Consider the following 57671-nt stretch of genomic DNA (forward strand, 5'->3'; position numbering starts at 1 on the left):
ATTACTATTGTGTATTCTAGTATATAATATTTATTATATTATAGGTTTTTTTGATATGCAATTTATATTGATACTTTTTAAAGAAAATAAATTAAAAATCATTCTTTTTTTGCTTTTTAGTATTTTTACGAGTATATTAGGTGTATTGACTTTAGTTTTTATCAATGAGTTTTTATTAAAAACTAGTCTTGAAAACTCAAATATCATTGTGTATTTTGTACTTTTATTGCTTGTGTTTTTTGCGAGTTCTTCTTTTGTAGAAATTGCTCTAAGCTCGTTTGGGCAAAGTTTTATTTTTAAAATGCAAAGAATGGTTGTAAAGCAAATTTTAGATACAAGTGTTTTGAGTATTTTAAACACCACCAAAGCAAAGATTTTAGCTTCTTTAAATAATGATGTGCGTAGTATTTCTTTTGGACTTTTAAGACTTCCTGAATTTATACAATCAAGTGTTTTAATTATTTGTGTAAGTGCTTACATAGCTTACCTTTCTTTAGAAATTTTCTTTTTGTGTTTAGCATGGATAGTGTGTGTTTTTTTGGTAGATAATTTTTTGATGAGCAAAGTGTATTTTTATTTTAAAAATGCTAGAGAAAATGATGATGCTTTGCAAAAAAACTATCAAAATATTTTACAAGGACATAAGGAACTAACCTTAAATCCTTTAAGGGCGAAGTATTATTATGAAAATGAGTTTGAAAAAAATGCTCTGAAAAAGAAAAAAAGTTCCGCTATGGGAAATATCTTGCATATTTTATCTAACAACTGGAGCAATAGTGCTATGTTAGCTTTAGTAGGAGTGGAGTTTTATATAGCTTTAAGCTATGAACTTGCTAGTTTGCAAAGTGCTACGACTATTGCTTTGAGTGTGCTTTTTTTAAGAGCGCCACTTGGAGCTATGATAGGAAGTTTTCCTACGCTTATGATGGCAAAAATCGCTTTAGATAAAATTTCAAATTTAAATTTAGAAAATTATTCTCATGAGTTTAAACTCAGTCAAAATAAAAAAACTTGGCAAAAACTTTCTTTTAAGGATGTGTCTTTTGCATACAATGAAAAATTTGCACTAAAACCTTTAAATTTTGAGCTTAAAAAAGGCGAATGTGTATTTTTAATAGGTAAAAACGGTAGTGGTAAATCTACTTTTTCTATGATTTTAGCAGGGCTTTTTACAGACTTTAAAGGAAGTATTTTTTTAGATGATGAAAAAATAACTTCAGAAAATATTTATGAGTATAGAAGTTTAATTAGTGCTATTTTTAGTGATTTTCATTTGTTTGAGCATGTTTTAGAAGATGAGAAATTTAGCAAAGAGGATTTAGCATATTGGCTTGAAATTTTAGAGCTAAATGAAAAAGTAGAGCTTGTAGAAAATACTTTTAGTACTATAAAACTTTCAGCTGGACAAAAAAAGCGTCTAGCTATGCTTAATGTTTTGCTTGAAAAAAGAGATATTTTGATCTTAGATGAGTGGGCCGCTGATCAAGATCCTATGTTTAGAAAGTTTTTTTATACTAAACTTTTGCCACTTTTAAAGCAAAAAGGTATTACTATATTTGCTATAACTCATGATGATGTGTATTTTGATATGGCTGATAGAATTTTACTCGCACAAAATGGTCAAATTTGTGAATTAAAAGGCAATATAAAAGAACTAGCAAAAAATGCGGTAGAAAAATTTTAAAGGAAAAAAATGAAAAAATTACTTATTTTATGTGTATTTTTAGGAGTAAGTTTAATGGCAAAATCTTTTGAGCTTGTAAAAGAGCCTGTGCTAACTACACAAATGGTTGAAGGGATTTTGGAGCTTGCAAAGAAAGAAGCAAGAAAAAATAGCTTTTATGTAAGTATTACCATAGTAGATAAATCTGGTCAAATTTTAGCGGTTTTAAGAGATGATAAAGCGGGTGTGCATACGCTTAATGCTAGTTATAAAAAAGCTTACACAGCCACTTCACAAAAAAGAGAAACAGCGATTATTTTTAAAGGTGTAAAAGAGGGTAAAATACCTGAAGATATTCGTTATTTAGATGATAAGTTTTCTATTATGCCTGGTGGGGTGCCGATTTTTATAGATGGAGTTGTTGTTGGTGGTATAGGTGTGGGTGGAGCACACTTAGATGAGGATGTAAAAATAGCTAAAGCAGGGATAGCGTTTTTAAAATAGGCTTTGAAAATCAAAGCCTATGATTACTTAGCTTTTGCATAAATTTCTTTTTCAATGTCTATGTAAAATTGTGCGATAGCTTTGTAAGCTTCTTCCCAAGCTTTTAGCGTAGTTTCATCTGCATTTAGTACTACTTTAATAGCCTTTAAAAGACAAGCACCGACTATAGGATAATGTTCTTCTTTGACATTTAATTTTGTATGAGTGATAGCTACTTTATCAACAAAGCTTCTCATATTTTCTAAATTTTCTACATTTTTTGCCGCCATTAAAATAGCCATTGCTAAAGCTTTTGGTTGCTCGCCTGAAGCTTGTTTTTCCATATTAAACATAGGTTTTACTTCAGGGTACTCTTCGAACATGATTTTATAAAATTCTTTAGTTAAAACTTCGCCATTTTTTTGTAAAATCGGCACGCAGTCTTTGATGATTTGAATTTGTTCTTGTGTCATTTTTTCTCCTTTGTATATTGTATTTTTTATGATTATATAAAAATAAGAGAAAAAATATCTTGATTTATGTTAATTTTGTATCATTTTATTTTAAAATGATTATGTGTATCAATTTAAGTAAATATAAAGTGAATTATTAATATAATAATCCTTATCAATTTCAAAATTTAAAATTAAGGAAATTTATAAAATGAAAGCAAAAGTAGTTTTACTATCTTTACTAGCTGCTATGAGTTTAAGCGCTCAAGAGCTTACGATTTATTCTCATCGTCATTATGATAGCGATAAAGGAATTTTCAAATTATTTCAAGAAAAAACAGGCATTAGTGTAAATGTGGTGCAAGCTAAAGCTAATGAGCTTGCTAAAAGATTAGAGGTTGAGGGTAAAAATTCAAAAGCAGATTTATTTATGACTGCTGATGCGGGAAATTTAGAACAAGTTCGCACAAATAATCTTTTTGTTTCAGTTAGCTCACCTGAGTTAGAAAAACTTTCTCCAAAAGAATTGAGAGGTAAAAACAACGAATGGTATGCTTTTACAACAAGAGCAAGAATCATCATCGCTTCTAAAGATAGAATTAAAGATGGAGAGATTAAAACTTATGAAGATTTAACTGATCCTAAATTTAAAGGTAAAGTTTTAGTAAGAAGTTCAAATAATGTTTATAATATCTCTTTACTAAGTGCAATGATTGATACCTTGGGTAAAGAAAAAGCAAAAGAATGGGCTCAAGGCATAGCAAATAATCTTGCACGCACTCCAAAGGGTGGGGATCGTGATCAAATTCGTGCGATTTACGCAAAAGAAGGCGATGTAGCTATATCAAATAGTTATTATCTAGGACATTTAGCAAACTCAAAAAATCCTAAAGATGTTGAAGCTGCAAATTCAGTAAAAGTGATTTTTCCAAACCAAGATGATAGAGGAACACATATCAATGTAAGTGGTATAGGTGTTTTAAAAACTTCTAAAAATAAAGAAGCTGCGGTTAAATTTATCGAGTTTATGCTTTCAAAAGAAGCGCAAGAAATTTTAACAAACCAAAATTATGAATATCCGGTAAATAAAGAAGTAAAACCTGCTAAAATTTTACAATCATGGGGTGAGTTTAAAATCGAAAAACCAAATTTTGAAGCTTACTGGGGTAATGCTAAAGAAGCTTTAATGATTTTTGATGAAGTTCAATGGAAATAATTTTAAGGAAAAATAAAATTTGAAATTTTTAAGTCTAAGGTGGTCTTTTGCCACCTTTTTTTTCTGTAGTTTAATCATACTGCCTATACTTGCTATTATCTTACACCTTCCTTTTATAGATATTAACACCTTAAAACATTTGAGTAAAAATGTCTTGCCACGATATATTTTTGGTAGTGCTTTTATATTGTTTGGTACTTTAGTGCTGTGTTTGATTATAGGTTTAGTTAGTGCTTATTTGATAGCTTTTTATAAATTTTTTGGCTCGAAATTTTTTGAATGGTTTTTGATTTTACCTTTGGCTATACCTTCTTATGTGATGGGTTTTGTTTGGATTGATTTATTTGAATTTCAAGGTTTAATTCCCACGCTTTTAGGTGTTGATAGGCGTATAGATATCATGAATGCATATGGTGTGATTGTGATTTTATCTTTTGCGCTTTATCCTTATGTGTATTTTTTTGCTAAAAATACTTTTGCTTATGGACTTGGAAATATCATTTTAAGTGCTAAAACACTTAAGGCTTCTAATTTAAAAACATTTTTTAAAGTGATTTTGCCATTTTGCCGTGTGGGTATAGTGGGTGCTTTGCTGTTAGTGGCTATGGAGGTTTTGAGTGATTATGGCTTGGTGGCGTATTTTGGCGTAGATACTTTTAGTGCAGGAATTTTTAGAACATGGGGAAGCGGTGGTGATGAAGTGAGTGCTGTGGCTTTAAGCGTGGCTTTGCTTGTGTTTATCGCACTTTTAATGCTTTTAGAAAAAATTCAAAGAGGTAAAAAAGGTTTTAATCAAAATGTATTTTTACCTACTCCAAAAGATGAGTTAAAAGGCTTTAAGGCATTTTTAGCCTTTTTATGGTGCTTTTTAGTAGCATTTTTAGCCTTTGTTGTGCCTATTATGTGGCTTGTTTATTGGGCTGGGTTTGATTTTATGCAAAATTTAAGCAATGTCTTAACACCTGCATTTTATAGTCTTAGCGTAGCTTTGGTGAGTTCTTTTGCTATTGTGGGAGTGGCATTTTATTTGTGTTTTGTGGTGCGTTTAAATGATACAAAAGCTTCTAAAATCATCCTTTGGCTTACGACTTTGGGGTATTCTTTACCTGGAGCTGTGGTAGCTGTGGGAATTTTAGTGATTTTGGGTGCGTTAAATTATATTTTTGATCTTTTATCTTTTGAGTATGCCATAGGTGGTGGATTTTTAGTGCTGTTTTTTGGATACTTTGTGAGATTTTTGGCTTCAGGGGTTTTTGCAACTCAATCAGGCTATGAGCGAATTTCTAAAAACATAGACTATGCAAATTTAACCTTAAAATCAAAACCATTTAAAATTTTCACTCAAATTTATTTTCCTTTGATGAAGCATTATTTAGCTTTAGCTGTGGTGATTATTTGTGTGGATATTTTAAAAGAATTGCCTATTTCAACTATACTTTCACCTTCAGGTTTTCAAACGCTTTCATCGCTTGTATTTGCTTATAGTGAAAATGAGTTAATTTATAATGTTTCTTTGCCATCTTTGATTATAGTATTATTTGGGATTATCCCTACATTTTTAATGCATTATTTGCAAAATAAAAACAACCAAAAAGGACAATAATGGAAATCTTAAAAATTGACAATCTTTACAAATCTTTCGGAAAAACAGAGGTTTTAAAAGGAATTTCTTTGAGTTTAAGAGAAGGCGAGATTGTCAGTATTTTGGGAGAAAGTGGCTGTGGTAAGAGTTCCTTGCTTGGTTGTATAGCTGGTTTTTTTGAAATCAATGATGGTAGTATTTATATAGGGGGTAAACTAGTTGCTTCTAAGAGTGTGTATTTAGCCCCGCAAGAGCGTGATGTGGGAGTTTTGTTTCAAGACTATGCTTTGTTTCCGCATTTAAATGTAGAAGAAAATATATGCTTTGGTATAAGCTCTTTAAGTAAAAACGAGCAAAAACAAAGACTTGATGAAGTTTTAGAAATTTTAAATTTAAATGCACTTTTAAAGCGCTATCCAAATGAACTAAGCGGTGGGCAAGCCCAAAGAGTAGCACTAGCAAGAACCATAGTTGCAAGGCTAAAAATCATACTTTTTGATGAGCCTTTTTCAAATTTAAATCACACTTTAAGCGTTAAAATGCGCAAAGAAATCAAAAATATCTTAAAAGAGCATAAGCTTAGTGCTATTTTTGTTACGCATGATAAAGACGATGCTTTTTACTTATCAGATAATATCGCTTTGATTAAGGATGGAAAAATTTTAGACTATGGAAGTGCTAAAGAGCTTTTTTATAAGCCTAAAAATATAGATAGTGCTTGCTTTTTGGGAGAAGCATTTTTTATAGATCCAAATACAATTTTAGATGAGAATTTCAAAGCATATTTACAAAGTAAAAATGGCATTTTACGCCCCAATGATATACAAATTTCAACTTCACAAACCCCTCTAAAAGCTAGCGTTTTAGAATGTGTATTTTATGGGGATTTTTATGAGCTAAGTGTGAGTTTGGAAGGACATATTTTTAGTATTTATCATCATAAAGAACTTAGTAAAAATGATGAAATTTATCTTAAGTTAAGCGATAGAGAAATTTTTTAATCACTCTAATTCATTTCCAAATATATCTAAAATTTGCTAAAGATTATAAAATAAAGTAAAATCACAGCAAAAAAAGGAAATAAATGATTAGTGTAGAATTAATAGAGCATATTTTTAAAGCTGCTTCTATATCAAGGTGGAATGATTATCCTAGAATGACAAATTTAGTCGAGCTTGATAAACAAGCGCATAAATTCATCATTGCTTATTTCATTGCTAAAATGGAAAAAGATGTCAATATGCGCTTTATCATAGAAGCGGGGATTTTTGAGTTTTTAAGTAGGGTAGTAGTGACTGATATACGCCCTGATGTATATCATGAAATAACGCGTGCAAAAAATGAGCAGGTAAGCGCTTGGGTGTTAAGTAAAATCGCACCGATGATTCAAGATATTGAAAATGGTGAGTTTTTAAAACGCTATGAGCTTTTTTTACAAGGTAAAGATTATGCGAAAGAAAGGCTTATTTTAAAAGCTGCTTCGTATTTTGCGACAAGGTGGGAGTTTAATATAGTTTATCAAACTAGCTCGTTTTTAAGTGATATCGATGAGATTAAGGCTAAGGTTGAAGAAGAATTAGAAGATTATTATGAATTAATCGGTGCAAGAAAAATAGCTCTTAATCAAAAAATTTCTAAAATAATCGATCTAAGCGGACGCTTGCGTTTTCAAAAAAGATGGGCGCAAACCCCAAGGATTCCTGAAACTGCCGTTTTGGGACATATGCTTGTGGTAGCTATTTTGTCTTATTTTTATTCTTTAGAAGTAAAAGCATGCGATGGTAGAATAGAAAGCAATTTTTATTGCGCTTTGTTTCATGATTTGCCTGAAAGTTTAACTAGAGATATTATCTCTCCGGTAAAATATGGCATAGATGGTTTAAATGAAATCATCAATGAATATGAAATGAAGCTTATTAATGAGAAAATTTTACCTTTTATACCACTATCTTTTAGAGAAGAATTTAGCTATATACTTGGTATTAGAGAAGGACAAAATGAAGAAAGTGCCTTTGTAAAAAATGAATTTGAAAATCGTATTTTCAATAACAAGCCAAGTGTTTATAGTGGTAGTTTAGATGCGGTAAATGAGGATCGTTTTAAGGCTATTGATGGAAAGGCTTTGAAGTATTGTGATAAATTAGCAGCTTTTATAGAAGCAGCTTTGTCAATTAGCTATGGAGTAAAGTCTAAAGAGCTTGAAAGTGGTTTTGTAGGAATGTATGAGTATTTTAAAACAAATCCGACTATTAATGGGGTAAATTTCTTTAGAATTTGTGAGGATATTAAAGGGTATTTTAAACTTTAAAAACCCTCTCCCAGATGACTGCGGCACACACTAAGTCTAAGTGCTCTGCTGTGTTCCCACCCTGAAGCGGTGCTTAAAAATAGCATTGCACAGGTCTAAGAGAAGGCAGTTGAAATAATATCTTAAAATATCTTAAAAAAAATTGAGGTGAAGTATGTTGAGTATATTTGCAAACTTTTTATCTAAATTTAGAGAATTTTTTGTTCCTAGTCATTTGTCTTTAGAATTTAGAGCAAAATCTTTTGCTGCTATTATCGTGGCAAATAAAAATATAAAAGCAGAAATTTGGCAAGTTTTAGCTGATATTGCAAACGAAGTTTATCCAAATGATAAAAGTAGACAAGCTATCTTAGTACAAACTTCTAAAGAATACGTAGATAGAGTTTTAAAAAATGAGCTTAGTTTAGATGCTTTACTTAAAAATATTGCTTTGCTTTTAAAGAAAAATCCAAGATATGCAAAAAAGATTAATTTTCATAGGCTTGAGCGTTTGATGGATAAAAACGAAGAAGAAGCTTTAGTGCAACTTAGAGTTTATGAGTTTTTTGAGCAAGAAATAAAATATATTTTAGAAAAAAATTCAAAAGAACCATCATGAAAGGCTAAAATTAGCGTTTCATGTTGATTGCTTTTTGTATCATTTGATCAGCTGTTGTGATACTTTTACTGCTTGAATCATAAGCTTTTTGTAAAGTGATTAAATTTGTAAAAGCTACCGATAAATCTACATTAGATTGTTCTAAATAAGAGCCTTTAAAGGTTGCTGTGCTGAAATTTCCATTAGCATCAAGCAAAAAGGTTGGATTGCCACTGTTGCTAGTTTGTCCATAAAGATTTTCTCCTAGCTTTTCTAAGCCTTGCTCGTTTGTAAAATTAAACAAAGCAAGTTTTGCCATAGCTATTTGATCCCCATTAGTAAAAGTGGCTATGATAGTACCATCTGTGTTAATAGAATAATTATTTAAAAACCCCTCGCCCTTGCCATCTGTTTGCGTATGCACTGAAGGTTGTTTGTTTTGTAAGGCATGAAGTCCATCATAACCTGAATTTGGTATATTTGGATCATAATATGAACCAAGATTTATATTAACTCTTGTACCGTTGTTATCTACCGAATTTAAGGTATTAGAAACTAAAGCTCCAGCTTCATTAAAGGTGATTAAACCCTCGGTAGTTCCACCTATTTTATTGCCATCGTTACCATACACTTGTGCAACGGCTTTGTATTCTAAGTCTGTGCCATTTTGTGGCAAAACTCTATCTAATTTAACTCTTACCCAACTAATAGAACCATCAGGATTGATTAGTTTTGCAGAAAGTTCTGAACTATCAGCTACTTCTTTTTCTACGCTTAAATGAGATGATTCTAATTTAGCTGTTTCTAAGTCTACTTTATCTAGTTTTTGATTATCAATGCTAAAAGCTAAATTTTCATCTAAAGTAGCTTGCAATGTTTGACTAGCACCTTTTTCATCGGTGATTTTAAAATATATAGTATCGCCAGGTTTTAAGCCATAAATTTGCTCATCTTTTACACTACCTGAAATTTTTACACTACCATCTTCATTTTTACTAAATTCAAATTTAGAAGCATCTACATCTATATTTACAGCTTCTGTTTTTGTGCTTGTGTCTAAATTGCCACTCCAAGTGATATTTTGTGTTGACTGAGGTGGCAAATAAAGATTTTTAGGTACAGAAATAGGTCCTTGAGTATTAACTCCACCCATTTGGAAATTTTGCCCAGGTGTTCCACTCCAAGCTGTGGTAACTTTTTGTCCCATAACTTGACCAAACATATTTGAAACCCTATCGCTTAGTTGAATTTCTTTTAATGATGGATTCATAGTTCCAAGCACATAATTTCCGTTTGAATCTACTAAAAAGCCATTTGCATCAGGTTTAAAAGCACCATTTCTAGTATAATAAACCCCATTGCCATTACTTACACCAAAAAATCCTTTTCCAGCAATAGCCACATCAAATTCATTATCAGTAGAAACTAATGGTCCTTGTTCAAAAATATCATTAGTAGCTCCTGCTACACTACCATAACCAGTTTGACCTTTATTATATGATTGCGTTGTTACGGTGCTATAAAATACATCTTTGAAAGCTACATCAGAGTATTTAAAACCGACTGTATTAACATTGCTTATATTATGAGCAGTATTATCTATACCATAACTTTGGGATTTTACTCCATTTACCCCATTATAAAATGCTGTAAACATGATTTTATCCTGTAATTTCTTTAATATCTTCCCATTTAACCCAGCTACCGCCCATACCAACTAGAGCTTCGCCATCTTCAAATTTAACACCGGTAATTGGGTATGCACCATAAGTTGAGTTTACTGTTGTTCCATCTTCGCCTATATAGTTTGCTCTTACATAGTATTTGCCAGATGGTACAGGATTTCCACTATCATCGGTTCTATCCCAAACAATTTGTTTCATACCAGCAGTCATATCTTTAACTTTCATTGTTCTTACAGGATCGCCTGCTTCGTTATAAATAGTAAATGTTACAGGTTCACTATCTGATTTATAAGCTGAATCAATCTTAGCTGTTTTGATATCAACGCTTGGAGTATGTCCTATAACCTTAAAGGTTTGATCTTCTCCAACTACTGCTTTAACAGTTTCTTCTTGGCCTTTATCATCAACTAATTTTACATATATAGTTTCTCCAGGACCTGCTATTTCTTTATCTACCTTACCCGTGATATCTAGTTTATCCTCGCCATTTTTCTTAAGTTCAAAACCTTCAATATCAATATCAGTTTTTTTACCTTTTTGTGGTTCTTGTGGTAAATACATATTAATTTGAAATTGTATATCATCATCTGCCACTACAAGATAATTATCCTTAACCGTTGCAAGTTTTCCAACCGCAGCTAATGCACTCATACCAGTACTTGCTGCAATAGAATTTTGTAATTTAGTCATTGCTACTACAAGCTGAGTCATAGTTTTATTAGTATTATCTTGCATTTCAAGTGCTGAAAGTTGTGCTGTTTGAGTAAGCATTTTTTCAGTATCCATAGGATCAGTTGGATCTTGATGTTGAAGTTCTATCAAAAGAAGCTTTAAAAATGCATCCTTGTCTAGTTCTGCTCCAGGGTTATAAATCAACCCACTATCGCCTTCCCCAGCTCTAGCATTTCCTTTAGCATTTGGCATATCTTTGGTGTTAAGTGCTGCTAAAGGACCTTGAAGAGTTTGTGTATTTATATTTGACATAAAAATCCTTTTTTATATGTTTTTAAAGCTTAAAGCAAAAAATATTCCATACTAAAAATACTTAGCTAAAACCATCTCTAAGCTTGGTTTTTCTTGAATTTCTTTTTCAAAATTCACCTTATCTTCTTTATTATTGTTGTTTTTTTGTTTTTGTGGATTATTTTGCTCTTTTCTTTCTTGGTTGTTAAAATTCATTTCTAAATTTGTAAAGCCCATATTTACAAGAGCATTTTTAAACTCAGCTTGATGCTGTATGAAAAGATTTAAAGTATTTTGATTAGAATTAAAGCTGATGTTTAGGTTAGATCCTCTTTGGACTAAAGTGACTTCTACTTCTCCTAGATTGTGCGGGTTTAGAGTTATACTAAAGCGAGTTATAGGCGCTTTATAGCTTTCTAGTTTTTCTTTAAATTCTTGAGCAAAATCATTGAAAGTTTCTTTCATAGGAATATTTTGATTTTTTATAAAATTATTAGAAACTCTATTCATTTCTTTCACATAAGAATTTAAATTTTCCTCACTATGATCTTTTTCATCTTTTATAACTTCTTTAGTGCTTTTAAAAATATCACTAAAATTGTCTGTGTTTTGAGTATTTTTGTCTGTTTTTAATTGTTTGTCTTGAGTGTTTAGTAAATTTTCTAAGTTAATTTTCAAATCTTGATTTTGATTTTGTAAATTTTGGATATTTTTTGTATTTGTTAATTTGGTTTTTAAATCTTTTGAATTTTCTAAAACAGAACTTATTTTTTTACTAAAGTTATCTTCGCTAGTGGTTAGCTTTTCATTTTTTAATATTTCTTTAAAATCTATCTTTTCTTTGTCTTTAATTTCTTTTTTTAAGTTTGAATTTTGAGTTAGATTGATAAGCTCAATATCGTTTAGTTTATCATTTTTACTAATATTTTTTATATTTTTTGTGTCTTTGATTTCTTTGTTATCTTGAATTTTTTCTACTAATTTTTCTTTAAAATCTATGTTTTGAATATTTTCTTTTGCTTTTATATCTTTTTTTGGAAGTTCTATATTTTTTAAAGCAGAAGAAAGCAAAGAAACACCTTTATTTTCTTTGCTTTTTGCATTTTTGTTTGTATTTGGTTCTTCTTTTAAAAGTTTGGTAATTTTTTGATTGATTAAATCTTGAAAAACATTAGTATTGTTTTGTTTTTGTGGTTCAATTAAGTCTTTATTATTTAAATTTGGTGTTTTAAAAAAGCCTTTTTTGTCTAAATTTGGAAAGGCTTCTTTTAAATCTTTAATTTGCTCAAATTTTATATTTTTTATGTTTAATCCAAGCTCTTTTGCTACATTAAAAAGCTCATTAATATTTTTTATATTTTTTAGCTTGTGCAAGTTTTTTTCAAGAGCTAAAATAGCAGTATTATCTTGGACAAGTTTGTTTAATTTTATATCCTTGCTATCGCTTTGTAAAACCTCTAATAAAGAAAGAATTTGCATAAAACTTGCACCTTCAAAAAGCTTTATAGCATCTTTTTCATCTAGTGAAAGTTTATCATTGGTTTCTTTTAAGTCTTTATCTTTGCTTGTGTTCTCTTTTTGTGGTGCTTTAAAGTCTTTTGATATACTTCCATCTTTTTCATTTATTGCTTGCAATAAGGAATTTAAAAATTCCTCTCTATCGCTTTGTGAATTAGTACTTTCTTTGCTAGGATTTTCATTTTGTGGAGCGATGCTTAGTAAGTTTAAAGCATCGCCTGCTTGGATATTTGACATTAATTAACCTACTAAAAAATTATTTTTTGCTAAATTTGGAAATAAATTTTGCAATTGTGCTGCACAATCAAGTTTTAAATTTTCATGAGAAAGATTAAAGTTTTTAAATATTACTAACAATTCTTCTATATTTTTAGCGCTTAAAACTGCATTTTCATTATGAGCATCATCTAAAATTTCACTTACTTTGCTTGAAAGCTTTGCATAGTTTAATTCTTTTTCTTCGTTTGAATTTACAACTTCTAAATAATTTAAAAGTTCCATAAAATGCTTACTATTTAAAACTGAAGTTCCTTGTTTTTCTAAGTTAGCGTTAAAGATTTGAGTATTTAGGTTTGACATATTTTTCTCCTTAAAAATAATTCTTATCCAAGATAAAAGCAACAAGTGTTCCAATTTGCTAATCTTAATTTTTAAGCATTTTTTTTATATAATATTAGATTTTAAATTTAAGACTTTGGAGAAAAACTTGGACAATATTAGAAATATAGCCGTTATAGCTCATGTTGACCATGGTAAAACAACGATGGTAGATGAGCTTTTAAAGCAATCAGGAACTTTTAGCGAGCGTGAGCAAATAGCAGAGCGCGTAATGGATAGCAACGATATAGAAAAAGAAAGAGGTATTACTATACTTTCTAAAAATACTGCTATTAATTATAAAGGCACCAAAATAAACATCATAGACACTCCAGGCCATGCTGATTTTGGTGGTGAAGTTGAGCGTGTGTTAAAAATGGTTGATGGGGTTTTGCTTTTAGTTGATGCACAAGAAGGGGTTATGCCTCAAACTAAATTTGTGGTAAAAAAGGCTTTATCTTTAGGGCTTAAACCTATTGTTGTTATTAATAAAATCGACAAACCGGCTGCTGATCCTGAAAGAGTAATCAATGAAATTTTTGATCTTTTTGTGGCTTTAGAAGCAAATGATGAGCAACTTGATTTTGCAGTAGTATATGCAGCTGCTAAAAATGGTTATGCAAAACTTGCACTTGAAGATGAAAGCACCAATATGGAGCCATTGTTTAAGACTATACTTGAGCGCGTACCTGCTCCAAGTGGTAGTGATGAAAATCCTTTACAGCTTCAAGTTTTTACTCTAGGTTATGATAATTTTGTTGGTAAAATAGGTATTGCAAGAATTTTTAATGGTAAAGTAAAGAAAAATCAAAATGTAATGCTTGCTAAGGCAGATGGTTCTAAAATCAATGGAAGAATTTCAAAGCTTATTGGTTTTATGGGTCTAGAAAAAATGGACATTGAAGAAGCGGGGACAGGCGATATTGTAGCGATTGCAGGTTTTGAAGCTTTAGATGTGGGAGATAGTGTGGTAGATCCAAACAACCCTATGCCACTTGATCCTTTACATATAGAAGAACCAACTTTAAGCATAGTATTTTCAGTAAATGATGGTCCTTTAGCAGGTACTGAAGGCAAGCACGTAACTTCAAATAAAATCGCAGAACGCTTAGAAGCTGAAATGAAAACTAATATTGCCATGAAATATGAAAGCACAGGCGAGGGTAAATTTAAAGTAAGTGGAAGAGGCGAGCTTCAAATAACTATCTTGGCTGAAAATATGCGTAGAGAAGGTTTTGAGTTTTGTATGGGAAGACCTGAAGTTATCGTTAAGGTAGAAGATGGTGTTAAAACAGAGCCGTTTGAGCATTTAGTGATTGATGTGCCTGATGATTTTACCGGAGTGGTAATTGAAAAACTAGGTAAAAGAAAAGCTGAAATGAAAACTATGACACCAACTGGAGATGGTCAAACAAGACTTGAGTTTGAAATTCCTGCACGCGGGCTTATAGGATTTAGATCACAATTTTTGACAGATACTAAAGGCGAGGGTGTGATGAACCATAGCTTTTTAGAGTTTCGTCCATTTAGCGGAGCGGTTGAAAAAAGAAATAATGGTGCGTTAATTTCTATGGAAAATGGTGTTGCGCTAGGATATTCTTTATTTAACTTACAAGATAGAGGGGTATTGTTCATTGATCCTCAAACAAAAGTATATACGGGTATGATTATAGGCGAGCATTCACGTCCAAATGATTTAGATGTTAATCCTATTAAAGGTAAAAATTTAACGAATGTTAGGGCAAGTGGTAGTGATGATGCGATTAAGCTTGTACCGCCTAGAAAATTAAGCCTTGAAAGAGCATTAGAGTGGATAGAAGAAGATGAGCTTGTAGAGGTTACTCCACAAAATATTAGAGTTAGAAAAAGATATCTTGATCCTACTCAAAGAAAAAGAATGGAAAAGGCTAAGTCTTAATGGATTTTGAAGCCATAAGACAAGCTTTAAATAAAAGACTCAAAGCTTTGCAAATTTTAGCATTTGCTGAAGCTTTGGTTATATTTTTTCTTGCTTTTCAATTTAGCAAAGATGTGATTATAGCTTTGTTTTTTGCTGTTTTAGCAGGAGTTTTGTTTTTTAGAATTTTAGGAAGAAAGCTTATGTGGGGACGCAATGAGCTTGTATTTAAAATGTGTGAAGAATTTTTAAAACAAAACAATGCTAAATTTGATAAACAAGGCTTTTATCAGAAAGATTTTGAAAAAATTGCTTTTGACTTTTCTTTAAAAACTTATCATTCTCAAAATTCTTTTATTTTTGATGATTTTATTCTTTATGATGTGAAATTTAAAGATGAATTTGGGAATTTCTTTTGTGGAATTTTGCTTTATAGTAAGAAATTAAAAAAAGACATTAGTTCAAGTGAAAGTATTTTTGAAAAAGTAAAGAATAAAGAATTTTCTACACAAAGAGTTTTGAAAAAAGATGATTATTTGCTTATAGCAAGTTTGAAAAATCCTTTTTTTGCTGATTTAAAAATTTCAAGTGAGTTAAATTTTAAACTTTTTAGAACTAATTTAGAAAAAATTCAAGCTTTTATACATGATTAAGTTTAGCTTACTTAATCATTTTGTTCTAAATTATTAATTTCTTGTATTTTTAAATTCTCATTTTTTCCCATTAAATTTTGTATGGTTTGGATTTGCTCTTTAGAAGCATAGTTCATATCTTTTAAAACTATCCAAGTGATTTTTTGATTACAAGGCTTGTTGAGTTTATTTTTAAAGATATAAAAAGATTGAAGATCATTTGGTAATAACTCATTAGCGCTTAAGCCTTGAACATAAAGCTTATCGCCTTCTTTTTTAGGAAAAGCACGGATGATTAAAAGGATTTTCCATACCTTCTTGTAAAAACAGCACACGCCTTTTTGACTTACATGACTAAAATGAATTTCTAAAGGATAAGACTTTTTATCAATATAAATTTGATGGGCTATGGAAGTGAAAATGCGATAAATTATAGGCTGTATTATCTAGCACGATATGACTTCCATTGCTTGCAAAATGCATTTTTATGGTATAACCATCATTTATTAAACCAAAAGAATCGTTTAAATAGTTAAATTCTAAAGAATGATTCTTGCTTGTAGCCTTTTTGCTATTTATATTGATAAAATCTTGATTTAAACCACTTTCACAATAAATCCAGTTTTTATCTAAATTTTTCCATTTATCTTTGTCTATGAAATTTCCATGTGAGGTATTTTGGGGTATTTGTTCATAGGCAAAAAGCATGCTAGTGGTAAATAAACCAAAAAGTATTTTTTTAAAACTCATAATATTCCTTTTTTAGTATAATTATAAAAAAATAAATCCTACAAGAAGCTTATGTTTAAAAATAATTATATTAAAATTAAATATTTACCTAAAATTAGTAGGATTATTCTTTACCATCTTTGATGGGTACAAAAAGACATTCATCTAAAACTTCTTTGCTAATCTCGTCATCTTTTTTGGTAAATTTAGTGATAAATTGTTGATTTCCTATGAGTAAAGGAGCTATTAAAATTCCATTGTTTTCAAGTTGATCAAATAATACATTTGGAATATGCTCTATATAAGCTGAGAGTAAAATTCTATCATAAGGTGCATAATTTTTCCAACCATTTTGCCCATCATCAAATTTTACATGAATATTAGCATAGTTTAGTTTTTTAAATTTTTCTATAGCGCTAATTGCAAGTTTTTCAATGCGTTCTATGGTAAAAACTCTTCTAATAAGCTTACTTAAAATTGCAGCTTGATACCCGCTACCACAACCTATTTCTAAAACACTATCAGCATCTTTAAAATCAAGCGCCATAGTCATTTTAGCCACGGTTAAAGGCGAGCTTATCCATTGATTTCCCATTAAAGGAAGCGCATCAAGTCTATAAGCATGCATTTTTAAAGGTGAAAAAATTTCTCTTGGAGTAGAACAAAAAGCTTCAAATAATTCTTCATTGATGAAAGTATTTTTGCGAATTTCTTCTGCCATAGTTTGACATTGTTTTTGTTCAAATATATGAATCAATAAGCACTCCTTGATAAAAAGCGTTATTTTATCTTAAATTTTATTTATCTAGCTTTAAAATCCTTAAGGCGTAAAAACGCCTTAAGATTAATCAAGTGTATAAAGGATGTTTGACCCATCTTGATAAGATAAGATGTGCATTTTGCTATCTTTAAAGAATAGGCTTCTTGCATTAGTTATATTTTCCGGATAAGAAATAGTTTTTACAACTTCTTCTTTATCTAGATCAATTACAGCAATAACATTATGCTTTTTACTTAATGCATAAATTTTACCATCTTTAAATGCCATTGAAGTTACATAAAGATCGCCCAAAGTTTTTCCTTCTTTTAGTTCAGCTTTAGGAGTAAACTCAGCTGAAAGAACTCTATCTGCTAAAGAAATTTTGGAAATTACAAAAGTTTTAGCGTCTTTATTATTTGGAACGGTAGCAAGATACATATATTTTCCATCTGTTGTTGTGCTTAAAACATGATGGAATTTAGCTCTAACTGTATCAATTCTACCACGACCAAGATCTTTACCTTGTCCTTCGAAATTATTTGCTCCTCTCATAAAATCAGCATATTGTAATGCTTCATCTGCATTAGGATTTTGAGCAAATCTTAAGAAGGATTTATTAGAACCCATTAAGATGTATTTGTTATCTAAATAAGGAATAATTCCTACGATAGGATTAATTGTAGCTGAAAAATATGGATCTAATAGAAAATCTGTTTTAGTGCTAAAATTATCATCTAAGAAAAATACTTCCCATTTAGAGCTTGCAACATACTCTCCATTAATATAATCAAGAGTATTAATAGGCTTAGGAAAATCAATTTTTGTTTCATTTGTTATTTTTAGATTTTCATCAATACTTGCAAATGGAGTATTGCTGATATTATTATCAAACTGAATGCCTAGTTTTTCACTAGCAGGTGCAAAAGCAAAATCAGGTTCTTTAACATCGCGTTTTCCTAAGAAAGAAACACTTTTCCAACTTTTACTCCAGCCTGAATCAGACCAAATGATGTATTTAGGATTTAAGCTAAAACGAACCGGATCACCTTGCCCACTATATGGAACAGGACCAGTGCTTACGAAAGCTTGGAATACATTTGAAGCTACAATAAAAGCAACAATAATCATAGCAGCTAGGTTAAATTTAGTTAATTTTCTAAAGCTAGCCCCTTCCATTTCTTTTTCAAAAGAACCAAATTTTGGAGCAAAGGCAAAAATAACACCAAGCAATAAAACTACAGCCCAAAATACCACTTCGGCCCAAAAATAAGTATGTAAACCAAAAATAGGTAAACCAAAACCTTGATCAAGATCACGATGCGCATGACCACTTATATGATTAAATGATTGCCATAAACCAAAAGCAGTCGCGATTAAAAGGAAAGCTAAAAATTTACCTTTCATGCCATAACGCACAATAAATAAAGCTGCCACACCGATATAAATCATTGATTCTCTTTGGCCCCAACAAGAAGTACAAGGACTATCACCTAGCATATAACCAAAGATTAAATTTGCAGTTCCAACAGGCATTAAGATAACCAAAAAACCTGCTAAACACATTAAAAAGTAGAAGAATTTAGTTTTGTTAATATCACACATATTTGCCACCTTATAGATTCATTAGGCCTAAGATTGCGCCTGATTTGCGACCTAAATAGTCAAATACCATAATAGCCCATGAAATTACAAGTATAGAAAAAGCTAGTTTTTCTTTTTCTGGTTTAACTATCATGAGAACTATGGCGATAAAGATTAACAAAAGTTCTAAAAACTCCATAATTACTCCTTATAAATAAAATAAAAACCGCCTATTCTACTATATTAGAATAAATAAAAATAAAATATTAAATTGAAAAATAGATTTGATTTAAAAAATGTAATAAAATGAGTAGTTTTGTGACTTAAAAGTCATCAAAACTTAAGCTTCCTTTGGAGTAATTTGTAACTTTACTTTCAAAAAAATTGCTCTTTTGATCATTAAATTTAGAAAAATCATCCACCCATTTAATAGGATGTTTTGCATTATAAATTTTATCAAGATTGATAGCAATTAGTCTTTGATCAACGAGATAGTGAATATACTCTTCTATAATATCATCTGTAAAGCCCATGATTTGATTTTGAGTGATGTATTTACCCCATTTAATTTCAAGTTCACCTGCTTTTTTAAACATATCATAGATTTTACTTACATTGGTATCATTAAATAAATCAGGTCTTTCTTTGCGTACAGAATTAATCATATTTTGAAATAATAACAAATGTGTAATCTCATCTCTTTGTATAAAGCGTATCATTTGCGCTGAACCTAGCATTTTTCCTGCGCGTGCTAAAGCATAAATAGCGGTAAAACCACTGTAAAAATATACCCCTTCTAAAATTTGATTTGCTACCATTGCAAGTAAGAGTTTATTATCATCTACTTCACCGGCTAATTCTTCATAAATACTTGAAATGAAATCATTTTTTTCTCTTAAAGTTTCATCGTATTTTTCCATTTCATAAATTAGGTCCGTATTTTCACAGATTGCTTCAACCATTACCGCATAAGATTTTGAGTGATTTGCTTCTTCATAAGCTTGTCTTGCTAAAACTGCATTGATTTCAGGTGCTGTGATGTAAGGATTGATATTATCAGCAAGATTATTTGTTTGAAAACTATCCATTGAGATAAGTTGAGACCAAACTAAATCATACATTCTTTTTTCTGCTATAGTTAGATTACAACGATAATCAAGCGCGTCTTTAGTTGTATCCACTTCTTTTGGAAACCAAGTATTTGCTTCCATTAAATCCCAAAGCTTTAAAGCCCAAGTGTATTTTGCTTTAGTAAAATTTAAAATGCCATGAGGATTACCATTAAATACTTTTCTATCATTTAAAGTTTCATTTGATTTTGGATTATAAATTCTTTTTCTATTCATTTTTCTACCTTTGTGACAATAACACTTTGGCTTAAAATATCATGCAAAGCCAAAGTATCTTTTCTTAAAAAACTTACCAAAAACCCAATCAATAAACCAAAACTTACGATAAAAATTATATAGCGTAAGAGTATTCTAAAAAAATTAAGTTTTTGGCCATTTTTAAGATCAATTAAATATAAATCATAAGCTTTAAGTCCAGGACTTTGGGCTTTTTTTGCTAAAAATAAGGCCTGTATAAGCCCAAAAAGCAAAGAACATAAAAAAATTATAAGTTGATTGTTTAAAAAGGCTTCTTTAGAGCCAAGTGTAAAATAAAATAAATATAAAACAGGCACATAAAGCAAAAATAGATCAATCAAAAAAGCTTTAAATCTTAAAAAGCGAGTAGCTATTTTTGCTTTAGTTTTCATTAGTTTCCACGACTACCAGGTTTGATAGCTTTGGTGCCTTTTTCACAAAGTGGACAAGCATTTGCTTCATAAATATCAAATTCAAAATTTCCTAGTGCAAAAAGTGGTAAATTTTCAGGCAATTTCGCGTTTTCTTTTCTTGGATTGTTTAAATTTTTTACCGCGCAAAAACCACGATTTGCTAAAGCTGCAAAGCCTACTACTTCCCCACCTAAGCTTTCGATGATTTTTGCACTCTCAAGTGCAGAACCACCTGTTGTAATAATATCTTCACAAACGATAAATTTTTCACCTTTTTTTACTTCAAAACCACGTCTAAGACTCATTACTCCTTCTACGCGCTCAGTGAAAACAAAGCGTTTATTGCAAGCTCTAGCAAGCTCATAACCTGCTAAAATTCCACCCAAAGCAGGGGAGCAAATGCTATCAAATTCAATGTTAAAACTAGCAATAACTTTTGCAAGCTCCTTGCAAAGCTCACCCGCTAGTTTTGGATTTTCTAAAACTTTAGCACTTTGAAGGTAAAACTCAGAGTGTTTTCCTGAGCTAAGTAAGAAATGCCCTTGTAGGTATGCTCCACAATCTTTATAAATTTGTTCTAAGTTCATTATCAAACCTTTAAAAGTTCTGCTTCTTTATTTTTAACTAATTCATCTACTTTTGCTGTGTAATTATCAGTTTGTTTTTGGATTTCATCATAAGCTTTTTTAGCTTCATCTTCTGAAATTGCTTTATCTTTTTCTAGTTTTTTAACTGCATCATTTGCATCTTTTCTAATGTTTCTAATGGCTACTTTAGCCTTTTCTCCCATAGCTTTAGCATTTTTAGCATTTTCTTCTCTTTGTTCTCTTGTCATAGGTGGAAAGAATAATTTTACACTTTCACCATCATTGTTTGGATTTACTCCTATATTTGCTGCAGCTATAGCACTTTCTATGGCTTTTAGCATTGATTTTTCCCAAGGAGTAATGCTAATAGTTGAAGCATCGGTTGCTAAAACTGTTGCTACTTGATTAAGCGGGGTTGCACTACCATAATAATCTACATGAATATGATCAAGTATATTGATATTTACTTTACCAGTTCTTATAGTGGTAAAATCTTTTTTTAAAGCCTCTAAGCTTTTGTCTGATTGTTGTTTTTGCTTGGTATAAATTTCATTTAGCATGATTTTTCCTTTTATTTGCTAGTATTGCTTTCGCTAATTGGGGCACTTGGTGCGACTGGAATGCTAGTTGTATTTGTTTCAGGTGCTTTTGGCAAAATTTGCTCTGCTTTTTCAGCAAGTGAGTTAGAGTTAGCATTATTATACATATAACTTAGAGCGATTGTATTAGCAATAAGCAAAACACCCATTACAAAAGTAAATTTAGCTAAAAACCCCGCAGGACCCTTTGCTCCAAATAAACTTTCATTGCTTCCGCTATATGCTCCAAGTCCTATACTTGAGCTTTTTTGTAATAAAACCGCAATACAAATAATCACAACAATTGCAAATTGCAAAATAATTAAAAGAGTAGTCATGAATTTTCCTTATTGAAAATAAAATGAGTATTGTAACTTAAAAAGTTTGATAAAAACTTGAAAGAGGTAAATAAAATTTGCGAGAAAAAATCTCGCAAATTTTTATCTGCTATTAAAGCTTCTTAAAATATTAAGAAGAGAGATGAAAAGGTTGATAAAATCAAGATAAAGCGCAACTGCACCTTCGATCGGTGTTTCATAATTGCCTCTAATGATGTTTTGAGTATCATAAAGAATGTAAAAAGAAAATAAAATCGCACCAATACCAGAAATTGCTAAACTCACAAGTGAGCTTTGGAAAAATAGATTAATTAAAGAAGCTACTACAATAACGATTAAAGCTATAAAAAGCATTTTTCCCATCATAGTAAAATCTCTTTTTGTATTCATAGCAAATACACTTAAAGCACCAAAAGCTACTGTTGTTAAAGCAAAAGCTTGAGCGATGATGCTAGCCCCTGCAGGAAGTGCTAAAACTGAATATAAAAGTGGCGTTAAAGTAAGCCCTGAAACAAAAGTAAAGGCAAAAAGTAAAATTAAATTAAGTGGAGCTTCTCTTTTTTTCCATTGCAATGCAAACAATAAACCAATTTCAACAATAAATAAAATCCAAAAAGTTGCTTGAGATTGTGCAAATAAATGTGCTAAGGCAAAAATTCCTATATAAGCACCTGCTGTTGCAGCTAACAATGAAGCAGCAAAAAGCTGATAAGTTTGTTTTATAAAAATGCTCAAATCACTTCTAGCATAACCTTCAAATTCTTGAGTTTTAGAGTTAGAATAATCTCTATCATAAAGACTCATTAAAATCCTCCAATAATTTTTAAAACTAAAATTTACAAAAAAAAGATAAATGAAAGATTAAAACCACATAAAAATGCAACAAAAAATAAATTTATAGATTTATTTTAAGTAAAAATAATTTAGTATAATGTTTTATTAAAACCAAAAAAGGACTTTTCTTGAAAGACTTGATCGAAGGTGCTTTAAAATTTATGCAAGAAGACTTTAAAGAGCATGCAGAGCTTTTTGAAAGTTTAAAAAACAAGCAAAATCCTCATACGCTTTTTATAGGTTGTGCTGATTCAAGAGTGATACCAAACTTAATCACTAATACAGGACCAGGGGAGCTTTTTGTCGTAAGAAATATAGGCAATATAGTCCCACCTTATAGAGTAGGAGATGATTTTTTAGCAACAACTTCAGCTATTGAGTATGCTTTTAATTCTTTACATATAAAAAATATTATAGTTTGCGGTCATAGTAATTGTGGTGGCTGTGCGGCTTTATATGCAAATGAAAGTGATTTAAAAAATATGCCTAATGTTAAAAAATGGCTTACTTTGCTTGAGCCTATAAAAAATAAAGTTTTAAAAGTTGCAGGTAGTGATTTGGCTATGCGTGCTTGGATGACTGAAAAAATGAATTTGGTAAATTCTTTGCAAAATTTATTAACTTATCCAGGTATTGAAGAGGCTTTAAATAAAAAAGATATTGAACTCCATGCTTGGTATTACATCATAGAAACGGGTGAAATTTATGAGTATGATTTTAATTTTGAAAATTTTGTTTTAATTCACGAGAGGGTAAAAAAAGTATGAAAAAGATTATTAGCATTGTTTTATTTTTTTTGTTTATTAATACCTTGCAAGCGCAAGAAAAAAATATTTTAGAAGATAAAAATAGTATTTTTGCTTTGGTGCAAAATTATATAGAACTTAATTTGCTTTTGGAAAGCTTTAAAAATAGTGATACAAATAGCAGCGAATTTCAAGATAATATTAAAGAAATAGAAAAACAAAAAACCGCACTTTTAACCACTTTGCCTTTAAAAATGGTATCTCAAAAAATTGATGATAAAGAAGCAAAAGATTTTTTAAAAACTAAAAATGCTTTACAAAAAAGTGTTGAAAATGCTCAAGCTAAAAAAAGATATTATGATTATGTGGATAATAAAATCAAACTTTTAAATTTAACCTCCGCGGAGCATTTTTATTTATGTATCTTTGAATTAGAAAAAGTTTTTATCGAAGGAGCGCAAAGTCAGACCATAAAAAACATTATCGATAAAAGTATTGATGTGCTTAAAGAAGACATGGTGTTTAATTTTACTTTAGATAAAGAAAAAATTAATGATATTACTCAGCTTAGAACCTTAGAAATCAATGAAAATAATTTAAGAAATGCTATTAAATCTTATAATGAAATTTTAGTTTATCTAAGAAACAATGCTAGCTTGCTTGAAACTAACTTTTTATTTACAGGTTTAGGTTTGCAAAATGCGATTAATTATATCAATGAGCAAACTTCTATAAGTAGTGTAAATGTTGGAAAAATCGTTATTTCTATTGCTGTAATTGTCTTTTTTTATTCTTTGAAATTTTATCTTGCAAAAATTTTGTATTTTATATTGATACATTTATTTGGAAAAAATTCAGAAAATGTGGAGATAAAAACTCATTTTCTAGAAAAACTCCAAGGGCCAGTGGGTTGGTTTTTGTTTGCTTATGCTATAGGAATTTGTTTTACTATTTTTTACTATCCTGCACCTGTTGATATAAGAATTAGTAATATTTTATCAATTGTTTATGTTATTTTAACTGCTTGGCTTGTTATAAATATTTTTGATAGTTATGGTATGGTGATTGTGGCAAAGCTAGCTGAAAAAAGTGGCAAGCGCGAAGTGGTTAATTTAATCATTAAAATTTTATATTTTATCATTATAGTGATAGCTGTTTTATTTGTTTTAGCGCATTTAGGGTTTAATATTTCAGCATTGATTGCATCTTTAGGTATTGGTGGTTTGGCTGTAGCATTAGCAGCTAAGGATATTATCGCAAATTTCTTTGCTTCTGTGCTTTTGCTTTTTGATAATAGTTTCAATCAAGGCGATTGGGTGGAAATTTCAGGTATAGAAGGAACCATAGTAGAGATTGGACTTAGAAAAACCACCATTAGAACTTTTGATAATTCTTTAGTGTTTTTACCAAACTCAACCATCATGGGAACAAATATAAAAAATTGGAGCAAAAGAAAAATAGGACGTCATGTAAAATTATTTATCGGTGTAACTTATGATGCAAGACCTGAGCAACTTGAACAATGCGTAGAAGATATAAGATATTTATTAGCAACTAGTCCTTTGATAGCTCAAGTTGATGATAGTGCGCTAAATCATGGTGGAACCCGCGCTAGATATAGACAAAATTTAGTTTCAGTAAATGACTTGGAAGGTTATAAAAACAATACTTATGTGGCTGTAAGTGGTTTTGGTGTAAGCTCTATTGATATAGAAGTATATTTTTATACTAAAGCAGTAGATGCTGCAGGTTTTAGAGAGGCAAGACAGAGTATTTTGCTTGAGTTGATGAAAATTGTTGAAAGAAATAAGCTTAGCTTTGCTTTTCCTTCACAAAGCCTTTATATAGAAAAAATCAACAAAGAAGATAAAGAAGAGTTATTATCTTAATAAGCTCTTCTTTGATCATCACATTCTACTATAATTTTTTCAGCAATAATAATACTTCCATTTTTACTGCCTTTAATTTTAACAAAACTTCCTTTTTTTAAATCTTGTACATTAGCTTGTTTTTTATTGCTTCCAAAAATTCCACAGCTATAAATATCAATGCGTGTTTGGGGTAAGACTGTGATGATTAAATTATTGTCAAAACTTGTTTGAATACTCAATGTATTTACAGTGGTGTTTTTTAAGATACCTTGAACTTTATAGGCAAATGCAAAAGTGCTAATGCAAATTAATATAAGAAAAAAACGCATTAAAATAACTCCTTTTTAGGAGTTATTTTACTTAATAAGCTCTTTTTTTGCATTCGATTTTGATTTCTTTAGCGGTGATATTTTGAACTTGATTTGGTGTTTGTGGATTTGGTGTTGTTTGAGCATAACCATGGAAAACTTCAGCTTCTATAAAAGTTCCTACTTTTAAATCTCTAAAAGTGCCGTATTTATCCATACCAAAAATACCACAATCATCCATATCAATTTCTGTATTTGGTAGAATTTTTACATTCATTTTTTGACCATAAGTAGTGTCAATTAAAATAGTCTTTGCACCATCATTTACATCTACAATTACCCCATAAATTCCATCTGCATAAGCAAGACTTGAAAGGCTTAAAGCCGTTAATAATGTAGCGATTTTCTTTTTCATTTTTTTCTCCTTTATTTTTTATGCAAGAATTATATAATTTTTTGAGTGAAGCAAGAGTGAATTTAGATATAATTTGAAAAATTTACTAAATGGAGTATATATGAGAGGATTTTTACATTGTTTTTTTGCTTTTTTACTTGCAAGTTTATTGTTTGCTTGCTCTAAAAATGAGGATAAAAGTTCTGCTATAAGAGCTTATGGTTTTAATGAAAATACACAAAGTGTTTTTGTAGAGTTTAACACTAATATTATTAATCAAGAAATAGGTGTTATAAAAGAAAGAGAGATTGTTGTTAATAATCAAAAGACAAAGGTAAAATACGAACTTGAAACACCTACAAGATTAAATATTTTTACAGCTTTAAAAGCAAATCAAAAATATGATATTTTTATAGACTTAAATGATATTTTATCAAATGAAAAAGTGCAGTTAAAAGTTCAAACTCCTTTTGAAAAACTAGATATTAAAGGATATTTTCAAAATATTTCAAATGATGAGAGTGTATTAGTTTTAAATGTTCAAAGTTTTTATACTCTTAATAAAGATGAATTATTAAAAGCTATTAAGATTACTGCACAAGAAAAAGAAATTCAAATAGATAAAATCATCATTCAAGGTGATATGGCAAGTGTGTATTCTAAAGCATTGAGTATCAAAAATACTAATACTAATGTGAAAGTAGTTTTTGATAAAAATATTTTGGGCTTAGAAAACAATATAGATTTAGAATATATTTTGCTTGCAAAGAGCGAATTTGTTTTCCAAAATGCAAATATAGTTAATAAAAACATAGAATTATTTTTTTCTCAAAATATTTCACAAGATCAAAATTTAAAAGAATTGATTTTTATTACCCCAGAAGTTGATTTTAAAGCATTAGCTTTTGGAAATAAAATTAAACTTACAGGTGATTTTTCTCCAAATAAAACTTATGAAATTCAACTTGCTCAAGGGATTAAAAGTGCTGATGGAATTAGTACAAAAGAAAATTACAAAACTCAAGTAAGTTTAAAAGACTATGAGCCTGCTATAAGTTTTACAAATCAAGGGGTGTTTTTATCTAGCAAGGCGAGTAAAAAAATAGCTTTTAAGAGTATGAATGTTAAAAAAGTTCATTTGGAGGTTTATCAAGTATTTTCAAATAATTTAAGTGAATATTTAAGATATAAAAATCTTCAAGGTGCTAAAAATTTAAGCGATTATGATAGTGATATTTTTTCAGAGAGTGATTATACTAGTGAAATAGTGTTAAAAAAAGATTTTGATATAAAAAATACTAAAAATCAATGGCAAGAAAACGAGATAGTGTTAGATGGTTTAAAAGATTTAAGTGGTGTATTTATAGTCAAGCTTTATTTTAAAGAAGAAGATGTTGATTATGCTTTTGATGAGGGAATGGAGAGTTGGAAAAAATATAGATTTTTTAACCAAAAAGCAAAAGTAAGCAAAAACTTAATTTTTTCAGATATCGCTTTGATTGCTCAAAATTTAAATAAAAAGCTTTTTGTAGATGTGAGAGATTTTACCACACAAAAGGCTTTAGGTGGGGTTAAGGTTGATATAATTAGCAAAAGTAATCAGGTTTTAGCTTCTAAGACAAGCGATGATAACGGTTTGGTTGTTTTTGATGATATTGATGAGTCAAAAGCTTTATTTATCATTGCTTCAAAAGATAAACAAGCTTCTATTTTGCGTTTAAGTTCACCTTTGTTATATGATGGTTTTGATATTGATGGTTTTGATTTAACTTCTCAAAATAAAGTATTTATTTACACAGAAAGAGGGGTTTATAGACTAGGTGATGATATCCATTTAACTATGGTTGCAAGAAATGATAAAGGAGTTGTTAGTCACCCTATATTTTTAAGTTTTTTTGATCCACGCAATAAAAAGCTTTTGGATAAAATTAAACTTGAACCTTTGAGTAATGGAACTTTTTATAAAAAGATTTCACTTGATCAACAAGCTTTAAGTGGAGTGTATTTAGCTAGGGTTGAATTTGCAAATACGATTTTTGATAAAGAAATTTTAGTGCAAAATATAGTACCAAATCGTATAAAAGTATCTATGCAAGCTCCAAAAAGTATAAAAGAAAATGAAAAATTAGATTTTAATATTAGCTCAAAATACCTTTTTGGAACACCAGCGAGTAATTTACAATATCAAGCTGATTTATTTGTGAGTAAAAAAGAATATAAAAATTCAAAATACCCAGAATATATTTTTTCAAATCCTAGTGTTTTAGTGCAAAAATATCAAGATAATTTAAAAGGTATGTTAGATGAAAATGGCTTTACAAAGCAAGAATTTGCTTTAAATGACTTTTTTAAAAATACTCCATATAATTTAGAAGCTAGCATAAGGGCTAGGGTTTTTGAAAAAGGCTCAAGATCGGTTGAAGCACTTGTAAATTCACAAGTAATATTGCATGAGTATTTTGTAGGTCTTAAGCGTTTAAAAAATCACTATTTAAGCTCTGGTTCTATTATCAATTTTGAAGCTATTGTGAGTGATTTAGATGAGAATTTGATAGCAAATAGGGAAATTAAATATACTATTTATGCAAATGATTATTCTTGGTGGTGGGATTATGACAATTATGATGATTTTTTAAAATCACTCAAAAAAGATAAAAACACACAAATCATTACTCAAGGAACTATTTTAAGTAAGGATAAACCGGTTAAAATAGAGTTTGATCCAAAAGAATATCATGGTGAAATGTTTATAGAGCTTGAAGATACACAAAGTAAAACAAGCGCAGGAGAGTTTTTTTATATTAGTAGTTTTGGTGCGCCAAGTAATGCTGATATAGTGAGTTCTTTAAAGATTAAAAGTGATAAAAAAGAATACAAACCAAATGAAACAGCTTATATAGAATTTGAAAGTGCTAAGGGTGCAAAAGCTATTGTTACTTTAAATGATAATGCAAAGGTTTTAAAACGCTTTGTGATAGATACACATGGAGATATTACAAAGGTTGAAATTCCTATTCTTAAAGAATATATGCCAAATGTTTATGTAAGTGTGATTTTGCTTCAAGATTATGATCAATACACTAACGATAGAGCCTTAAGACTTTTTGGCGTAGTACCTTTAAATGTAGCAGATGAACAAAGTAAAATTGAGCTTGATTTAAAAGTACCAGATAAAATCATGCCAAAACAAGATTTTGAAGTAGAAATTCAAAGTAAAAACAAGCAAAGTTATACTTACACTATAGCTATTGTAGATGAGGGTTTGCTTGATGTGAATGCTTTTAAAACACCAGATATTTGGGGGTATTTTTATCAAAAAACACGCTTTAACATGAGCATATATGATACCTATGATAAAATCATTGCTAAAAATATTTCTAATGCTTCTAAGGTATTAACTACGGGTGGTGATGTTTTCTTAGAAAGTAGAGCAAATAAAAGCAAAAACGATGAAAAAGCAAGACGCTTTAAACCGGTTGTATTGTTTCAAGAGCCAGTGCAAAGTGATGAAAATGGTTATGCAAAATTAAAATTTAATATGCCATCATATTTAGGTTCGGTTAGGGTTATGGTAGTGGCAAACAACTTAGCAGGTTTTGGCAGTGCTTCTAAAGATATCCAAGTTAGCGCACCTGCTGTAATGCTTGAAACTTTGCCAAGAGCTTTAAGACTTGATGATGAGTTTAAGCTTTTGGTGCAAGTATTTAAAGTTGATGATGATGTAAAAAATGCAAAACTTAAACTAAAAACAAAAAATTCACTCATAAATTTTGAAAAAGATGAAATTTTAATTGACTTTGGTAATGAAAAAACAAAAGATATTTATATTAACGCAAAAGTAAATTCAAACAAGCTTGGAGTAGAAGAAATAGAGTTAAGTTTAAATGCAAAAGATTATACCTATACTCAAAATACTCAAATTGATATAAAAGCACTAAATACCATTACTTATGAGGGTAAATCTTTTAAAATTCCTGCAAATACTTCTATGGAGTTTAAAATCACACAAGATTATATTAATCCAGTGGCGTTTTTAAGTGTGAGTTCTAAGCCTATTTTAAATATAAATCATAGATTAAAATACTTGCAAAATTATCCTTATGGATGTATAGAGCAAAGTACTTCAGCAGTTTTACCACAACTCTTTTTACAAAAACTTGATCAAGGAGCAAATGAACAAAAAAATATTAACAACATCAATGCATTGTTAAGTAAATATGCAAATTTCCAAACTGCTAATGGTGGTTTTGCTTATTGGCAAGGACTTAAAGATTCTGATGCTTGGGGAAGTAATTATGCGGGTATGTTTATGATTTTAGCCAAAGAAAGAGGTTATTATGTGAGTGAGGGAATGTTTAAAGCATGGCTTGATTATCAAAAACGCTATGTTTTAAAAGCTCAAACAAATAAAGAAATTAGAATAAATTCTTTATATCTTTTAGCTTTAGCCAAAGAGCCAAATTTAAGCATAATGAATGCTATTTATGAAGATAATGCTTATTTGCGAAGCTTAAACAATGTAAGTCTTTGGCAACTTAGCGCAGCTTATAAATTAGCAGGTTTTGATGAGGTAGCTTTAAATATAGCTAAAAATTTAAGCATAAAGCCTGATGAAAAAGCTAATTATACTCATACTTATGGATCTTTTCTAAGAGATGAAGCTATTGTTGCAAATGCGTATAAAATAATCTATGGTAAAGATAATAATGAATTATTAGATGATATTAAAAAAACTTTAGAAAGCCAAGCTTGGCTTAGCACTCAAAGTACAGGCTATGCTTTATATGCTTTGGCAAATAGCTTTAGCGATGAAAGCTCTAAAACTATCAATGCAAGAGTAAAAATTAATGGTGAGAGTAAAAAACTCAACACAAGTTTTTCTAAATTTGAGTTTAATCAAGGCAGTGCTTTGATAGAAGCTAAAGAAGATACTTATGTGCATTTTGGAGTAGAGGGTATTAAAAAAGGTATTATCGAGCCTTTTGCACAGCGTATGTATATAGAAAGAAGTTTTTATGATGAAAATGGAAATGAAATAGATGAAAGTACTATAAAAAGTTCTCAAATTTTTTATATGAAATTAAAAATATCAAATAAAAATTATCCAGGCACTTCTAATATAGCTTTAACTCAAATTTTACCAAGTGGATGGGAGATAGTGCATGATCTTTTAGATGATGAAGCTCCTGATTTTGTGAAAAATTCTTATTATGATTTTGTGGATATAAGAGATGATAAGATTATGTATTTCTTTCCTTTATATTCTGATGAGTCAAGAGAATTTTTTGTGAAATTAAGTGCTGTTACTCCAGGTGTTTATACTTTGAGTGGAGCTTATGCTGAAGCAATGTATGATAATGCTTATAAAGCTTTAAGTGAGAGTAAAAGAGTCAAAGTAGTGCAGTGAAAATCAAAATAAGCCTCGCAATATGCTTTTTAAGCCTATGTTTTTACATAGGCTTAGTTTATTTTAGTTTTGATAGCAAGGATTTATTTAAAGGCACTTACAGCAAGGTTTTGCTTGATAAAAACAAAGAAATTCTTAGTGTATTTTTAGATGCTAATGAACAATGGCATTTAGAGAGTGATTTTATACCACAAAAATTAAAAAGTGCAGTTATTTTGTATGAAGATAAAAATTTTTATTCTCATTATGGAGTAGATTTTTTAGCACTTATAAGAGCTTTTAAAAATAATCTTTTTTCAAGTAAAAGAAGTGGTGCAAGCACGATTTCTATGCAAACAATCAAACTTCTAGAGCAAAATAAACGCACATATTTTAATAAATTTAACGAAATCATCAAAGCTTTTGCTTTAGAAAGCGCTTATGAAAAAGATGAAATTCTAAAGCTTTATTTAAACAATGCCCCTTATGGGGGAAATTTAGTAGGTGTTGCAAGTGCGGGGTTGTTTTATTTTGAAAAAGATTTAAAAGATCTTACTTGGAGTGAAGCAGCCTTGCTTGCTGTGCTTCCTAATAATCCAGGTTTGATTAATCTTGAAAAAAACAAAGATAAACTTTTAAAAAAACGCAATGCTTTGCTTGATAGGCTTTTTGAAAAGGGATATTTTTCTAAAGATATCTTAACTCTTGCAAAGGCTGAAAAACTTCCTAGTTTTAAAGCAAGAAAAAACTTAGCTCCGCATTTAGCGCGTAGGCTTTTAGCGGATAAAGAAAAAATCATTTCTAGTATAGATAAAAAAATTCAAATCAAATTTGAAGAAAAAGCTAAGGAATATTCTTATAAATTAGAGCAAAAGGGTATAAAAAATTTAGCTATATTATTAGCAGATACCAAAACAAATAAAGTTTTAGCTTATGTAGGCTCTAATGATTTTTATGATTTTGCAAGTTTTGGTCAAGTTGATGGGGTGATAGCAAAGCGTAGTGTGGGTTCAACCTTAAAACCTTTACTTTTTGCTTTTGCTATAGATGAGGGACTTATAGTGCCTGAATCTTTAATGCTTGATGTGCCTACATATTTTTCTAATTTTGCTCCACAAAATGCAAATAAAAAATACCATGGTTTTGTTAGCGCAAAAGAATCTTTGCAAAAATCGCTCAATATCCCCTTTGTGAGTTTACTCTCAGAATATGGCTATGAGAAGTTTTTTTATAAACTCAAAGATATTTTAGATTTTGAAGATGAAAATTTTAAAAAATATGGACTTTCTTTGATTTTGGGCACAAAAGAATTTAGTTTAGAAGATATGGTAAAAATTTATCTAGGGCTTGGAAATTATGGAAATTTTAAAGAGCTTTTATATGAAGAAAATGCATTTGCTAAAGAAAATAAAAAGCTTATTAGTGATGGAGCAAGCTTTTTAACCTTGCAAACCTTAAAGGATTTAGATAGAGCAGGTTTAAGACAATATGATTTTAATACTATCATTTCTTGGAAAACAGGTACAAGTTATGGCAGAAAAGACGCTTGGGCTATAGGAACTTCTCCAAAATACACTTTAGGAGTATGGGTTGGAAATTTTAATGGCGAAGCAAATGCAAATTTATATGGGGTAAATATAGCAGGGGAATTGTTTTTTGAGCTTTTATCTTTACTTGATGGGATTAATTTAGAATTTGAAAAGCCTAATGATTTAGTTTCTATTAAGATAGAAAATCAAACAGGGTATAGATATGATTATAAATTTGATTTTAAAGAAGTGCTTTACCCACAAGGTGCAAATGTATTAAGGACTTCACCATTTTTAAAAGAAGTTTTTATGTATAAAAACAAAGAAGTTGATTCTTTAGATGAAAATTTCATCCATGCAAAGAAAAAGACTGTTTTAAATTTACCTTCTCATGCACAAGCGTTTTTTGCAAAAGAAAGGCAAAATTTGCAAAATTATAATCAAAATTTAAAAATTATTTATCCATTAAATAATCTTAATATCATTTTACCAAAAGATTTAAAAGGTTCACAAAAATTATTAATAAAGCTTACAAATCCTAGAAAAGAAAAGCTTTTTTGGTATTTAAATCAAGAGCTAATTTTCGAAGGTAAGGAAGAATCTTTGGCCTTAAATTTAAAAAAAGGTAAATATACTCTTAATATTATTAGCAAAAATGGACAAAGCGATTTTATAACTTTTAATATATTTTAAATATAAATGACAAAAAATACTAACTAAAAATCAATTACCATTATCCTTATTTTATAATATTTTAGGTGTTAAAAAATAAAAGTGATTACAATTCTTATAAAATAAATAAAAATAAAATAATTTTTTATATTTTTTTTAATAAAAATTATTTATAATAACAAGAATATTTTACCACTTAATATCTAAGGAGAGAAAATGCGAAATTGGAGTCTTGGTGCAAAAATTGTCTTCGTGGTAATTATTGCTGTTATTTTAATTTTGAGTGCTTTGTCTTTGCTTATTATTAACAGATCTACTGCTATTTTAAATACGCAGATAGAAAATACACTTACAGCTTCTGTACATCGCTATGGAAATCAAGCTGAAGCAAGTATCAAGTCTTTATTTGTAAGTGCTATTGGTATTCAAAGAACATTAGACAATCTTATTTCAGAAGGTGCTATTAATCCAAAAAGAATAGAAAATATTCTTGGAGAAGCTATTGATGTAAACCGTGATATAGCTTATGGATATTATTATTTGCAAGATGGAACAATGTATAAAATTTAGGTATTGAAGAAAAATATTTTACCAATAATAATGAATTTATGGTTTTAATGAGAGATTCTGATATAAATAATGCTGGTGGAATGCAAACTTTAGCAGCAAGTGAAGAGATTGCAAAAACTAGAACCATTAAAAACTTAATGAATGGAAATAAGCTTTATTTTGGTGAACCAAGATGGTATAACATTCATGGTAATAAATTTTTAGGTCTTAATGTAGCTGCGCCTATTACAGACAAAAAAGGCAAGGCAATAGGTGTTGTTGGTATGCTTTTTGATCTTAAACCTATTGCGGATTTTTTAAATGATTCTTCAAGATCAATTTATCAAGGCGCAAGAAGAATTTTAATAGCAAGTAATGGTGTTATAGCTACGCACCCAAATGCTGAATTTGTTACAAAAAAATATCTGATGTGAATAAAAACGCAGCTTTTATAGTGGATTTACAAAAAACAGCTTATGCTGGTACGATTAATTATGTAGCAGATGATGGCAGTGAATATCATGGAGTTATAAGAGTATTTGAAATATGGCCGCCAAATACAGGAATACATTAGGCAATGTTAGCTATAGTTCCAAATGAAACAGTATATGCATCTATTATAGAGCTTAGAAATATTATTTTAATTAGCTCGGTTATTGCAATAATTTTCATTGTGATTGTTATTAGCACTTCTGTAAAAAGAATTGTTTCAATAAGAGTGCAAAGATTGCAAAATCATTTGATGAAATTCTTTAAATACTTAAATCATGAAACTTCTACTGTTGAAGTTTTAACACCTAGGTATAACGATGAACTTGGAAAAATGGCATTAATGATTAATGATAATGTTCAATATATTCACACATGTTTAGAAAAAGACGAAATAACAGTGCAAAATATATTAGAAGTTTCTTGTGATATAGAAAAAGGATATTTTACTCAAAGAATTGATGCAAATCCTGTTAATCCAAAACTTGTGGAATTAAAAGAAGTATTAAATAAAATGTTTGAAGATATGCAAATGAAAATAGGCAAAGATTTAAATGAAATAGAAAGAGTTTTTGCTAGTTTTCAAAATCTTGATTTCTCAGATAAACTTGATAATGCTGAAGGTGAGATAGAAAAATCACTTAATGCAGTAGGTGCAGAGATTAGAAAAATGCCTCAAGCTTCACTAAGTCAAGGTGAAATGCTTCAAACTAAGGCTGATTCTTTACAAGAAAGTGCCGCTGCGGTTGAAGAAATGAGTGCTTCTACGAATGCAGTAGCAGCAAGAACTGAAGAGGTTATTAAACAAAGTAGTGATATCAAAGATGTAACTGATGTTATTAGAGATATTGCTGATCAAATTAACTTGCTTGCATTAAATGCAGCTATTGAAGCTGCACGTGCAGGAGAACATGGTAGAGGCTTTGCTGTTGTTGCTGATGAAGTTAGAAATCTAGCAGAAAGAACTCAAAAGTCTTTAGGTGAGATTGAAGCTAATACTAATATCTTAGTTCAATCTATTAATGAAATGGGTGAGAGTATTAAAGAACAAGCTTTAGGAATTTCACAAATTAATCAATCTGTTTCAGTAATAGATGGTTTAACTAAAGAAAACTCACAAATTGCGCACGCAACTAATTCTGTAGCAAATGAAGTTGATTCCATGTCGGCTGATATTGTAGCAGAAGTTAGAAGAAAGAAATTCTAAAAAACTACCCTTTAAAGGGTAGTTTAATTTATAAAATACTCTTGAATTTTATTTTTATCTTCAAAAGCCATACTTTGGAAAATTTTATCTTTAAAGCCTATTTTGTATTTTGTATTATTTTGAGTTTTAGCATAAGTTAGTGCTATGCTTAGAGCAAGTTCAAGATCTTGTGGATTGATGTTTTCATCCACCAAAGAATAAGCACCTATTAAATCAAAAAGTTTTAATTCTTCGTATTTTTGAGTTTTTAATTCTTTTAAAAATTGATTTTCTAGCTCATTTCTACCTACTATCATTTTAGAGCCATTTGGAAGTCTTAAGTGGCGTCCGTATTTTAAAAGTTGAGCGTCATTAACTTGCATATTTTTATCAAATTTAATGAAATCTTTGATTTTATTTGAAAAACTCTCAAGTGTGAGCAAACATCCACCACCTGGACTTTCAAAATCTTCAAAACCAAATTTGGCAGCTAGTTCAAGTTGTCTTTTTCTGCTTCTTCCACTTATGTTTTCTAACTTTTCTCTATCAACCCAACCCTCACGCTCAGGTTTGGTTAAAGGTAAATTTTTAGCACACATTGGACGCAAGATTAAATCTTCTTCATCAAGCGCTAGTTTTTTAACCTTGGCCATAGCATCATTTCTTTGGCTCATTGGGCGTTGACCAACTACTTCTCCTGTGATGATAAAACTTGCATTTTCATCTTTTAACATTGAAAGAGCAGTTTTAAACATAAAAGCATGACAATCTATACAAGGATTAAAATGCTTTCCATATCCATATTGAGGGTTAAATAAAACTTCTTGCAAATATGCATTTCTTACATCTATCATTTCAAAACTAGCCCCTGCCATAGCAGCGCGTTTTGCCATGAGTTCGCTTTTATCGCTTGTGCCACCAAAGCCTATGTTTATATTTAAAGCTTTTACTTCTATACCTTGAGAGCTTATGAGTTTTATAGCAAGCATAGAATCAAGCCCGCCGCTAAAAAGTGCTAATGCTTTCATTTTTTCCTTTCGAAATTTTTGGCATATTGTAATGAATATTTTTTAATTTTTGCGCAAGTTTTTATTTAAAAAACTTCTTCTTCAAAGTTATAATGAATTGCTCTTTTATCTTTGATGTTTTTTTGTAGTCTATTTAAAAATAATTCCAAACTTTCCTCATCATCTAAAAAATGCACGCTTTTTAAAACTTCTATCAAATGGTTTAAAAAAACTTCATCATTTTGATAGCTTTTTTTGATTTTTTCTAAATTTTGATTGAGTAAATTATAAATTTGTTTTTTAAAGGCTTGTTTTAAATTTAAACTTTTTAATTTATTAAAATATGCAAGGTTGATCTTACAAATAGCATATAAAAATTCTTCTAAATTGCTTAAATTTTTGATATTTTCAAATTCATAAAGCTCTCTTATACTAGGATCTTCAAAATTTTTTTGCTCTAAAATAGCTTTAGTAATGTCTTGGTGTAAAAAATATTCTTTTGTACTTAAAAGCTTAAAAAGCCCTATGGTTTCATTATTTTCATATAAAAATTTCAAAAGCTCTAACTCGCTTATATTGTTGATTTTACTTTGTTTTATAGGATTAATGAAGCTTATTTTTCTTGTATTTTTAGAAAGTTTAATATCATTAATATTTACACCCAAAAGATTTGCTACCAAGGTAGTGTAGGAATTTGCTATTAAAGGTTCAAGGTTAAAAGTGTATTTTTGTACCTCTTCTAAAGCCTTTTGTTTGCTAAGTGCTGAGTTTAAATCACAACTTGCAATCAAACTTCTTATATAAAATTCTCCAAGTTCTATACCTTTTTCTAAAATATTAAAAAGTAATTTTTCTTGGTGGCTTGCTACAAGTTCAGCCGGATCTTTTCCTCCTTCTATCAAGACTACTTTTCCATCAATTTTTGCTAAACTTAGTAAATGTGCCGAACGCACAGCTGCATTAAGTCCTGCATTATCATTGTCAAAACACAAAATTACTCTTGCTTCAAATCGTTTGATTAAAGGTATATGATGTTCTCCTAAAGCAGTTCCCAAAACCGCTACAGCATTTTTAAATCCTGCTTTATGAAAGGCTATAGCATCCATATAGCCCTCACAAATTATCATTTCTTTTTGTTTATAAATGGCATCTTTTGCTAAATTGAGTGCATAAAAAATGCGTGATTTATCAAAAAGTTTGCTTTGGGGAGAATTAACATATTTTGCCATATTGTTTTCATCTAAAGTTCTACCACCAAAGCCTATGAGTAAATTTTTATGATCATAAATGCTAAAAGTAATGCGGTTGATAAAACTTGCATAAGCGCCATTTTCATTTTGTTTTATCGCACCTGCCTCTAAAGCCTCTTCTTGAGTGATTTGCTCATTTTGCAAAAGTCTTAGTGTTTCATTAGAGCTTGGTGCAAAGCCTAGCTCAAAGGTTCTAATATCCTCATCATTTAAGCCTCTTTTATAAAGATAAGCTAAAGCTTCTTTGTTTTTAGCTAGGTTTTGTTTATAAAAAGCATTAAGAGTAGGCAAGATATGAATGATGGATTTTTTATTATCTTGTTTTTGTGAGGTGTAAGTAAGTGAAAAATTACTCCATGAAGCAACTTTTTCTACTGCTTCAACAAAGTTTAATTTCTCATAATCCATTACAAATTTAAAAACATTACCCCCAGCTTTGCATGCAAAACAATGATAAAATCCTTTAATAGAATTAATATACATACTGGGATTTTTATCATTATGAAAAGGACAAATACAAACATAGCTTGAGCCTTGTTTTTTTACTTCAACATAATGAGCTATGATATCAACAATATCTGTTTTTTGTAAAAGTTGTTCTATACTTGCTTGTTCTATCATCTTTAAACCTTAAAGAAAATTATATAAGCATTTAGCTATAATTGTTATAAATTTGAAAATTAAGTTGTAAGGTTATGGATTTTTTCTTTGTAGAATACCGCGATCCTTTATTTGGTCTTATTGTTTTAACTGCTTTGGTTTTTATCATAGCTAGTTCGCATTATATATGGCGTATTTTTGCAAATAAAGATCAAAAAAGCAAACTTGATCGTTTTGTAAAAAAATTTGAAATTAATTCTACGCATCAACAAATTTTAAAAAATGCTAATTTAAGCATAGAAAATTTAAACTTCTTAGCTCAAATTTTTACCAAAAGTGGTGAATTTGAAAAAGCTGTGGGGATTTATCTCATAGCTTTGCAAAAAGCAAATGAGGCAAGCCAAAAAGAGTTTATCTTTTTTTCGCTAGCACAAGTTTATTTAAAAGCAGGATTTTTAGAGCGTAGCGTAGAAGCTTTGTTAAATGCTTTAAAAATCAAAGCACGCAATAAAGAAAGCTTAAAACTTTTAAAAATTGTTTATTTAAAACTCAAAGATTATGATAAGGTTTTAGATGTTTTAGAATGTTTGTTTGAGCTAGGAGAAAATATTTATGCAGAAAAAGCTTTGATAAAGGCTTTGAAAATTCAAGCAAGTTCTAAAGAGCAAGAACAAAAACTAAAAGAAATTTTAGCTTTGAGCAAGGACAATGAGTATATTTTAAGACTTTGCTTTTTGCATTATAAAGATAAACTTACGCAAATGCCTCAATTTGAAAATGTCATTGATTTACTTAATGAATGCAAAAGTCCGCTTAATCTTGAAGATGAAAAATACCATGAGTTTTTTTATGCAAAAAATTTAAGCACAAAAACTATTCCTATCAAAAATCACAAGCTAAAAATTTTAAAAATTTTAAACGATAATGAGTTAAGTGCAAATCTTAGCTTTACTTATGTGTGTAATAATTGTAAAAATCAAAGTCCTTTGTTTTTTTATCATTGTCCATTTTGTTATGAATTTGGAAAATGTGAGATTTGTTATGAGGTAAAAGCTTGAAAAATATTGAAATTTATACTGATGGTTCTTGTTTAAACAACCCTGGCTTTGGAGGGTGGGCTTATGTTTTAACTTATAAAAATCATCAAAAAGAACAAAGCGGAGCGTGTGAGAATACAACAAATAATCGTATGGAGTTAATGGCTATTATAGAGGCTTTAAAAGCTTTAAAAGAACCTTGTGAGATTAAGCTTTATACAGATTCAAATTTAATGGTACAAAGTATTAATGAATGGCTTGAGGGCTGGATAAAAAAAGATTTTAAAGGTAAAAAAAATATTGATCTTTGGAAAGAGTATTTAAGTGTGGCTAAAGATCATAAAATAACTGCTTTTTGGATCAAAGCACACAATGGCCATGAATTAAATGAGCGTTGCGATGAGCTAGCAAGAAATGCAGCCTTAAAGCTCCAAGAAGAAAGGTCAATAAATGCTTAAAAAACTCCAAGAAAGACTAAATTATCATTTTAAAAATGAGCAATTGCTCATCGAAGCTTTAACGCATAAAAGTTACAAAAAGCCTTATAATAATGAAAGATTAGAGTTTTTAGGTGATGCTGTGATGGATTTAGTAGTAGGGGAGTTTTTGTTTTTTAAATTTCAAAAAGACTCAGAAGGAAATCTTTCTAAACTTAGAGCAGCTTTGGTAAATGAAAAATCTTTTGCAACCTTAGCACAAAAACTTGATCTTGGAGCATGTATTTTTATGTCTATCGCAGAAGAAAATAACGATGGACGCAATAAACCTTCCATACTTTCTGATGCTTTTGAAGCACTAATGGGGGCTTTGTATTTAGAAATAGGTTTTGAAAAAACTAAAAATATAGCATTAAACTTACTTAATGAAGTTTATCCTCATATTGACACACAAAGTTTGTTTAAAGACTATAAAACAAGATTACAAGAAATTACGCAGGCAAATATGGCAGGCACACCTGAGTATATTGTAGTAAAGGCTTTTGGGCCTGATCATAAAAAGCAATTTGAAATCGCAGTAAAAATTCAAGGTATAGAAGTAGCAAGATCTATAGCAGGTAGTAAAAAAGAAGCCCAGCAACAATGTGCTAAAATAGCACTTGAAAAATTAGGAAAACTATGAATAGTTTTGGAGTAAGATTTAAATTTACAAGCTTTGGTGAATCTCATGGTCAAGCTATAGGTTGTATAATAGATGGTATGCCAGCAGGAGTGAAGTTTGATTTTGATTTTTTACAAGAAATGCTAGATAAAAGAAAACCAGGTCAAAATAAATTTAGCACTCCTAGAAAAGAAGAAGATAAGGCTCAAGTTTTAAGTGGAGTTTTTGAGGGTTATACAACAGGAACTCCTATAAGTGTTTTGGTGTATAATGAAAATACACGCTCGAAAGATTATGAAAAAGATGTGTTTCGTCCCGCACATGCTGATTTTACTTATTATCACAAATATGGCATTAGAGATTATAGAGGTGGTGGAAGAGCTAGTGCTAGAGAAAGTGTAGCAAGAGTAGCAGCAGGAGCTATGGCGCAAATGCTTTTAAAAGAATTTGATATAGAAATAATGAGTGGAGTTTTTGGAGTAGGAAGTATTGATAGCAAACTTAGCAATGATGAGTTTGATTTTGATTATGCTAAAAATAGTGAAGTTTATGCTTTAGATAAAAATTTAGAGCAAAACTTCAAAGATGAAATTTTAAAGGCTAAAAAGGCTAAAAATAGTATAGGTGCTAGAGTGTTTACTAGAGTAAAAAACCCTATTAAAGGTTTAGGTGAGCCTTTGTATGATAAGCTTGATTCTAAACTTGCTCATGCGATTATGGGGATAAATGCGGTTAAAGCTATAGAAATAGGAAGTGGCAATCAAAGTAGTTATATGTATGGAAGTCAAAATAATGATGAGTTAAAAGATGGGGTATTTTTAAGTAATCATAGTGGTGGGATCTTAGGCGGAATTTCTAATGGGGATTTTATCGATATAAAAACATATTTTAAGCCAACTCCTTCTATATTTTTACCCCAACAAACGCAAAATACTCAAGGAGAAAATGTTATACACGAGTTAAAAGGCAGACATGATCCTTGTGTGGGTATAAGAGGTAGTGTTGTGGTAAATGCTATGGTAGCAATTTGCATGGCTGATGCTTTGCTTTTAAATGCAAGCTCAAATTTGCAAAATTTACAACGAGTTTATGTAAAAAACAAATAAAAATTTAATACTTATTTAGATATGATGATAAAATATCCTTAAAAAGGGAGCAATATGAAAAAAAATATCGTATTTTTTGAAGTTAGAGGTGGTAGCGATAAAGGTAAAGATGGCCATAGAAAAGACACTATGCCTATGGTAAATGCTTTAAAAGAGCAAGGTTGGAACGCTGAGGTTGTCTTTTTTGAAGTAGAGAAAAAAGATGAAATTTATGAATATGTAAAAAACAATGCTGATGCTTATGTTTCTAGAATTAACCCAGGAAATTTAAAAGAAGAAAATGAATACTTTGATATGTTAAGAAAACTTTGTGCAAATGGTGTTATAGGTATGCCTCATCCTGATGCGATGATAGGATATGGTGCTAAAGATGCACTTGCTAAGCTTAATAAAACAGCTTTAGTGCCTGAAGATACTTATGTGTATTATGATATTAAAACTTTTAAAGAAAGTTTTGTAAAAACCTTAGCAAAAGGCGAGAGGGTTTTGAAGCAAAATCGTGGTTCAACAGGCGAGGGAATTTGGCGTGTGAGATTAATAGATGAGCTGCCAGCGGGGGCTACAAGTGTGCCATTAAATGCAAAAATCAAATGCACAGAAGCAAAAGACAATCATACAGAAGAAAGAGAGCTTGGTGAATTTATGGATTTTTGTGAGCAATACATTGTGGGTGATAATGGTATGCTTGTAGATATGACTTTTTTACCGCGTATTAAAGAAGGTGAAATTAGAATTTTAATGCTTTATCATACTCCAATTTATGTAGTGCATAAAAAGCCTGCAGAAGGTGCTGATGCATTCTCTGCTACACTCTTTTCAGGTGCAAAATATAGATATGATGAGCCAAAAGATTGGCAAGAATTGGTAGATTGGTTTTTAGCAACCTTACCAGAAATTCGTTCAAAACTTGGAAATTACGATATTCCTTTAATTTGGACAGCGGATTTTATCTTAGATACAGATGAAAATGGTAAAGATAAATATGTTTTAGGTGAGATTAACTGCTCTTGCGTAGGATTTACTTCTCCTGCTGAATTTGTTGATCCTATTGCTAAAAAAGTAGCTCAAAATATCATTGATATCGTAAGTAAAAATTAACCCTTGTTTTAACAAGGATTTTTTGAAAACTCATTATGCTTTTAACTATACTTTATATTATCGGAATTACTGTTGATGCGATGACAGGAGCTATTGCTGCGGGAAGACATAAAATGGATCTTTTCGGGGTGATATTTATAGCTTTAGTAACAGCTATTGGCGGAGGTTCTATTAGAGATATTTTGCTTGATCATCATCCGCTAACTTGGATTAAAACTCCTGAATATGTGATTTTAATTTGTGTTGCAGCTATGATTACAACAAAAATTGCCAAATATGTTATAAGGCTTGAAAAACTTTTTTTGATTTTAGATGCTATAGGTTTGGTTGTTTTTAGTGTTTTAGGTGCACAAATTGCAATACAAATGGGGTATGGTTTTATAGTGGCTGTGAGTTCAGCTGTGATTACTGGTGTGTTTGGTGGGATATTAAGAGATATATTGTGTGCTAGGATACCACTTGTATTTCAAAAAGAAATTTATGCGGGTGTTGCTATATTAACAGGGGCTTTGTATTATATATTGTATATTTTAGGTGTAGATGAGTTATGGGTAATTCTTGCTTCATTGATTGTAGGAACCATGGCAAGACTTTTGGCTATATATTATGGTTTAAGTTTGCCTATATTTTCTTTTAAGGATGGAGAGAATAAAGAAAGTTAAAATTCTATCTTATAAACTCTTAAAGGATAAGCCTTATTATCCACAGTATTTTCATAAAATCTTACAAGCTTGTCAGTAGGTAAAAATTTATTTATATTTTTTACTTTTAGAATATTTATTTGATGTATTGGTTGTAAATTAAGCTTAGTTATGGAAAATTACTATTTTTGATATTTTTGTAATTAGAAGTTAAAAAGTGGTGACCCATACGAGACTCGAACTCGTGTTACCGCCGTGAAAGGGCGATGTCCTAACCGCTAGACGAATGGGCCAAATATTAAATAAGAAATGAAATTATATCTTATTTAATTTAAAAAAAACTTAATTATTTTACAAAGCGCAGATAAAAATAACCAAATACACCAGAAGCTAAGGAAGCTAGTAAAATAGCAAAATTATCCACAAAATTAAATATATCGCTTACCTCGTAAGCAAGAGCATCTATAAAAAAGCTCATAGTAAAACCTATACCTGTGAGTATGCAAACTCCATAGAGTTGTTTAAAATTAGCATCTTTTGGCAGTTTTGCAAGTTTAAGTTTGACTGCCATATAAGCAAAGCCAAATACACCTAGTTGTTTTCCAACAAATAAGCCCAAGAAAATTCCTACACTTAACATATGTGCTTCAATTTTTGAAAGATCAACCCCTGCGTTTGCAAAAGCAAAAATAGGCAAGATGAAATAACTCACCCAAGGTGCTAAGTCATGCTCAATTTCTTTTAAAAAAGACTCACCACTTTTTGTTTGAAGTGGTATAAATAAAGCAGTAATCACACCTGCTAAAGTTGCATGCACTCCACTTTTTAATACACTAAGCCAAAGTAATGCTCCAAGTATATAATAAAATGATTTTCTTTTATTGCCCAAACGATTAAGTAAAAATAAACCCACAATACAGCAAAAGGCAACAAAAAAAGCTAAAGTAGAAAGTTCTCCTGTATAAAAAATAGCAATGATTAAAATAGCTCCTACATCATCAAAAATCGCTAAAGATATTAAAAATATTTTTAAAGAACTTGGTATGCGTTGTTTTAGCATTGCAAGTATAACTAGAGCAAATGCAGTATCAGTTGCAGTAGGTATAGCCCAACCTTTTAAAACATAAGCATCGTTAAAATTGATAGCACAAAATATCAAAGCAGGCACCACTATACCGCCTATAGCAGCTATTAAGGGTAGAGTAATATGACTAAGAGTTTTAAATTCTCCTTGAACAAATTCTTTTTTTAATTCAAGTCCTATGGCAAAGAAAAAGATTGCAATAAGACCATCATTAATCCACAATAAAGAAGGTTAAAAAGTTCCCAAACACCCACTTTTACACCCATTTCTACACTTAAAAAGTCCATATAATGTTGTCCATAAGGACTATTTTTAAGTAGCAAGGCAAAGATCGTTGCTAATAAAAGCAACAATCCTCCTAAAATTTCAAGTGATAAAAAGTTTTGGAAACTTTTTAATTTCATTTTTTAAAACTATAAATAAGTTTTAAGTAAGCATATCCAACTATAGCGCTTAATAATGAAGCTACTAAAATAGCTAATTTATCAGAATATGCAAAAATATCACTATTTTGATAAGCTAAGCCATCTATAAAAAAGCTCATAGTAAAACCTATACCTGTGAGTATACAAACCCCGTAAAGTTGTTTGAAATTAACATTTTGTGGAAGTTTTGCTAGTCCTAGTTTTATACTAATATATGAAAATAAAAATACTCCAATTTGTTTTCCTAAAAATAATCCTAAAATAATACCCATGCTAACCGAAGAAAACATAAAGCTTGGATCCATATCTTTTAAATCAACGCCTGCATTTGCAAAAGCAAAAATAGGCAAGATGAAATAACTCACCCAAGGTGCTAAGTCATGCTCAATTTCTTTTAAAAAAGACTCACCACTTTTTGTTTGAAGTGGTATAAATAAAGCAGTAATCACACCTGCCAAAGTCGCATGCACCCCGCTTTTTAACATGCTTATCCAAAATACTATAGCTATGATGATATAAAAAGATTTTTTGGTAACATGGAAATGATTTAGTAAATAAAGCGCTAAAATACACACCAAGGCAGCAATCATAGCAAAAACTGAAAGTTCGCTTGTGTAAAATAAAGCAATCACAATAATCGCACCCAAGTCATCAAAAATAGCTAAAGAAAGTAAGAATAATTTTAAAGAAGTGGGCACTCTTTTACCTAAAAGCATTAAAATACCAACCGCAAAAGCCACATCAGTTGCAGTAGGTATAGCCCAACCTTGCAAAGCAAAAGGGTCTTTATAGTTAAAAAATGCAAAAATTAAAGCCGGTACTATCATACCGCCAAGTGCGGCAAATAAAGGTAAAGACATAGCTTTTATACTATTGAGTTGTCCTCTTGTTACTTCATATTTTAATTCAAGTCCTATGGCAAAGAAAAAGATTGCAATAAGACCATCATTAATCCACAAAAGCAAAGGTTTAAAAATTTCTAAACTTCCCGCTTGAAAGCCAAAGGGAATACTTAAAAAATTGGTATATTGATCCGTTAAAGAACTATTTTGTAAAATTAGTGCAAGTACGGTAAAAAATATTAGCAAAACACCAGGAAAAGTTTCACTTTTAACAAAGGTTTGAAGTCTTTGCATAAATAGCCTTTTTAAATTTTTATTAACGTGTTATTTTAACATAAAAAGGCTTGAAATTTAAAAGTTTAAGCAGAAAAACTGCTTAAACAGGTATAACGCGTATATTTGGGCTAAGTTCTTCTTGTAAAATATTTTCTATAGCATATAAAGTTGCACCACTCCCGCTTGAACAGCCACTACATGCTCCAAGATAGCGTATGTAAATATCTATATTTTTACTGTCACTTTTTTGAATATCAATTACTTCTAAGTCTCCACCATCACCGTGCAACATAGGACGCACATCACTATCTAAAACAGCCTCTACTGCTTTTAGTTGTTTAACCATGGTCATATCATCAAAAGCAATATCTGTTTTGCTTTGATCTTTTAGCTTTTCTCTTTCCATTTCAGCTCTAGTTTCAGCTAAAATATCCACAAGATAATAATCTTTTTTCTCATGTCCTCCAGGCTTAACACAAGATTTACAAAAAGCACCTGCTTTGGTAAATTGCGTGATTTCTTCTACTGTGTGTAAATCATTTAGTTTAATTACTTCTTTGATGGTTCCAAGGCTTACCCTAGCACATTCACAAACTATGATTTGATCTTCAAAGTCTTCAGGATTAACACCTTTATAATGTGCTGCAGCTTGTTTGATAACATCATAAGCCATAACCGAACAGTGCATTTTTTGCGGTGGAACTGCAGGAGTTTCAGGGTTATCTCTCATAGCAAATTCAACATCTAAATTTGTAATTTTTACAGCCTCATCTACGGTTTTACCTATACAAAGATCAACCATAGTATCGCTACTTGCTATTGCTGTACCACAGCCAAAACTTTTAAATTTCGCATCAATGATTTTATCAGTTTTTTCATCCACTAACCAATAAAGCCTAACCGCATCACCACAGCTTTCAGCTCCAAAATCTGCAACAATAAGTTTTGCATTTGCTTTTTGCGCATCTTCTTGTGTGAATTCACCCATATGCTGAGGGTTATTCATTCTATCTTGTACTTTTTGAGAATACTCATCCCAAATTGATCCGCCAATTAAATTATTCTTTGCCATTTTTTATCCTTTAAATATTTTCAGGCTTATATGCATAAGTACTTGAGATTGCTCTAAGTCTTTGCGTTGCTTTTTTTATTTGCTCTGCTGCATAATCAATTTCATCTTCTGTGTTAAATCTTGATAAAGAAAGTCTTAAAGCGGTGTGTGCTAAGTCATTTTCTGCGCCAATTGCTTCCATGATAGGATTGCTCTCAAGTGCTTCGCTAGCACAGGCTGAACCAGTGCTTGCTGCTATACCATTTTTGTTTAAATCCCAAAGCATAGCTTCGCCTTCTACACCTTTAATGCTTGCTAAGATGGTATTAGGAACCCTTCTTGATCTATCCCCAACTACACTTGTATCAGGCATAGCTAAAATTAAATCTTCTAATTTATCTCTTAATCTTCTAATGTGTGAGTTTTCAAAATCAAGCATAGTATTTGCAATTCTTAAAGCTTCTGCCATTGCTATAATATATGGTACATTTAAAGTTCCACTTCTTCTACCACCCATATGTTCACCACCATGTAAAAGCGGAGTTAATTCTATATCCTTTTTAATATAAAGTCCACCTACGCCTTTTGGACCATGGAATTTATGTGCAGAAAATGAAGCAAAATCAACTCCAGCTTTTGCAAAATTAACCTTGATTTTCCCAACAGCTTGAGTGGCATCAGTATGAAATAATGCTCCATATTCATGAGCAATTTGAGCCATTTCTTCTATAGGAAAAATCATGCCAGTTTCATTATTTGCCCACATAATACTTACTAGCGCAGTTTTATCTGAAATAGCTTCTTTTAGATCTTTTACACTAGAAACACCTTCATGATCAACGCCAAGTTCTATGATTTTTACTCCTAAAGATTTCAAAAACATAGCACTAGCTGCTACTGCAGGATGTTCCACGCTAGAAATAATCACTTCATTTCTATCGCTATTTAAAATTCTATCAAAATACACACCTTTTAATACCCAATTAATACTCTCTGTAGCACAGGAAGTGATAATGATATCATCTAAATCGCTTGCCCCAAGTCCTGCATAAAGTTTATCCATAGCTTCTTTTAAAGCAGGATGGGTTGCACTACCCCATTGATGAAGGCTGTTTGGATTGCCATAGTGTTCTTTTAAAAAAGGTTTCATAAGCTCGTAAGCTTCTGGTGCAAGTTGTGTTGTTGCATTGTTGTCTAAATATACTTTCAAAGTATACTCCTTTAATTAGGATAATTTTTATCTTTTTTGTTAATATACACTAAAATATTAAATTTAATATTAAATCAAGTAAGTTTTTAACTTGTGCAAAAATTTTTGTTATTATTTTAGCACAAGTTTAAGCCATAGTATTTAAATAAGAGTGTAAAATTTTATTAATACTTGCTTGTCTTTTGCGATTTTCTAAAAATTGAGTATCTAAAAGTTCTTTTTGGGTGTTTATTTTTTCAAGGTCTATATTAGAATCATTTTGATTGAACTCTTTTTTTAAAGCTTCAAAATCTTTGCTAATTTGCTCACTGTAAAGACTATAAATAGAACTTGAATTGGCAAATTCTTGCATATTGATACTATGTTGATAGTTAATGTATTGTTGAAAGAAAACTGAAAGCTTATCTTCTGAAGTATTGTTTTTATCTACCCCATTAATATGTAAGTATAAATCAAAACTCATTTTTTCTTTATTGCTTTCACTTAGATAATCTTGCATGCTCATTTGACCTCTCATGAGTTTTTGAAAATTTACATTAGAAGACATATCTAACTCAATAGGAGATAAAAAGAAATTAGCCTTTTGATGGTTTTGTTCTTTTAAATCATGATAAATATAATTAAGTAATAATCCGCTTTTAGAAACTGCGCCTTGACGGTTTAAATAATGTTTTATAATAGGATTGCTAGCCGTGTTTTCAATGCTTGCATTGAATGCAAAATCTCCTATTTTATTATCAAGCATTAAGGTATTTAGATTTTTATTTGTTTCTTTTGCATTTTGTAAGCTTTTGGCATTTTCATAAACTTTTAAAATTTTTCCTTCATAAGTATAGCTATAACCTTGATTTAACTCAGAAATTTGTGTTTTACTTAAAAAATCATTGTCATTGTTTTGAAACTGTGGATTTATAGTTTTTAATGTATTGTGATAAGTGTTTAAAAGTCTTGGTAAGTCTATTTTGTTATAGTTTAAATTCTCATCAAGCTTTATAAGTTGTTTTGAAATTTCTCTTATACTTTTTATATTAATATCATAATCAAGAGGTAAAGCAGCTGTTTTATTAAGATCTTTTTCAAAAAAACCTTGCTCATTGATTCTAAAACCAAATTCACTTGCATAAGTTACTTTATAATCTAAATTAGAACCTTTTATATCAAGTAAATCACTTTTAATATTGGTATTTTCTTTTTTTTCTTCTGCGTGTCCAGTTTTTGCAAAAGGATAATTTGCAAAATTCTGATACGGATTAACATTAGAATTTACAAACATAATTCTTCTCTTCAAAAATATTGCTTAGCCTTAAAAAAGCAAAAGCTATGCCAAAATTTTTGAAGAGAAGAGAAAAATTAAGCGTAAATGTCAAGCAATCCTGAACTAGTGCTAGGAGTAGTAGTTGGAGCAGGGTTTGCATTTACGCCTTCAAGTACTTGCCTTACTGCATTTTCATTGGCTTCTATGGTTTTTTTCATCATGGTAGTTGCAATGTTAAGCATTAAACTTGCTTGATTGTTAGTAACTTCGCCCATAACATACTCCTTTTGTTTGGATTAGTAATATTATCGGCAAAGTTTGATTAATATTAAGCTATATTATAAATTTTTGATAAGTAGTGATTGTGAGTGTTTTCTTTTGCTTCAAGCATATCAATATAGTTTTTAAACTCATCCATATCTTTAAAAAGATTTTTCATGGTAGCACTAATTTCGCTAGAAAAATTTTGAAGATTGCTTTGTGTTTTTAAATATCTTTCTATTTGATAAATTCTAGCTACTTCTCTTTCGTACTCATCTTGAGTCATTCTTTTTGCACTAAATTCTGCATTCAAGCTTTTTTTATCATTGATAATAAAAGATTTTTTTTGATTATTAATTTTAAATTCAACGATAAATTCTTCTTTTGAATTAATGATCTTTAAGTATTTTAATTTAGCTTTATTTTCTAATAAAAGATAGCTTATACACTCTAAAAACATATGTGTAAAAATTTCTCTTTCAAAGATATTTTGACAAATATCGGTGTATTTTAAACCCAAGCTTTGTTGATGATCTAAAAAAGCTATATTTGACATGATCCATCCTTTTTTCATGACTTTTTATCATAAAAAAGCAAAAATCATTCCAATTATTGCGTATCAATCATCTTTAGCATATTGATAGTATCTTCAAATTCAAAACTTTCTTCAGGATTTTGACTAAGAAATTGTTGCATAAAGTCTTTTTTAGCAATGGCTTGATCAAGTTCTTTATCGGCGCCTTTTTGATAAGCACCGATTCTAAGTAAAACCTCATTTTCTTTAAGTAAGGAATTTAAACGCTTAAATTTTCTAGCAGCTAGTTTGTGTTCATCACTAATAATATCCCCCATAACCCTTGAGGCTGAATTTTGTATATTTATAGGTGGATAAATTCCAAAGTCAGTAAGTTCGCGACTAAGTACTATATGGCCATCAAGTATTGATCTGCTTTGGTCAGCTATTGGATCACTCATATCATCTCCATCAACTAACACGGTAAAAAAAGCCGTTATAGTGCCTTTACCTTCTTCTTTTCCTGCGCGCTCCATAAGCTGAGGTAAAAGACTTAAAACGCTTGGCGGATAGCCTTTTGTCGTAGGAGGCTCACCTAGAGCTAGGCCTATTTCTCTTTGAGCCATAGCAAAACGCGTTACACTATCCATGATAAATAACACATCTTTGCCTTGTTCTTTAAAATACTCAGCCACGCTCATAGCGCAAAATGCTCCGTATTTTCTCATTAAAGCACTATCATCGCTTGTTGCAACGATGATGACAGTATCATCAAGTTTACCACCAAGATTTTTTTGTATAAATTCAGGAATTTCTCTACCACGTTCCCCGATTAAAGCTATCACTTTAATCGGAGCTTTGGAATTTTTTACTATCATACCCATGAGGGTTGATTTTCCTACCCCACTTCCTGCAAAAATCCCAAGTTTTTGTCCTACCCCACAAGTTAAAAGCGCATCTATTGTTTTAACACCTACTGGAAAAACTTCTTCTATCAAACCTCGTTTCATTGCATCAATAGGTGCACGCATAATAGGCATAAATTTACTTGCCTCAATAGACCCTTTACCATCTTTTGGTCGCATAAAAGGATCAACCACTCTTCCTAAAAGTTCATCACTAACACCTATTTGCATACCCGCATCATTAATAAAAGCACGATCGCCTATTTTAAAACCTTCCACAAAACCAAAAGGACTCAAATAGCTTAAATTCTCATCTACTTCTACCACCATAGCCATAGCTTCTTTGCTCTCATCTTCACTAGAAACTATTTTAATAATATCACCTATGCTAGTTTTTAAACCATTTATTTCTATACTAGTACTTGAAATTTTAGTAATTTGTCCAAAAACACTAGCAAGACTTTGTGAAGCAATTTTGCTACGAAGTTTTTCTAAACCCATTAAAATCTAACCTGTTTTGCTGAGTTAATTAAGGTAAAAAATTCTTTTCTTGTTTTTTCATTTTTTAAAAAGCTACCTCTTAATGCTGAAGTGCTAGTGGTAGAATTTGCCTTTTGCACCCCACGCATTTCAACACACATATGTCTTGCCTCAATAACTACCCCAACGCCTTTTGCACCTACATGTTCCATTAATGCCTCTGCGATTTGCTCTGTGAGTTGTTCTTGAATTTGTAAGCGTCTTGCAAAAACATCTACAAGGCGTGGAATTTTACTAAGTCCCACGACTTTTTTATCCGGTATATACGCAACATGTACGCGCCCAAAAAAAGGTAAAAGATGATGCTCGCAAAGACTATAAAATTCTATATCTCTTACTAAAACCATTTCATTGTTTGAGCTTTCAAATAAGGCATCATTTAGTATTTGTTTTGGATCTTGTTTATAACCGCTATTTAAAAATTCAAAAGCTTTAAAAACTCTTGTAGGAGTTTTTAAAAGTCCTTCTCTTTGTGGATTTTCCCCGATAATTTCTAACATATTTTTTACTGATTGTTCAAATTTTTCTTGCATTTTTTCTCCATCAAAAATTAAAATTTTAACATATTTTTATTTTTATATAAAGTGATAAGGAAAATTTTGGTATATTATTAAAAAATTTTATTTAAAAAGGGAAAACATTATGGAAGTTACAGCAAAACTAATTGATTTTGCAAATGCAAATGCTACTGTGAAAATTGCTCAAGGAGCTATTAAAGCAGAAGTGGAAAAATTAGCTAAGAAAGCATCTAAAACTATGAAAATGGATGGTTTTAGAGCAGGAAAAGTTCCTGTTGCTGCTATACTTAAAAGATATGAAAAAGAGCTTACAAGAGATGCGGAGCAAGATCTTTTAAGAAATGCTGTAGATGGTGCTTTAAAAGAAGTTAAAAAAGAGGCTAAAGATTTAGTAGGTGAGCCATATTTTGAAAAATTTGATAGAAAAGATGGTGTTATTGAAGCTCAAATGGTATTATCTTTTAGACCAGAAGTGAAATTAGATGGATATGAAGAACTAATTCCAACTTATAATACACCAAAAGTAACTCAAAAAGAAATTGATGCAAAAAAAGAAGAATTATTAAAAAGATTTGCAACTCCTGAAGCGATTAAAGAGGCAAGAGCTTTAAAAGAAGGGGATTTTGCTAAATTTGATTTTGAGGGTTTTGTTGATGGTAAAGCTTTTGATGGTGGAAAAGCTCAAAATTATGTTTTAGAAATTGGTTCAAAACAATTCATACCAGGATTTGAAGAAAGTATGGTTGGTTTAAAAGTAGGTGAGGAAAAAGATATTAATGTAACTTTTCCAAAAGAGTATGGTGCAGCACATTTAGCAGGAAAAGATGCAGTATTTAAAGTAAAAATTCATGAAATTCAAGAACTTAAATTACCTGAATTAAATGAAGATCTTTTAAAAAGCTTGTTGCCTGAAGAAAAAGAACCAAGTGTTGAAAAATTAGACGCAAAATTAAAAGAGCAACTAAAAAATGAAAAAATCTTTAAACTCATCAACGATGAGCTTAAAAATCAATTTGCAGAAGCTTTGGTAGCTAAGTTTGACTTTGTTTTACCAAGAAATATAGTAGAACAAGAAACGGATATGCAATTTAGAAGCTCTTTGAGAACTTTAAGCGAAGAAAAATTAAAAGAATTTAAAGATGAGGCTAAATATAAAGAAAAAAGAGAAAGTTTCAAAGAAGATGCACAAAAAAGCGTAAAATTAACTTTCATTATAGACGAGCTAGCAAAACTTAGAAATGTTACAGTAAGCGATCAAGAATTAATCCAAGCGATTTATTTTGAAGCTTATAGATATGGTTTTAACCCACAAGAACATTTGGATAATTACAAAAAACAAGGTGCATTGCCTGCCATCAAAATGTCTTTAATCGAGGAAAAACTTTTTGCTGATATTTTCAAAAAAAATGACAAAAAGAAAACTGAAAAAGAAAGTGAAAAATAATGAGCTCATACATACCTTATGTGGTTGAAAAAACAAGCAGAGGCGAAAGAAGTTATGATATATACTCAAGACTTTTAAAAGATAGAATTATCATGCTAAGTGGCGAGATCAATGATGATCTTGCTGCTTCTATCGTGGCACAGCTTTTATTTTTAGAGGCTGAAGATCCTCAAAAAGATATTTATCTTTATATTAATTCGCCTGGCGGGGTTGTAACCAGTGGATTTAGTATTTATGATACGATGAATTATATTAAAGCTGATGTAAGTACTATTTGTATTGGTCAAGCTGCTTCTATGGGTGCATTTTTACTTAGTTGTGGTGCTCCAGGAAAAAGATTTGCATTGCCAAATTCAAGAATTATGATCCATCAACCACTAGGTGGCGCAAGAGGGCAAGCAACTGATATAGAAATTCAAGCAAAAGAAATTCTAAGATTAAAAGCAATTTTAAATGATATTTTGGCTAAAAACACTAGACAAAAACTCTCTAAAATAGAAAAAGATACTGATAGAGACTTTTTTATGAGTGCTGTAGAGGCTAAAGAATATGGCTTAATTGATAAGGTTTTGGAAAAAAGTTTTAAATAAGGAAAAACATAGTAATGTTAGATGATGATTTATTTGCTGATTTAAATTTAAGTAGTAATTCAACTCCAGCCAAAGAAGCTCCAAAAATTCAAAAAATTAGTGGGGGTGAATTTGAAAAATTTGCAAAGTCTATTTTGACCGAGCTTGTGAAAGATAATGTACCTCCAACGCCAACTAATTATGGAGTTTATTTTCAAAAAATGCTTGAAGAACGTCCAGTGGCTTTTAAGAAAAAAGTTAGTGAGATTGTGAAATTTGAGCAAAATGATGATGGTATCAAACGTGCAAATATAGAACAAGAAATCAAAAAAAGTTTTAGTTCTACTTCGGCATTATTGCAATACATTGCTATGATTTATAGACATCTTGAAACAGTTAAAGATATGTTAAGAAGACGTAATTCAGAACTTGCAATTAGCACAGGTAATTTGGCAGTTTCTAATGTAATTCATGCACTTGAAGCAGATCTTTCAAGGTTTTCTAACATTTTAGATAAGTATTCAGATGAGATTAAAGAAAATTTTGATGAGGTTAGACAAATTTATAAACATATAGAAGAACAAAGTGATTTTGATTCTAAATTTGGAGTTTATAATAAAAAATACTTTTTAGAAAATTTGAAAAAAAGCATTAAAAGTAATGCAAAATATAATTATCATACTTCCTTAATATTTTTTAGAGTAAAAGAAGAAATTCTTGAGCAAACTTATACCCAGAAAGAAAAAAATGCTTTCCTAAAGAGTGTGTGTAGAATTTTTAGCAAAAATGTCTCCTCAAGCGATATAGTAGCTCATTATGGAGATAATATTTTTGTTATGATAATTTCTCATACAAATTTAGAAAAAGCACAAGAAATATGCAATAAAATATTAGAATCTTTAGAAAATTCAAATTTTTTCCTAGCAGATAAAGAAATAGAAGTAGATATTGAAGTGGCTATAAGTGCTGTTAATCAAGATAGCAAAGGTGAGGAATTAATAGAAAAATGCATTGAAGCTTTAAAAGATTCAGGAAAAAAATTAGAACCCTTTATAATAGTGGAAAAAGAAAAATGATAAGAAAGATAATTACCTATCCCAATCCAAGATTATTTTTAGAGTCAAAAAAAGTAGAAAATTTTGATAAAGATTTACATATACTTTTAGATGATATGTATGAAACAATGATAGCTAATAAGGGCGTAGGCTTGGCTGCTATTCAAGTTGATGTGCCAATTAGAGCTTTACTTGTAGATATTGGTGATGAAGAAGGTGAGCAAAAAGAAGATAAGCAAACTCTTTTAGAAATTATTAATCCCATTATAACACCTTTAGATGATGAAAAAATTTCTTGCAATGAGGGTTGTTTAAGTATACCAGGTTTTTATGAAGATGTAATGCGTTATAAAAATATACAACTTGACTATCAAGATAGGTTTGGTAAGCCACAAAGTTTACAAGCGCATGATTTTTTAGCAGTGGCTGTTCAACATGAAGTTGATCATCTTGATGGACATTTATTTATAGAAAAACTTTCTTTTTTAAAACGCCAAAAATTTGATAAAGACTTTAAGAAAAAATTCAAAAAGAACAAATGAAAAAACTAAAATGTGCAAGTTTTTCTACAGAGCTTGATATTATCGATGTAGAATCAACTTTCACAAGAGGTTTGCCAGGTTTTAGTATAGTAGGTCTTGCAAATTCTACTATCAAAGAAAGCACAGAGAGAGTTAAGGCGACTTTATTAAGTCAAAATTTTAATTTTCCAGCGCAAAAAATTACTATCAATTTAAGTCCTTCAGATGTCCCCAAAAATGGTTCTCATTTTGATTTGGCTATTGCGATTTTGATTTTATTTCAAAAAGAAAATTTAGATGACTTTTTTGTTTTTGGAGAACTTGGTTTAGATGGGAGTATAAAAAGTACTGCCAGTTTATTTTCTATCTTACTTTTTTTAAGTGCAAAAGTACAAAATGCCAAAGTAGTGGTACCAAAAGCCATAGCACAAAAAGCTTCGATGATACCTAACTTAACAATCTATGCTTTGGAAAATTTAGCTCAAGCTATGGATTTTTTTAAAGAAAAAAATTATGAGAATTATCATATAAATAATACTCATCCTTTGTTTGAAAATGCCATAGAAATTAATAATCAAAAATATATAAAAAATTCTATTTACCCTTATGATTTTAAAGAAGTTAAGGGTCAAGAAAATGTTAAATTTGCTTGCATAATAGCAGCTTTGGGTATGCATAATATTTTATTTGAAGGTAGTCTAGGTAGTGGTAAAAGTATGTGTGCTAAAAGACTTCCTTTCATCATGCCGCCACAAAGTTTGAAAGAAATTTTAGCTCAAAATGCCTATAAGTCATTAAACTCTTTAGATGATGATTTTAGTGCTAGTAGGGTTTTTAGAAGTCCTCATCATACAAGTACTAGAGCTAGTATTTTTGGCGGAGGAACTAAAAATGCTAAGATAGGAGAAATAGCACTTGCAAATGGAGGGGTTTTGTTTTTTGATGAGTTTCCCCATTTTTCAAAACAAATCATAGAAAGTTTAAGAGAGCCGCTAGAGGATTTTAGAATTCTTATTTCAAGAGTTAATACCAAAGTGATTTATGAAACTAAATTTTTATTTGCTTGTGCGCAAAATCCTTGTCTTTGTGGAAATTTATTTTCTAAAAGTCTTGCATGTCGTTGCCAAGAGATAGAAATTAAAAAATATAAAAATAAAATTTCATCTCCTATTTTAGACAGAATTGATCTTTATGTAGCTATGGATGAGATTTCGCATGAAGATAAAACAAGTTTAAGCTCTGAACAGATGAGTGAAATGGTTTTTAAAGGATTTTTATTTCAAAAGCAAAGAAAACAAGAAGAATTTAATGCTAAATTAAATGATGAACAACTGAAACAATTTTGTATTTTAGATTCTACTGCGAATGAAATTTTACAAAAGGCTGTAAATTCATATAATCTTTCTCAAAGAGGGGTAAATAAAACCATAAAAGTAGCAAGAACCATTGCAGATTTAGAGCAAAGTGAGTTGAT

At 30.2% G+C, this 57671-nt stretch carries 56 protein-coding genes, 1 tRNA gene, 1 other RNA gene and 1 pseudogene (1 of these 59 running past the window's edge); 28 read left to right on the plus strand and 31 right to left on the minus strand.

All coding sequences use genetic code 11. The features are described 5' to 3' along the window. Positions 1–55 precede the first annotated feature (55 nt). Together CAMP18498_RS06295 and CAMP18498_RS06300 are read left to right on the plus strand one after the other, a co-directional pair. A complete protein-coding gene (locus tag CAMP18498_RS06295; RefSeq protein WP_337198034.1) occupies positions 56–1684 on the plus strand; it encodes a multidrug ABC transporter permease/ATP-binding protein in 1629 nt (542 codons plus the stop codon). A 9-nt stretch (positions 1685–1693) separates the two neighbouring features. Further along, the gene (locus CAMP18498_RS06300; protein WP_337198035.1) at positions 1694–2167 is read left to right on the plus strand and encodes a GlcG/HbpS family heme-binding protein; all 474 of its coding nucleotides are present in this window, start codon (positions 1694–1696) and stop codon (positions 2165–2167) included. 23 nt (positions 2168–2190) lie between these two features. Here CAMP18498_RS06300 and cgb read toward each other — a convergent pair whose 3' ends face one another. Next, a complete protein-coding gene (gene cgb / locus CAMP18498_RS06305) occupies positions 2191–2619 on the minus strand; it encodes a single-domain globin Cgb (RefSeq protein ID WP_263677516.1) in 429 nt (142 codons plus the stop codon). Positions 2620–2809: 190 nt separating this feature from the next. Between cgb and CAMP18498_RS06310 the strand changes: the two genes are divergently transcribed. The 4 genes from CAMP18498_RS06310 (at position 2810) to CAMP18498_RS06325 (ending at position 7704) form a co-directional block, all read left to right on the plus strand. After that, a complete protein-coding gene (locus tag CAMP18498_RS06310) occupies positions 2810–3814 on the plus strand; it encodes an extracellular solute-binding protein (protein WP_263675022.1) in 1005 nt (334 codons plus the stop codon). Between the two features lie 19 nt (positions 3815–3833). Next, complete coding sequence (locus tag CAMP18498_RS06315; protein ID WP_337198036.1) at positions 3834–5417, plus strand: ABC transporter permease; 1584 nt, start codon at positions 3834–3836, stop codon at positions 5415–5417. Next, on the plus strand, positions 5417–6397 hold the full coding sequence (locus CAMP18498_RS06320) for an ABC transporter ATP-binding protein (RefSeq protein WP_337198037.1): 981 nt from the start codon (positions 5417–5419) through the stop codon (positions 6395–6397). The genes CAMP18498_RS06315 and CAMP18498_RS06320 overlap by 1 nt, the downstream gene beginning before the upstream one ends. An 83-nt stretch (positions 6398–6480) precedes the next feature. Next, positions 6481–7704 carry an HD domain-containing protein gene (locus CAMP18498_RS06325; protein ID WP_039629186.1) on the plus strand — a complete coding sequence of 408 codons (1224 nt, stop codon included), beginning with the start codon at positions 6481–6483 and terminating at the stop codon, positions 7702–7704. A gap of 4 nt (positions 7705–7708) precedes the next feature. Here CAMP18498_RS06325 and ffs read toward each other — a convergent pair. Next, an RNA gene (ffs, locus tag CAMP18498_RS06330) (signal recognition particle sRNA small type) lies at positions 7709–7806 on the minus strand. A 52-nt stretch (positions 7807–7858) separates the two neighbouring features. Between ffs and CAMP18498_RS06335 the strand changes: the two genes are divergently transcribed. Next, positions 7859–8302 carry a hypothetical protein gene (locus tag CAMP18498_RS06335; protein ID WP_337198038.1) on the plus strand — a complete coding sequence of 148 codons (444 nt, stop codon included), beginning with the start codon at positions 7859–7861 and terminating at the stop codon, positions 8300–8302. Positions 8303–8312: 10 nt separating this feature from the next. Here CAMP18498_RS06335 and CAMP18498_RS06340 read toward each other — a convergent pair whose 3' ends face one another. The 4 genes from CAMP18498_RS06340 to CAMP18498_RS06360 are packed head-to-tail and all read right to left on the minus strand — an operon-like array spanning position 8313 to position 13026. Then, on the minus strand, positions 8313–9938 hold the full coding sequence (locus CAMP18498_RS06340) for a flagellar hook protein FlgE (protein WP_337198039.1): 1626 nt from the start codon (positions 9936–9938) through the stop codon (positions 8313–8315). A 4-nt stretch (positions 9939–9942) separates the two neighbouring features. Next, positions 9943–10950 (minus strand): flagellar hook capping FlgD N-terminal domain-containing protein, encoded by a 1008-nt coding sequence (locus CAMP18498_RS08005; RefSeq protein ID WP_442867725.1) that lies wholly within the window; start codon positions 10948–10950, stop codon positions 9943–9945. A gap of 51 nt (positions 10951–11001) precedes the next feature. After that, the gene (gene fliK, locus CAMP18498_RS06355) at positions 11002–12684 is read right to left on the minus strand and encodes a flagellar hook-length control protein FliK (protein WP_337198040.1); all 1683 of its coding nucleotides are present in this window, start codon (positions 12682–12684) and stop codon (positions 11002–11004) included. A gap of 3 nt (positions 12685–12687) precedes the next feature. Next, complete coding sequence (locus tag CAMP18498_RS06360; protein WP_257942172.1) at positions 12688–13026, minus strand: hypothetical protein; 339 nt, start codon at positions 13024–13026, stop codon at positions 12688–12690. Positions 13027–13153: 127 nt separating this feature from the next. Between CAMP18498_RS06360 and typA the strand changes: the two genes are divergently transcribed. Then, positions 13154–14962, plus strand: a complete 1809-nt coding sequence (typA, locus tag CAMP18498_RS06365; protein WP_039629177.1) for a translational GTPase TypA — start codon at positions 13154–13156, stop codon at positions 14960–14962. Further along, on the plus strand, positions 14962–15594 hold the full coding sequence (locus tag CAMP18498_RS06370) for a poly(A) polymerase (RefSeq protein WP_337198041.1): 633 nt from the start codon (positions 14962–14964) through the stop codon (positions 15592–15594). The genes typA and CAMP18498_RS06370 overlap by 1 nt, the downstream gene beginning before the upstream one ends. 11 nt (positions 15595–15605) lie before the next feature. Here CAMP18498_RS06370 and CAMP18498_RS06375 read toward each other — a convergent pair whose 3' ends face one another. The 11 genes from CAMP18498_RS06375 to CAMP18498_RS06425 all read right to left on the minus strand — a co-directional run bounded on the left by CAMP18498_RS06375 (position 15606) and on the right by CAMP18498_RS06425 (position 22730). Continuing rightward, the gene (locus CAMP18498_RS06375) at positions 15606–15908 is read right to left on the minus strand and encodes a carbonic anhydrase family protein (protein WP_337198042.1); all 303 of its coding nucleotides are present in this window, start codon (positions 15906–15908) and stop codon (positions 15606–15608) included. 52 nt (positions 15909–15960) lie between these two features. Further along, complete coding sequence (locus tag CAMP18498_RS06380; protein WP_337198043.1) at positions 15961–16323, minus strand: carbonic anhydrase family protein; 363 nt, start codon at positions 16321–16323, stop codon at positions 15961–15963. Between the two features lie 103 nt (positions 16324–16426). Continuing rightward, positions 16427–17056, minus strand: a complete 630-nt coding sequence (locus CAMP18498_RS06385) for a protein-L-isoaspartate(D-aspartate) O-methyltransferase (protein WP_337198082.1) — start codon at positions 17054–17056, stop codon at positions 16427–16429. Between the two features lie 90 nt (positions 17057–17146). Then, positions 17147–18664 carry a disulfide bond formation protein DsbI gene (dsbI, locus tag CAMP18498_RS06390; protein ID WP_337198044.1) on the minus strand — a complete coding sequence of 506 codons (1518 nt, stop codon included), beginning with the start codon at positions 18662–18664 and terminating at the stop codon, positions 17147–17149. A gap of 10 nt (positions 18665–18674) precedes the next feature. Further along, positions 18675–18842 (minus strand): disulfide bond formation protein Dba, encoded by a 168-nt coding sequence (dba, locus tag CAMP18498_RS06395; protein WP_039619427.1) that lies wholly within the window; start codon positions 18840–18842, stop codon positions 18675–18677. 124 nt (positions 18843–18966) lie between these two features. Beyond that, positions 18967–19989: a ribonucleotide-diphosphate reductase subunit beta gene (locus tag CAMP18498_RS06400; RefSeq protein WP_337198045.1), complete on the minus strand. Its 1023-nt coding sequence runs from the start codon at positions 19987–19989 to the stop codon at positions 18967–18969. Next, the gene (locus CAMP18498_RS06405; RefSeq protein WP_263664044.1) at positions 19986–20402 is read right to left on the minus strand and encodes an RDD family protein; all 417 of its coding nucleotides are present in this window, start codon (positions 20400–20402) and stop codon (positions 19986–19988) included. The genes CAMP18498_RS06400 and CAMP18498_RS06405 overlap by 4 nt, the downstream gene beginning before the upstream one ends. Next, complete coding sequence (gene pyrE, locus CAMP18498_RS06410) at positions 20402–21010, minus strand: orotate phosphoribosyltransferase (protein WP_337198046.1); 609 nt, start codon at positions 21008–21010, stop codon at positions 20402–20404. Before pyrE ends, CAMP18498_RS06405 begins: the two co-directional genes overlap by 1 nt. Before the next feature lie 2 nt (positions 21011–21012). Then, positions 21013–21570: a ribosome recycling factor gene (gene frr, locus CAMP18498_RS06415; RefSeq protein ID WP_337198047.1), complete on the minus strand. Its 558-nt coding sequence runs from the start codon at positions 21568–21570 to the stop codon at positions 21013–21015. A gap of 11 nt (positions 21571–21581) precedes the next feature. Next, entirely contained in the window at positions 21582–21926 is a 345-nt protein-coding gene (gene secG, locus CAMP18498_RS06420) for a preprotein translocase subunit SecG (RefSeq protein ID WP_133319019.1), read from the minus strand. 102 nt (positions 21927–22028) lie between these two features. Next, positions 22029–22730 (minus strand): Bax inhibitor-1/YccA family protein, encoded by a 702-nt coding sequence (locus CAMP18498_RS06425; protein WP_039619421.1) that lies wholly within the window; start codon positions 22728–22730, stop codon positions 22029–22031. 158 nt (positions 22731–22888) lie between these two features. Here CAMP18498_RS06425 and CAMP18498_RS06430 point away from each other — a divergent pair, with 158 nt between their 5' ends. Further along, positions 22889–23527, plus strand: a complete 639-nt coding sequence (locus CAMP18498_RS06430; protein WP_337198048.1) for a carbonic anhydrase — start codon at positions 22889–22891, stop codon at positions 23525–23527. After that, positions 23524–25395 (plus strand): mechanosensitive ion channel family protein, encoded by a 1872-nt coding sequence (locus CAMP18498_RS06435; RefSeq protein ID WP_337198049.1) that lies wholly within the window; start codon positions 23524–23526, stop codon positions 25393–25395. The genes CAMP18498_RS06430 and CAMP18498_RS06435 overlap by 4 nt, the downstream gene beginning before the upstream one ends. Here the strand turns inward: CAMP18498_RS06435 and CAMP18498_RS06440 are convergent. Both CAMP18498_RS06440 and CAMP18498_RS06445 read right to left on the minus strand, forming a co-directional pair. Continuing rightward, positions 25392–25706: a hypothetical protein gene (locus tag CAMP18498_RS06440; RefSeq protein WP_337198050.1), complete on the minus strand. Its 315-nt coding sequence runs from the start codon at positions 25704–25706 to the stop codon at positions 25392–25394. The two genes, CAMP18498_RS06435 and CAMP18498_RS06440, sit on opposite strands and share 4 nt — an antisense overlap. Positions 25707–25737: 31 nt before the next feature. Next, a complete protein-coding gene (locus tag CAMP18498_RS06445; protein WP_263677494.1) occupies positions 25738–26100 on the minus strand; it encodes a hypothetical protein in 363 nt (120 codons plus the stop codon). Between the two features lie 100 nt (positions 26101–26200). Between CAMP18498_RS06445 and CAMP18498_RS06450 the strand changes: the two genes are divergently transcribed. From CAMP18498_RS06450 to CAMP18498_RS08010, 6 genes are all read left to right on the plus strand, one after another. Next, positions 26201–31486, plus strand: coding sequence for an alpha-2-macroglobulin family protein (locus CAMP18498_RS06450; RefSeq protein ID WP_337198051.1), 5286 nt, complete (start codon positions 26201–26203; stop codon positions 31484–31486). Further along, positions 31483–33687, plus strand: coding sequence for a penicillin-binding protein 1C (gene pbpC, locus CAMP18498_RS06455; RefSeq protein WP_337198052.1), 2205 nt, complete (start codon positions 31483–31485; stop codon positions 33685–33687). Before CAMP18498_RS06450 ends, pbpC begins: the two co-directional genes overlap by 4 nt. Before the next feature lie 195 nt (positions 33688–33882). Next, positions 33883–34236: a hypothetical protein gene (locus CAMP18498_RS06460; RefSeq protein ID WP_337198053.1), complete on the plus strand. Its 354-nt coding sequence runs from the start codon at positions 33883–33885 to the stop codon at positions 34234–34236. Between the two features lie 2 nt (positions 34237–34238). Then, on the plus strand, positions 34239–34649 hold the full coding sequence (locus tag CAMP18498_RS06465; protein WP_442867727.1) for a PDC sensor domain-containing protein: 411 nt from the start codon (positions 34239–34241) through the stop codon (positions 34647–34649). Beyond that, positions 34646–34789: a hypothetical protein gene (locus CAMP18498_RS06470; protein WP_337198055.1), complete on the plus strand. Its 144-nt coding sequence runs from the start codon at positions 34646–34648 to the stop codon at positions 34787–34789. Before CAMP18498_RS06465 ends, CAMP18498_RS06470 begins: the two co-directional genes overlap by 4 nt. A 669-nt stretch (positions 34790–35458) precedes the next feature. Next, complete coding sequence (locus CAMP18498_RS08010) at positions 35459–35911, plus strand: methyl-accepting chemotaxis protein (protein WP_442867728.1); 453 nt, start codon at positions 35459–35461, stop codon at positions 35909–35911. Between the two features lie 23 nt (positions 35912–35934). Here the strand turns inward: CAMP18498_RS08010 and CAMP18498_RS06480 are convergent, their stop codons facing one another. Together CAMP18498_RS06480 and dnaG are read right to left on the minus strand one after the other, a co-directional pair. Further along, entirely contained in the window at positions 35935–36918 is a 984-nt protein-coding gene (locus CAMP18498_RS06480; protein ID WP_214135261.1) for an MnmA/TRMU family protein, read from the minus strand. Positions 36919–36983: 65 nt separating this feature from the next. After that, positions 36984–38768 carry a DNA primase gene (gene dnaG, locus CAMP18498_RS06485; RefSeq protein WP_337198057.1) on the minus strand — a complete coding sequence of 595 codons (1785 nt, stop codon included), beginning with the start codon at positions 38766–38768 and terminating at the stop codon, positions 36984–36986. Positions 38769–38842: 74 nt separating this feature from the next. Between dnaG and CAMP18498_RS06490 the strand changes: the two genes are divergently transcribed. Genes CAMP18498_RS06490 through CAMP18498_RS06515 form a run of 6 tightly spaced genes read left to right on the plus strand, consistent with a single transcriptional unit; the run spans position 38843 to position 43748 of the window. After that, on the plus strand, positions 38843–39805 hold the full coding sequence (locus tag CAMP18498_RS06490) for a hypothetical protein (RefSeq protein WP_337198058.1): 963 nt from the start codon (positions 38843–38845) through the stop codon (positions 39803–39805). Next, on the plus strand, positions 39802–40242 hold the full coding sequence (gene rnhA, locus CAMP18498_RS06495; protein WP_337198059.1) for a ribonuclease HI: 441 nt from the start codon (positions 39802–39804) through the stop codon (positions 40240–40242). The genes CAMP18498_RS06490 and rnhA overlap by 4 nt, the downstream gene beginning before the upstream one ends. After that, positions 40235–40903, plus strand: coding sequence for a ribonuclease III (gene rnc / locus CAMP18498_RS06500; protein WP_337198060.1), 669 nt, complete (start codon positions 40235–40237; stop codon positions 40901–40903). Before rnhA ends, rnc begins: the two co-directional genes overlap by 8 nt. Further along, entirely contained in the window at positions 40900–41988 is a 1089-nt protein-coding gene (gene aroC, locus CAMP18498_RS06505; RefSeq protein ID WP_337198061.1) for a chorismate synthase, read from the plus strand. The genes rnc and aroC overlap by 4 nt, the downstream gene beginning before the upstream one ends. Before the next feature lie 54 nt (positions 41989–42042). Beyond that, positions 42043–43086 carry a Cj0069 family protein gene (locus tag CAMP18498_RS06510; RefSeq protein ID WP_337198062.1) on the plus strand — a complete coding sequence of 348 codons (1044 nt, stop codon included), beginning with the start codon at positions 42043–42045 and terminating at the stop codon, positions 43084–43086. Between the two features lie 35 nt (positions 43087–43121). Then, entirely contained in the window at positions 43122–43748 is a 627-nt protein-coding gene (locus CAMP18498_RS06515) for a trimeric intracellular cation channel family protein (protein ID WP_337198063.1), read from the plus strand. A gap of 197 nt (positions 43749–43945) precedes the next feature. Here the strand turns inward: CAMP18498_RS06515 and CAMP18498_RS06520 are convergent. The 10 genes and pseudogenes from CAMP18498_RS06520 to folE form a co-directional block, all read right to left on the minus strand. Then, positions 43946–44020 (minus strand) — tRNA-Glu (locus CAMP18498_RS06520). Positions 44021–44073: 53 nt separating this feature from the next. Then, positions 44074–45215 (minus strand): annotated as a pseudogene (gene nhaA, locus CAMP18498_RS06525) (Na+/H+ antiporter NhaA). Next, complete coding sequence (nhaA, locus tag CAMP18498_RS06530; protein ID WP_337198064.1) at positions 45212–46372, minus strand: Na+/H+ antiporter NhaA; 1161 nt, start codon at positions 46370–46372, stop codon at positions 45212–45214. Before nhaA (CAMP18498_RS06530) ends, nhaA (CAMP18498_RS06525) begins: the two are co-directional and overlap by 4 nt. Positions 46373–46454: 82 nt before the next feature. Beyond that, positions 46455–47426, minus strand: coding sequence for an iron-sulfur cluster assembly scaffold protein (locus CAMP18498_RS06535; RefSeq protein WP_337198065.1), 972 nt, complete (start codon positions 47424–47426; stop codon positions 46455–46457). Positions 47427–47436: 10 nt separating this feature from the next. Next, a complete protein-coding gene (locus CAMP18498_RS06540) occupies positions 47437–48615 on the minus strand; it encodes a NifS family cysteine desulfurase (RefSeq protein ID WP_337198066.1) in 1179 nt (392 codons plus the stop codon). A gap of 127 nt (positions 48616–48742) precedes the next feature. Continuing rightward, on the minus strand, positions 48743–49888 hold the full coding sequence (locus tag CAMP18498_RS06545) for a hypothetical protein (RefSeq protein WP_337198083.1): 1146 nt from the start codon (positions 49886–49888) through the stop codon (positions 48743–48745). 77 nt (positions 49889–49965) lie between these two features. Beyond that, complete coding sequence (locus tag CAMP18498_RS06550) at positions 49966–50145, minus strand: putative motility protein (protein WP_337198067.1); 180 nt, start codon at positions 50143–50145, stop codon at positions 49966–49968. Between the two features lie 53 nt (positions 50146–50198). Then, a complete protein-coding gene (locus CAMP18498_RS06555; protein WP_337198068.1) occupies positions 50199–50687 on the minus strand; it encodes a hypothetical protein in 489 nt (162 codons plus the stop codon). Between the two features lie 53 nt (positions 50688–50740). Continuing rightward, positions 50741–52051, minus strand: a complete 1311-nt coding sequence (gene fliI / locus CAMP18498_RS06560; protein ID WP_337198069.1) for a flagellar protein export ATPase FliI — start codon at positions 52049–52051, stop codon at positions 50741–50743. Then, positions 52051–52623: a GTP cyclohydrolase I FolE gene (folE, locus tag CAMP18498_RS06565; protein ID WP_337198070.1), complete on the minus strand. Its 573-nt coding sequence runs from the start codon at positions 52621–52623 to the stop codon at positions 52051–52053. Before folE ends, fliI begins: the two co-directional genes overlap by 1 nt. A gap of 109 nt (positions 52624–52732) precedes the next feature. Here folE and tig point away from each other — a divergent pair, with 109 nt between their 5' ends. The 5 genes in view from tig to CAMP18498_RS06590 are tightly spaced (at most 14 nt apart) and all read left to right on the plus strand, a layout consistent with a single transcriptional unit that may run on beyond the window. Then, positions 52733–54052, plus strand: a complete 1320-nt coding sequence (gene tig, locus CAMP18498_RS06570; protein WP_337198071.1) for a trigger factor — start codon at positions 52733–52735, stop codon at positions 54050–54052. After that, positions 54052–54642: an ATP-dependent Clp endopeptidase proteolytic subunit ClpP gene (gene clpP / locus CAMP18498_RS06575; RefSeq protein WP_337198072.1), complete on the plus strand. Its 591-nt coding sequence runs from the start codon at positions 54052–54054 to the stop codon at positions 54640–54642. The genes tig and clpP overlap by 1 nt, the downstream gene beginning before the upstream one ends. Before the next feature lie 14 nt (positions 54643–54656). Beyond that, the gene (locus tag CAMP18498_RS06580; protein WP_337198073.1) at positions 54657–55697 is read left to right on the plus strand and encodes a GGDEF domain-containing protein; all 1041 of its coding nucleotides are present in this window, start codon (positions 54657–54659) and stop codon (positions 55695–55697) included. Beyond that, on the plus strand, positions 55694–56218 hold the full coding sequence (gene def / locus CAMP18498_RS06585; protein ID WP_337198074.1) for a peptide deformylase: 525 nt from the start codon (positions 55694–55696) through the stop codon (positions 56216–56218). The genes CAMP18498_RS06580 and def overlap by 4 nt, the downstream gene beginning before the upstream one ends. Then, positions 56215–57671: the 5' portion of a YifB family Mg chelatase-like AAA ATPase gene (locus tag CAMP18498_RS06590; protein ID WP_337198075.1), read on the plus strand. It continues 52 nt past the right edge of the window; only the first 1457 of its 1509 coding nucleotides appear in the window; its start codon is at positions 56215–56217; its stop codon lies beyond the right edge, outside the window. The genes def and CAMP18498_RS06590 overlap by 4 nt, the downstream gene beginning before the upstream one ends.

Origin of the sequence: Campylobacter sp. W0066.2, assembly GCF_024723515.1 — a bacterium.
Lineage (GTDB): Bacteria > Campylobacterota > Campylobacteria > Campylobacterales > Campylobacteraceae > Campylobacter_D.

Excerpts from the sequence above, each read along its gene's own strand:
- clpP (WP_337198072.1), top strand. The coding sequence starts at position 54,052 with ATGAGCTCATACATACCTTATGTGGTTGAAAAAACAAGCAGAGGCGAA.
- CAMP18498_RS06435 (WP_337198049.1), top strand. The coding sequence starts at position 23,524 with ATGAAAAAGATTATTAGCATTGTTTTATTTTTTTTGTTTATTAATACC.
- CAMP18498_RS06535 (WP_337198065.1), bottom strand. The coding sequence starts at position 47,426 with ATGGCAAAGAATAATTTAATTGGCGGATCAATTTGGGATGAGTATTCT.
- CAMP18498_RS06400 (WP_337198045.1), bottom strand. The coding sequence starts at position 19,989 with ATGAATAGAAAAAGAATTTATAATCCAAAATCAAATGAAACTTTAAAT.
- CAMP18498_RS06450 (WP_337198051.1), top strand. The coding sequence starts at position 26,201 with ATGAGAGGATTTTTACATTGTTTTTTTGCTTTTTTACTTGCAAGTTTA.
- CAMP18498_RS06445 (WP_263677494.1), bottom strand. The coding sequence starts at position 26,100 with ATGAAAAAGAAAATCGCTACATTATTAACGGCTTTAAGCCTTTCAAGT.
- CAMP18498_RS06510 (WP_337198062.1), top strand. The coding sequence starts at position 42,043 with ATGAAAAAAAATATCGTATTTTTTGAAGTTAGAGGTGGTAGCGATAAA.
- def (WP_337198074.1), top strand. The coding sequence starts at position 55,694 with ATGATAAGAAAGATAATTACCTATCCCAATCCAAGATTATTTTTAGAG.
- secG (WP_133319019.1), bottom strand. The coding sequence starts at position 21,926 with ATGACTACTCTTTTAATTATTTTGCAATTTGCAATTGTTGTGATTATT.
- CAMP18498_RS06490 (WP_337198058.1), top strand. The coding sequence starts at position 38,843 with ATGGATTTTTTCTTTGTAGAATACCGCGATCCTTTATTTGGTCTTATT.
- CAMP18498_RS06320 (WP_337198037.1), top strand. The coding sequence starts at position 5,417 with ATGGAAATCTTAAAAATTGACAATCTTTACAAATCTTTCGGAAAAACA.
- CAMP18498_RS06425 (WP_039619421.1), bottom strand. The coding sequence starts at position 22,730 with ATGAGTCTTTATGATAGAGATTATTCTAACTCTAAAACTCAAGAATTT.
- CAMP18498_RS06545 (WP_337198083.1), bottom strand. The coding sequence starts at position 49,888 with ATGTTTGTAAATTCTAATGTTAATCCGTATCAGAATTTTGCAAATTAT.
- cgb (WP_263677516.1), bottom strand. The coding sequence starts at position 2,619 with ATGACACAAGAACAAATTCAAATCATCAAAGACTGCGTGCCGATTTTA.
- folE (WP_337198070.1), bottom strand. The coding sequence starts at position 52,623 with ATGCAAGAAAAATTTGAACAATCAGTAAAAAATATGTTAGAAATTATC.
- CAMP18498_RS06405 (WP_263664044.1), bottom strand. The coding sequence starts at position 20,402 with ATGAAAACTAAAGCAAAAATAGCTACTCGCTTTTTAAGATTTAAAGCT.
- CAMP18498_RS06370 (WP_337198041.1), top strand. The coding sequence starts at position 14,962 with ATGGATTTTGAAGCCATAAGACAAGCTTTAAATAAAAGACTCAAAGCT.
- fliI (WP_337198069.1), bottom strand. The coding sequence starts at position 52,051 with ATGGGTTTAGAAAAACTTCGTAGCAAAATTGCTTCACAAAGTCTTGCT.
- CAMP18498_RS06300 (WP_337198035.1), top strand. The coding sequence starts at position 1,694 with ATGAAAAAATTACTTATTTTATGTGTATTTTTAGGAGTAAGTTTAATG.
- CAMP18498_RS06550 (WP_337198067.1), bottom strand. The coding sequence starts at position 50,145 with ATGGGCGAAGTTACTAACAATCAAGCAAGTTTAATGCTTAACATTGCA.
- CAMP18498_RS06310 (WP_263675022.1), top strand. The coding sequence starts at position 2,810 with ATGAAAGCAAAAGTAGTTTTACTATCTTTACTAGCTGCTATGAGTTTA.
- CAMP18498_RS06555 (WP_337198068.1), bottom strand. The coding sequence starts at position 50,687 with ATGTCAAATATAGCTTTTTTAGATCATCAACAAAGCTTGGGTTTAAAA.
- CAMP18498_RS06480 (WP_214135261.1), bottom strand. The coding sequence starts at position 36,918 with ATGAAAGCATTAGCACTTTTTAGCGGCGGGCTTGATTCTATGCTTGCT.
- CAMP18498_RS08010 (WP_442867728.1), top strand. The coding sequence starts at position 35,459 with ATGAGTGCTTCTACGAATGCAGTAGCAGCAAGAACTGAAGAGGTTATT.
- dnaG (WP_337198057.1), bottom strand. The coding sequence starts at position 38,768 with ATGATAGAACAAGCAAGTATAGAACAACTTTTACAAAAAACAGATATT.
- dba (WP_039619427.1), bottom strand. The coding sequence starts at position 18,842 with ATGGAGTTTTTAGAACTTTTGTTAATCTTTATCGCCATAGTTCTCATG.
- CAMP18498_RS06360 (WP_257942172.1), bottom strand. The coding sequence starts at position 13,026 with ATGTCAAACCTAAATACTCAAATCTTTAACGCTAACTTAGAAAAACAA.
- pyrE (WP_337198046.1), bottom strand. The coding sequence starts at position 21,010 with ATGAACTTAGAACAAATTTATAAAGATTGTGGAGCATACCTACAAGGG.
- CAMP18498_RS06515 (WP_337198063.1), top strand. The coding sequence starts at position 43,122 with ATGCTTTTAACTATACTTTATATTATCGGAATTACTGTTGATGCGATG.
- CAMP18498_RS06295 (WP_337198034.1), top strand. The coding sequence starts at position 56 with ATGCAATTTATATTGATACTTTTTAAAGAAAATAAATTAAAAATCATT.
- CAMP18498_RS06335 (WP_337198038.1), top strand. The coding sequence starts at position 7,859 with ATGTTGAGTATATTTGCAAACTTTTTATCTAAATTTAGAGAATTTTTT.
- aroC (WP_337198061.1), top strand. The coding sequence starts at position 40,900 with ATGAATAGTTTTGGAGTAAGATTTAAATTTACAAGCTTTGGTGAATCT.
- CAMP18498_RS06460 (WP_337198053.1), top strand. The coding sequence starts at position 33,883 with ATGCGAAATTGGAGTCTTGGTGCAAAAATTGTCTTCGTGGTAATTATT.
- rnc (WP_337198060.1), top strand. The coding sequence starts at position 40,235 with ATGCTTAAAAAACTCCAAGAAAGACTAAATTATCATTTTAAAAATGAG.
- tig (WP_337198071.1), top strand. The coding sequence starts at position 52,733 with ATGGAAGTTACAGCAAAACTAATTGATTTTGCAAATGCAAATGCTACT.
- CAMP18498_RS06325 (WP_039629186.1), top strand. The coding sequence starts at position 6,481 with ATGATTAGTGTAGAATTAATAGAGCATATTTTTAAAGCTGCTTCTATA.
- nhaA (WP_337198064.1), bottom strand. The coding sequence starts at position 46,372 with ATGCAAAGACTTCAAACCTTTGTTAAAAGTGAAACTTTTCCTGGTGTT.
- CAMP18498_RS06340 (WP_337198039.1), bottom strand. The coding sequence starts at position 9,938 with ATGTTTACAGCATTTTATAATGGGGTAAATGGAGTAAAATCCCAAAGT.
- frr (WP_337198047.1), bottom strand. The coding sequence starts at position 21,570 with ATGCTAAATGAAATTTATACCAAGCAAAAACAACAATCAGACAAAAGC.
- CAMP18498_RS06580 (WP_337198073.1), top strand. The coding sequence starts at position 54,657 with ATGTTAGATGATGATTTATTTGCTGATTTAAATTTAAGTAGTAATTCA.
- CAMP18498_RS06440 (WP_337198050.1), bottom strand. The coding sequence starts at position 25,706 with ATGCGTTTTTTTCTTATATTAATTTGCATTAGCACTTTTGCATTTGCC.
- dsbI (WP_337198044.1), bottom strand. The coding sequence starts at position 18,664 with ATGTGTGATATTAACAAAACTAAATTCTTCTACTTTTTAATGTGTTTA.
- CAMP18498_RS08005 (WP_442867725.1), bottom strand. The coding sequence starts at position 10,950 with ATGTCAAATATAAATACACAAACTCTTCAAGGTCCTTTAGCAGCACTT.
- fliK (WP_337198040.1), bottom strand. The coding sequence starts at position 12,684 with ATGTCAAATATCCAAGCAGGCGATGCTTTAAACTTACTAAGCATCGCT.
- CAMP18498_RS06380 (WP_337198043.1), bottom strand. The coding sequence starts at position 16,323 with ATGAGTTTTAAAAAAATACTTTTTGGTTTATTTACCACTAGCATGCTT.